Below are 55,502 nucleotides of genomic sequence, written 5' to 3' on the forward strand. Positions count from 1 at the left end.
CAGATCGCCCGCGGCCACGGCCTTGGTCACGTCGGCGATGTTGCGCACCTGCGAGGTCAGGTTGCCGGCCATCGAGTTCACGGAGTCGGTCAGGTCCTTCCAGGTTCCCGACACGCCTTCCACGCGGGCCTGGCCGCCGAGCGAGCCTTCGGTGCCGACCTCGCGCGCGACGCGGGTCACTTCCGAGGCGAACGAGCGCAACTGGTCGACCATCGTGTTGATGGTGTTCTTCAGCGTCAGGAACTCGCCCTTGACGTCGACCTCGATCTTCTTGGACAGGTCGCCCTGCGCGACGGCGGTGGTCACGTCGGCGATGTTGCGGACCTGGTCGGTGAGGTTGCCGGCCATCGAGTTGACGGAGTCGGTCAGGTCCTTCCAGGTGCCGGCCACGCCCTTGACCTCGGCCTGGCCGCCGAGCTTGCCTTCGGTGCCGACCTCGCGCGCGACGCGGGTCACCTCGGCGGAGAAGTCGCCGAGCTGCTCGACCATCCGGTTGATGGTCTTGGCGGTGTGGAGGAACTCGCCCTGCAGCGGGCGGCTGTCGACCTCCAGCGCCATGGACTTGGTGAGGTCGCCCTCGGCGACGGCGCCGATCACGCGCGCGGCTTCGCTGGTGGGATGGACGAGGTCGTCGATCAGCGCGTTGATGCAGTCGATCTGCTGGCCCCAGAAGCCGCGCAGCTCCGGCAGGGTGGCGCGCTGCTTGAGCCGGCCTTCGCGGCCGACGACCTGGCGCAGGCGGGAGAGTTCCGCGGCCATCGAGGCGTTCTGCTCGACCACCTCGTTGAACGCGTCGGCGAGCTTGCCCGCGACGCCGGTCCAGTGAAAGGGCAACCGCACGTCCGGGTCGCCGCGGCGCAGCGCATGGAGCGCCAGCAGCATCGCATTGAGGTGCTCGGCCGGGACCACGGCCACAGCTTCTTCCAAGACGCTCATGAGAATTCCCGACGGCCGTCTGATCGCGGCTCAACCGGAAGACTTTAGCCGTGCGACAACGGTGGCGGGACCTGGGTTTAGGAGGGGCCGGTCCGGGCACGCAGCTTGCCGAGGAAGGAGGTCGACGGACGGTGGTTGCCAGTCCGCGCCTTGTCGTGCGCGGAACGCCGTTGCGTCGTGTTGCATTCAGGGAGAAGACTTCGATGTCCGACACATCGGCTCACGCGCCACCGCAGGCGTCGCAGCAGTCGCCGCACGCGTTGAGGGTGCTCGTGATCGACGACGATCCGGAAGGCGCGCGCAGCCTCAGCGAGCTGTTCCGATGCTACGGCTGCGCGACCTCGGTCGCCTACAGCGGCCGGGTGGGCCTGCGGCTGTTGAAGCTGTTCAAGCCGGAGCTGGTGTTCGTCGACTTCGACATGCCGGACATGAACGGCCTGGAGGTCGTGTCCGAGGCCAAGCTGATCGACGCCGAGGCGGGGCGCCACGTGATGTACGTGTGCCTGACCGGCGGCGGTCCGGAGATCACGGACGAGACCGCGGGGGGCGCCGGGTTCAACCGCCTGCTCTACAAGCCGCTGAACGTGACCGACCTGCTGGCGGTATTGCTGGCGGCAAGACCGGGCAATTTCTCGGCGGGAAGCACCACGCCGGCGATCCGTCCCGCGCGTCCGATGTACAGGGATCGCACACCGAAGCATTGAGTGTGGCGGCGCCGTCAACATCGGAGCGTGCGGCTGTGGACCAACAGCCAGCTCGATGCGGCCAAGCACATCTATCGCAAGGCGGGCTACCGGCTGGTGGGCTCAGAGCCCTTCCAGGGGTTCGGGTTGGACCTTGTCGGCGAAACTTGGGAACTCGATCTCCAGACGACTGCCTGACTTCCTTTCCGACCCATGAATCTTGACCTGTACCTTGAATGGACCGGCCTGCGCGACGACCTCGCCGACGCCGCATCTTCCCCGTCGTTCGCGGACGCCGTGCGCAAGCACCAGTCGGCGCTGCAGGCGCTGCTGACGCCGGAGGCGTTGGCCGCCACGCCGGTGAGCTGGAGCTTCCGCGTGCCCGAATTGGGCGAGGGCGGCGCTTGCTCCCTGTTCGGGCAGTTGGCAGAACAGCCGTACGAGCTCGCCGGCATCCTGGGCGGGCAGGGCGACGACAACCAGCGCCTGCTGGCCGAAGCGACGATCGTCACCCGCTACTACCGCGCGCACAGCCGCAGCCACTGGTTCGGCGTCTACCAGGCGCGGCGCAAGTCCGCCGACGAGTCCGTGCTGGTGAAGCTGGCCTACTTCGGCGCCGAGAGCCGGGCCGAGTTCCCGTTGACCGAGGCCTTCGCCGCGGGCAGCAACAACAGCGCCGTGGGCCTGAGCGGCCGCGCACGCCTGATCAACGACGTGGCGGCCTTCGTGGCCCAGGGCGGCGGCTACTACACCTGCGATCCCAAGGTGAACGCCGAAGCCTGCCTGCCGCTGTTCGACGCCGACCGCCGGGTCGTCGGCATCTTGGACTCCGAAGCCTTCGACAAGGATTTCTTCGGCGGCGACGAGCTGGCGCTGGTGATCGCCGTCGCGATCACGCTGTCGGGCGGGCTGATCGCACGACCGGCGTGACGCGCTGAGGCGGCATCCGCCGCCTGGCGGCGTCCCCAGCCTTGATGACACGATGGCTCGGGCCGCTGGCGCTTGTCGGCGGGTCGGGCTTACGCTGGCGGCGCCCACTCCTGGAGCCCGCCGTGAGTCTTGAAGAAAGCTTTCGCGACAGGACCTTCGTCATCGACGACCCCGACGCGCGCATCCGCCGCGACGACGATCTGATGGCCTTCATCCCCGCGCCCGGCGGCGGCTTCAAGACCATCGCGAAAGGCACGTCGGTGGCCATCGTCGAGGTCAGGCTCGAGGAGGCCGGCAGCAAGAAGCGCATCGTCTTCGGGCGCGCGGCCACGGCGGACGGGGCGACAGTGCTCGGCTGGACGTCGACGCGCAACCTCGCCGGCAGCTTCATGAACGAGACGATCGGGCTCGTGCCGCCCGGGCCGGGCGCCACCCGCTTCGGCCCGAACGCCGCGTGGGACAACGGCGAGTTCATCGAGCAGCTGGACCTCGTGGCGATCGTGGACTCGGGGCTCGAGATCGAACGCCTGGCGATGAAGACCATCGCGCCTTTCGCCGCGCTGGTGGCGGCCGCGAAGGACGACGGCGTGAAGATCACGCTCAACAGCGGCTTCCGGTCGTACCCGGAGCAGAAGCTGCTGCACGACGGCTTCGTGCGCGGGCTGCCCGGCTTCAACACGGCGGCCAAGCCGGGCTTCTCCAAGCACCAGAACGGCATCGCGTTCGACCTCTCCGTCGCCGGCGGCGACGGCAACCCGACCTACGAGTGGCTCAAGCGGCACGCGACCTCGTTCGGCTTCGTCCGGACCGTCAGCAAGGAGCCGTGGCATTGGGAGTTCGATGAAGCCCGGGCCCAGGCCGCACAAGCCGGTGGCGGCTTCAAGACGCCGAATGTGAAGGACTGAGACGAGACGCCGTCGACAGGCGATCCAGGCCGGCTGTCCTGCAACGGCCGCTGGCCCTCACCCCCACCCTCTCCCGCAAGCGGGAGAGGGAGTCCGACCGCCGCCCTTCTTACCCCCTCTCCCGTTTGCGGGAGAGCAACCGTGTCAAGCGTCTACGGCAGCAGAAGCGCTGTGGCCCTCTTGCTCGCTCTCCCGCTTGCGGGAGAGCAACCGTGTCAACCACCAGTCTCAGCGGAAATGCTGCGCCCTTCTTACTCCCTCTCCCGCTTGCGGGAGAGGGCAGGGGTGAGGGCCAGCGGCGTCGGCAGTCCACCAGCACTGGCCATGTCTGCCGACGCGTCTCAGGCCGCCTGCGCCCCCGGCCGTCCCGCCTCCACCGCGAATCGTGCCGCCGTGACCACCGGGCTCGTCGCATCCCACGGCGTCTGCACGCTGCGCAGCTCGGCATCGAGCCGCTCGGCCCGCAATTCGAATCGCATGTAGCCGCGCTGGTCACTGCGACCGTAATGGACATGCGGATTGAAGGGCAGCGCGTGATCGAGCCGCGCCTGTTCCATCCCATGGCTGGAGATCGACGTGCCGCAGAACTCGCTGGCCAGCACGGGCGCCTTGGCGTCGTCCCAGTCGAGCTTCAGGTCGGCGACGTAGTTCGCGTGCACGTCGCCGCCCAGCACCACCGCATTCGGCACGCGCCGCGCCTCCAGGTCGCGCAGCAGCCGCTCGCGCGCGAAGGGATAACCGTCCCAGCCGTCCGTCCAATAGCGGCCCGGTCCCTGCGCCGGATCCTGCGAATTGAAGCGCGCCATCAAGGTCTGCTGCGCGAGCAGGTTCCAGGGGCGCGTGGCATCCCAGCTGTCGCGCAGCCACTGCTCCTGCGGCGCCCCCAGCAGCGTGCGCTGCGGGTTGCGCAGCGACGGGCAGTCCTTCAGGTCGACGGTGTTGGAGCCGCCGCGACCCGGCTTCGGGCAGGCCTGCGGGTCGCGCCACGAGCGGTCGTCGATCGTGATGAGCCGCGCCAGGCCGCCCCAGTCGTAGCGCTGGCTCAGCGACACGTCGACGCCGCGCGGGCGCATCTGCTTCGGGAAGGGCTGGTGCTCCCAATACGCCTGCGCGGCGGCGATGCGGCGCTGGTGGAAGTCGGGGGCCAGGTCTTGCGAGACGTCGCCCGCCCAGTCGTTCTGGACCTCGTGGTCGTCCCAGGTGAGGATCCACGGCGCGTTGGCGTGCATGGCCTGGAGCTGCGGATCGGCCTTGTATTGCGCGTAGCGCTGGCGATAGTCGTCCAGGGTCCGGCACTCGCCGCCGCGATGCCGGCGCGGCGCCTTGCTGGATGCCGCGGAAGCGTATTCGTAGATGTAGTCGCCGAGGAACAGCACCAGGTCGAGGTCCTGCTTCGCCATGTCGCCCCAGGCGGCGTACTCGCCGTGGTCGTAGCGCTGGCAGGACGCGATGGCGAAGCGCAAGGTCCCCGTCGCCGCGCCCGCCGCCGGCGAGGTCCGTGTGCGGCCCACCGGGCTCCGCTGTCCCAGCGCGTGGAAGCGATACCAGTACCAGCGGTCGGGACGCAGCCCCGCGGGTTCCGCATGCACGCTGTGCGCGGTGCCGGGCTCGGCCCGCTCGGTGCCGCGCGCGACGATGGTCTGGAAGGCCTCGTCCTCCGCCAGCTCCCACCGCACTGGCACCTCGGCCGGCAGCGTGTCCCCGACGAGCCGCGTCCACAGCACGACGCGCTCCGCGCGCGGGCTGCCGGAGGCGACGCCCAACGCGAACAGCGGCGCACCGTCGGTACCGGCGCCCGCCGCCGCATCGGCGTGCCGGAGCAGGGCCGGTGCGCAGCCGGCGGCGAGGGCGGCCTGCAGCAGGCCGCGGCGCGAGGGGGTCCAGAGGCAAGTCATGACCCCGGAATCTAGCCGCGAAACCTGACGTTCGTGCTGACGTCGACGTGACCTGTTGATCGGCTGCATCAGGTGTAAGAGTTGGTCAGGTGGCGCCTGAGAAGGAGGAAGGATCGTCCATCATTCGCCGCCTTTTCAGATTCGTATGTCGCACTCATGACGGTTCCCTCTCCCAAAGCGGTCATCTCCGTTGCCGCGTTCATCGCCGCAGCGTCGTTTGCCGCCTTCAAGGCAGGGAACGGCCAGCCGCCCGAACGGAGCCCGAGCCCGGCCCCGGCCCCGGTCGCGAAGGGCGCCGGCGGCAACGACATCATCGGTCCCGTGCGGCCGCCGGCGTCGACGACGGCGACAGCCAGGAAGCCCAGGTTCGCCATGACCGGCGCGGTGCCGACGCCGCCGCCGGTGATCCCGCCCGCGCCGCTTCAGCCGACCGTGACCGCGCGTTCGGCGCCAGCCGTCCCGATGCGTTTCGGTGCGCCCGACGCGACGACGTCGAGCACCGCAACCGCCGCCGCGCCAGCGCCGGTTCAAGCGATGGCCCTCTATCTGCCGGGGCCCTCGTCGGCGCCTTCGCCGGCGCCCGCACCGGCTCCGGCGCCAACACCGGCCCCAGCACCCGCGCCGACGTCCGACCCGGCGATCGTGTCCCCGCCCGCGCCGACGATCACGCCGGAGTTGATGGGGGTCGAACTCGCCCAGACGCATGTGATCCCGCCCGGCGGCCGCACGCTGCAATCGCCCAACGAGGCCAAACTCAACAAGAGCCGCAAGCTGCAGCTGGTGGCCAACCGCGCCGCGCTGCTGATGCTGCAGCCCGCCGCCACGACCGGCGCCGCCGGCACTGGCGGGACCGCGCCCCCGGTCGTCACGCTGTTGGTCCGCGCGAAGCTCGCCGACGGTCGCACGCTCGGCCCGCTGACGATGAATGCGCCGGCCCGGCTGCCGACCTCTGACGGCGGCGGTGTCGCGTATTCATCGGTCAAATACAGCGCGCTGCTGCCCAAGGAATGGGTGCAGATCGGCGCGACGCTGGAGGTCGGCCAGACCTACTTCTCGTCGCCCCGGACGATCGCGCTGACCGTCACGCCGGCCACGACCCTCAAGCACCACACGGTGCCGATCTACCTCTTCGGCGCGCGTGCGGCGCAGTCGGTCGTGCCGGACCTCAACCTCGGCGCGACCTCGACGGCCGGTTACCCGATCGACGCCGAATACCGCGAGAAGCTGCCCGTCGCGACACTGGACACGCGCCTTGCCGGCGCGGTCACGATCGACCAGCTGGCGGTGGCCGGCCGCAACGACGACAAGTTCTGCCATCCGGCGATGACGGTCTCCTCATGGGCCGACTACCGCGCCATCGATGGCGACACGAACGCCCGGATGCTGCGCCTCCTCCGCGACATGCGCGGCTGGACCGCCAACCGCGACCAGGCCTTCGCGGCGGGCTTCTACGGCTTCATCCAGACGATCAGCGGCGGCCGGCAGGTCGCGGCGTCGACCGGCGGCGGGTTGGGCGGCGGCGGCGTGGCCGTGTCGGGCGGCGACTCCCGGCCCGACACGATCTACTCGGCGATCTTCAACCACGAGATGGGGCACGCCTACGGCCTGCCGTACGCGGACGCGGCGGCGGATGCTGGCGACGACCCATACCCCCAAGGCACGAAGAGCGGCTCCGCCTGGGGCTTCGACAGCGTCCGGCAGCAGCTGCTGACGACGCGCGAATTCAGCGGCCTGTCCTGCGACAACCGCACCGTCAACGGCGTCTGCTACCAGCGCACGCCGATGTCCGGCGGCGATGAGGATCGCAACGCGCAGAGCTATCGGTGGAGCGCGTTCTCGGATTACCAGGCGGCGATCCTGCAGCAGGGCTTCCTGGACAAGCTGTTCCCTGACTCGACCTACGGCGGCGGCTACAAGCGCTGGAACCGCACGACCGGCGCCTTCGAGAAGATCGCCGGCGACGACCGCGCCCGCGCCGGCACGGACGTGCTGCAGCTGGACCAGCAGGTGCAGACGGTGATCGGCACGGTGTCGCACTTCAACCTCGCGCCGACGGCCAGCACGATGGTGGTGACGCCGGCGTGGACCGGCAACCTGCCGCAGCGCATCGACCCGACCGTGCAGGCCGACGTGGACCGCATCGTGAGCGACAAGCCCGGCGGTTGGAACGGCGACTACTGCGTCAGCCACGGCTGCGACTACACGCTGGTGGCGACCTACGCGGACGGCTCGGTGTTGCGCCATCTGCTGCCGATCGGCTACCGCGACTGGAACAAGCCCAACGATGCGTCCGGCTACAAGCGCGGTGCGAAGGACGCGACCAGCGCGGACAACTTCGCCACCTACGCGGTGAACCTTCCCACCGGTCGCGGCGGCCTCGTGAAGCTGCAGCTGTTCAACACGCCGCACGGTTCGCAATGGCAGACGCGCTTCACCGCGATGAACGCCGCGGACCTCGGCGGCAGCCTGCCGCTGGTGAACGAATGGACGCCCGCGGACGGCAGCACCGGCGGCAAGGGCGCGCCGGGCACGACGCAGTTCGACGGGGCGTCGTGCAAGGCGGGGGCCGTGGTGACGCGGCCCGCGCGCTGACGCCGGACGCGCGGGCGCTCAGTCCGCCGACATGTTGGCGCTGCGCGCCACCTTGCCCAGCCGTTCGTACTCCTGCGCCGACAGCGTCGCGAGTTCCGCGGCGGTCGAGGACTTCGGCGAGAAGCCGGCGGCGATCAGCTTCTCCTTGACGCCGGGATCGGCCAGCGCGGCCTTCAGCGCCTGCTCCAGCCGGCGCACGACGGGGGCGGGCAGGCCGGCGGGACCGTACACGCCGAACCAGGGCTCGATCGCGTAGCCGGGCAGTCCGGCTTCGGCGAGCGTCGGCACGTCCGGCAACGCCGGATTGCGCTGCGAGCCGGCCACCGCCAGCGCGCGCAGCTTGCCGGCCTGGATGTGCGGCAGCGAGGCGGGCAGATTGTCGAAGGCGACGGGGATCTGACCGCCGATCAGGTCGGTGATCAGCGGCGCGCTGCCCTTGTAGGGCACGTGCACCCACTCGGTGTGGCTGAGCTGGCCGAACAGCACGCCGGCCAGATGCATCGAGGTGCCCGCGCCGGCCGTGCCGAAGGGCATGCCGGGGTTCTTGGCGGCATGTGCGCGCAGCTCGGCGACGGTCTTGACCGGCACGGACGGCGAGACCTCCAGCACGATCGTCGAATGGCCCAGCAGGCCGATCGCGCTGAAGTCCTTGCGCGGGTCGAAGGACATCTTCTTGTAGATGTGCGGATTCAGCGCGTTGGTCGAGATGGCGCCCATGCCGACCGTGTAGCCGTCGGGCGCGGACTTGGCCACGGCGTCCATGCCAAGGTTGCCGCCGGCGCCGCCGCGGTTCTCGACGACGACGGCCTGTCCCAGCGTCTGCGCCATGTGCGCGCCGACGGTGCGGGCGACCAGGTCGGTCGTGCCGCCAGCCGCGTAGGGCACGATGAAGCGGATCGGCTTCGAGGGGAAGGCCTCCTGTGCCAGCGCGGGAAGCGCAGCGAAGGTGCCAAGCAGGGCGGCGCTGGCGGCCGCGTTGAGGATCGTGCGGCGGGAGGCGGCACGTGCAACGCCGGCAGGGGCGAGGGGTGTGGAACGGGGCGTGGACATGGTGTCTCCTGATCTTGTGGATCGATGAGACGACGATTCCCCGGCTGTCGTGAGCGTGAATACCCGGCCGGGCCGCGCGGCGGAGGCGCAGAGCGCCCGCCGTCCGCGAAGTTGCGCGAGCCTCGCCCGGACGCTGCGCCACGTCACCACGTCACCACGTCGCCACGTCGCCACGTCGCCAGGGCTGCAAGGCTGCAGGGCGCGACGCGGGGCCGTGCGCTCAGTCCGGCTTGATCTTGGCGGCCGTGATCAGCTTCGTGTAGCGCTCGCGCTCCCCGTGCAGGTGCTTGCCGAAGGCCGCGGCGTCGGCGGGCGTGCTTTCGCCGCCGGCCTGGGCCAGGCGTTCCTTCACTTCCGGCGACTGGGCGGCCTTCACGGCGGCGGCGCTCAGCGCGGCGAGCACCGGCTTGGGCGTGCCGGCCGGCGCCATCAGGCCGTACCAGACCGAGGCCTCGAAGCCGGGGAAGCCGGACTCCGCGATCGTCGGCACGTCGGGGAACAGGCTGGAGCGGTGGGCGCTCAGCACGGCGAGCGGGCGCAGCTTGCCGCTCTTCCAGTGCGGCAGGATCTCGAGCGCGTTGAGCGCCACGACGGGGACCTGTCCGCCGATGACGTCGGTGAGCGCCTGGGCGCCACCCTTGTAGGGCACGTGCATCAGGTTGATCTTGGCCGCGCTCGCGAACAGCTCGACGGCGAGATGCGGCGTGGAGCCGTTGCCGGGCGTCGCATAGCCGACGGATTCCGGCCTGGCCTTGGCGGCCTCGATCAACTGGGCGAGCGTCTTGTAGGGCGACTCGGGGTTGACCGCGATGATGACCGGCACGCGGCCGATCAAGGCCACCGGGGCCAGGTCTTTCTCGACGTCGTAGGGCGGCGGCTGGTAGAGGGCCATGTTGGCCGCGACGGCGTTGGCGGCCATCAGCAGCGTGGCGCCGTCGGCCGGTGCGGTGACGACGCCGCGGGCGGCGATGTTGCTGCCGCCGCCGGGCTTGTTGTCGACGATGACCGGCTGCTTCAGCTCGGTCTGCAGCCGCACGGCGACCGCGCGGGCGACCACGTCCACGGCGCCGCCGGCCGAGTAGCCGACGACGATCTTGATCGGGCCGGCGGGGAGGGACTGCGCGAGCGCGAGCGGAGCGGCGAACGCCAATGCGGCGCCAGCCCAGAGGAATGCTTGTCTCTTCATGGGGACCTTGTGGGGGAGTCGGCGCCGGGGGGGCGGCGCGCTGCGGGTCGGACCGGGAGGAACCGCCCGCGCGCATTCTGGGCGGAGCCCCCGCCGCAACCAATGCCGCGATGGCGCTAGCTGTTATGCCGGGGCGGCATGGCTGGCGCGCCGGCGCGGACACATCACATCAGGTCCTCGGGAGAGACCTGCGGAATCAACGACGCATGCCTGGCGACGAACTCGCAGCGATGTTGAAGCCGGGCTGCCAGGGCATCCAGCAGGGCCGGGGTCACGCCCTGCTCCTCCAGCATCGGACGTGAGTCGCCGAGCGCCTTGGGCAGTCGCGTGCTCAAGGCCCGGATGCGTGTGGCCAACTGTCGAGGGGCGAGGCCGCATTCCACGGCCATGCTTGCCCACTGGAAGACCCCGAGCTCCTCCAGATGGAACGCGTCCCCGATGCCCATGGCGAAGCTCGTGCTCATGTGCTCGTCGGCGACCGCCGCGACGTCGACCAGATCGTAGGCGGGGGCCAGGCTCAGCAGCCCGGCACGCCGCTCGATGAAGAACGACCAGTTCTTGCCATGTGCGTCGGTATTGCCGATGAGGACATTGAAGACGACGCGTTCCACAAGCTGCATGCGCATGGACAACGGGGAGGCGCTGGCTGCCGAGAGACCGAACAGTTGCCGCAGCGAGGCCCCGTCGCGAAGGTGTTTCACCGCGTCCTGATCCCCGTAGGCGCGCTCGTACTTGAAGTCCGGCGTGAGGCCGAGTCCTTGGCAGGCGTCGACGATGTGCAGCCGCTCCACGCGGCCGTCCGTCGAGCGCCTGCGGTCAAAGCGTTCGACGAGGAGCACCGGCTCCGGCACGTGCAGCAGTCGCGTCCGCGCGGTCGGAATGCCCACGGCGGCTGCCAGATGCATGCACACATGCTCGACCGCCGGCAGGTCGCCGAAGCGCGGATTCTGCGGCGCGGGCTTGAGGATGACCGTCGAGGCGAAGCCATCGCCGTTGGCCAGGAAGAGGTCGCCGTTGTCTTCGAACACGGCGATCTTGTCCTGCAAGCCTGCGATGGACAGTCGCACCTTGCCGTCCCAGACGGAGAAGGGCGTCTGGGACCGAGCACGGATGCGTTCGCTCAACTCGCCGAGCGGCAGTGCGCGCAACGCCTCCCTCGCGGCGATCGGTGTGGCTTGCGCGTCCGCCAGGCAGACGCTCAATGCGCCGGCGGTTTCCGAGCCGAGCGCGAGCAGCAGACCTGCGAGATTGGCCTTGGACAGGCCGTTCGCCTGTGCCGCGACGTCCAGCGCCTGACCTTCCGGCAGCAGGTTCTGAAAGAACGCCCTGGCGATGGCAGAGCGCGTTTCCGGTGCCAGCGCGTCGAAGGGGGCTCCGTCCGCCTCGGCGGCGTCCGATGCCATCGGCATCTGCGGGCTCAAGGGGAAGCTGTCTTCCGATCGGCGCCAGTCCTGGTCGTAGACGAAGTCGAAGAGATTCCGCGCCGGGTCGTGGATCAGCGTGCCAACCTGCCGGCCTGAAGCTCGGATCGCGAGATGGTTCATTCGGCGGTCCCGCGTTGTCGCCGCGAAGCCGGAAGGGCGCGTTCGGCGCCAGTGCCGCCCCATGGCTCCGGATTGCCGCTTCGCAGGTCCTGCAGAGCGCGGGAGGCTTCGAGGTGGCTCGCCAGAGGGGTCGCGAAGCAGGCGACGCCGAGATCCCGCGCCGCGCGGAGTGCAGTTCCCAACGCCACCGTCCCCTTGCCGCTCTCAACGTCGCTCATCGTGGCTTTGCTGATGCCCAGAGCTTCCGCTGCAGTTTCCAGGCTGATGCCCGCCGCCGTGCGCGCAGCGCGGACCGCCTGCCCGAAGGCCATGGCGTCGCGGATCATTGGGTCGGGAAAAGGCTCGCGAACGACTCTACGCATCTTTCCTCCTGCTTTGGCAGGACTATACGCCGAAAACAGCGGTCAACGCGATAAAAGGATGGTTTTCCAGGTGTTTACCTACCTCCGACGCTCGAAATGCCTATCCGCCTGCTTTGCCAGGATTTATCGCATCACCGCTTGCGTTTCCCCGTCGACGCGAACAAGGCCTCCGCCTGTTCCAGGAACATCCGAGCCAGCGGTGCGCGCGGGCTTTGCGCGCTCCAGACGAAGCCGCTCTTCCGGACCGGCGCGGTGCCGGGCAGCGGCACCTTCTGGATCGCCAGACCGCTGGACCACAGCGCCGACCAGTCCGGCAGCAGCGAGATGCCCAGCCCCTGGTCCACCATCGCCGCGATCGACATCAGGCCGTTGATCTCCAGCCGGCGTCGCGGGGTCAGGCCTTGCTGGCGCAGGTAGCGGTCCGCCAACTGGCCGCCGAGCACCGAGCGGTCGTACTGGATGAAGGGCTCGGTGCGGAGCAGATCGAGCGCGTCGCGCCGGGCCAGCTCCTTCGGCGCCACCACCACGAGCGGCTCCGTCATCAGCTCGCGCCACTCGCAGGTCTTGGGGATGGTGAACTGCGGCTCCACCACCACCGCGGCGTCCAGGTCGCCCGCCGCCACCATCCGGACCAGCTCCGTCGACGCGTTCGAGACCACTGAGACCGAGAGGTCGGGGTGGCTCGCGTACAGGCGCCGCAGCACCGGCGGCAGCACCGTCGTCAGCGCCGAAACGAAGGCGCCCAGCCGCAGTTCGCCCAGCTGCACCTTCTCGTTGGCGAGCGCGCGCAGGTCGCGCTCCTCGCGGAGCATGTTGCGCGCGCGGTCGAAGATGTTGAGCCCCGCCGCCGTCGGCTTCACCGAGCGCCCCGAGCGCCGGATCAGCGGCGTGCCGAGGTCGTCCTCCAGCGCCTTCAGCCGCGCGGCGACCGCCGGCGCGGTCATGTCCAGCCTTCGAGCGGCCTCCGCGATGGAGCCGCATTCCACCGTCGTCACGAAGCTCTGTACGTAGCGCAGATCCATTCCCTCGTCCTTCGTCCTTCATCGCGCCGGTCCGGACCGGCGCCACGGAACATAAGGAATTTTTTGCTCTGAAGCAATGGGAAGCAAATTGTTCTCAGGTCGCGTTTGACGAAACATGCGACCCACAACAGCGCCATCCTCAAGGCCAGGAGACAACATGCCCAGCTCATCCCATCCGAAACCCGGTGTCGACCGACGCCAGGTCCTTGCCGCCGCCGCTGGCGTCGCGGCTTCTTCGCTCGCCCTGGGCGGATCCGCCGTCGCAGCGACGTGGCCGGACAAGGTCATCACGATGATCGTCCCGTTCTCGCCCGGCGGCGCGACCGACATCATCGCCCGCATCCTCGCGGCGGAACTCTCGACGGGACTGGGCAAGCAGGTCATCGTCGAGAACCGCGCCGGCGCGGGCGGGAACCTCGGCGCGCAGGCCGTCGCCAAGGCCGCGCCCGACGGCTACACGATCCTGATGGGCGCGATGACGTCGCACTCGACCATCGCGACCCTGGAGAAGGGCAAGGTCCGCTACGACCTGGTCAAGGACTTCCAGACCGCCGCCGTCGTCGGCAGCGTGCCGCTGGTCTTCGTCGCCAACACCGGCGTGCCGGCGAAGTCGCTCAAGGAGCTCGTCGCCTACATCCAGGCGAATCCGGGCAAGACGTCCTTCGGCTCCTCCGGCGCCGGCGCGCCGCAGCGCATGGCCTCGGAGATGCTGAAGCTCCAGGGCAAGCTCGCCACCGACAACATCCCCTACCGCGGCAGCGGCCCCGCCGTCACCGACCTGATCGCCGGCCAGATCCAGTTCATGGCCGAGACCGTGCCGGCGGTGCTGCAGTTCATCAAGGGCGGCAAGCTGACGCCGCTGGCCGTGGCGGCCTCCGCGCGGGACCCGAACCTGTCCGACGTGCCGACGACGGCGGAGGCCGGCTTCCCCAACCTGCTGGTGACCTCGACCTTCGGGGTGCTGGTGCCCGCGGGCACGCCCGCGGACATCGTGTCGCGCCTGAACGCCGAGATCTACAAGGCGCTGAAGAAGCCCGAGGTGCTGGCACAGTTGGCCCAGCAGGGCGTGGTGGCGCAGGCGCCGCTGACGCCGGCCGCCGCGCAGGAGCGCCTCAAGGGCGAAGTGACGAAATGGGCCAAGGTCATCGCCGCGGCCAACATCAAGGCAGACGAGTGAGCCCCTCATGAGCGACACCCCCAAGGGCCTGAAGAAGGGCCTCACCAACTACGGCGACCAGGGCTTCTCGCTGTTCCTGCGCAAGGCCTTCATCAAGGGCGCGGGCTACACCGACGACGCGCTGGACCGGCCGGTCATCGGCATCACCAACACCGGCAGCAGCTACAACCCGTGCCACGGGAACATGCCGCAGCTGCTGGAGGCGGTGAAGCGCGGGATCATGCTCGCCGGCGGACTGCCGATGGACTTCCCGACGATCTCGGTGCACGAGAGCTTCTCGGCCCCGACCAGCATGTACCTGCGCAACCTGATGTCGATGGACACCGAGGAGCTGGTGCGCGCGCAGCCGATGGACGCGGTCGTGCTGATCGGCGGCTGCGACAAGACGGTGCCGGCGCAGCTGATGGGCGCGGCCTCGGCGGGCATTCCGGCGATCCAGCTGATCACCGGCTCGATGCTGACGGGCAGCCATCGGAGCGAGCGCGTCGGCGCCTGCACCGACTGCCGCCGCTACTGGGGCAAGTATCGCGCGGACGAGATTGACGACCAGGAGATCGCCGACGTCAACAACCAGCTCGTCGCGAGCGTGGGCACCTGCTCGGTGATGGGCACGGCCAGCACGATGGCCTGCGTGGCGGAAGCGCTCGGCATGACGGTGCCGGGCGGCGCCTCGCCGCCGGCCGTCACGGCGGACCGCATCCGCGTCGCGGAGCAGACCGGCGCGCAGGCGGTGGCGCTCGCCCGCAACGGGCTGACCATCGACAAGATCCTCACGCCGGCCGCGTTCGAGAACGCGCTGCGCGTGCTGCTCGCGATCGGCGGCTCGACCAACGGCATCGTGCACCTGACCGCGATCGCGGGCCGCATGGGCATCGACATCGACCTCGCCGGGCTCGACCGCCTGGGGCGCGAGACGCCGGTGCTGCTCGACCTCAAGCCGTCGGGCCAGCATTACATGGAGGACTTCCACCACGCGGGCGGCATGGCGACGCTGCTGCGCGAACTCAAGCCGCTGCTGCGCCTGGAGGCGCTGACGGTCACGGGGCGGACGCTGGGCGAGGAGATCGAGCTTGCCGGTGAAGGTTTCGCGCAGGACGTGGTGCGTCCGTTCGACCGGCCCATCTATCCGCAGGGCGGCCTGGCCGTGCTGCGCGGGAATCTGGCGCCGGGCGGCGCGATCATCAAGCAGTCGGCTGCGGATCCCAAGCTGATGGAGCACGAGGGCCGGGCCGTCGTCTTCGAGAACAGCGCGGACCTGGCCGCGCGCATCGACAGCGACGAGCTCGACGTGACCGCCGACGACATCCTGGTGCTGAAGAACATCGGGCCGAAGGGCGCGCCCGGCATGCCCGAGGCGGGCTACATCCCGATCCCGCGCAAGCTGGCGCGGGCCGGGGTGAAGGACATCGTGCGCGTGTCCGACGGCCGCATGAGCGGCACGGCCTTCGGCACCATCGTGCTGCACGTGACGCCCGAGGCGGCGGTGGGCGGCCCGCTGGCCCACGTGCGCAACGGCGATCGCATCCGGCTGAGCGTGAAGCAGCGGGAGATCGCGCTGCTCGTCTCGGACGAGGAGCTCGCGCGGCGTGCCGCGGAGCACCCGGTCGTCGAGCCGACGGCGGAGCGCGGCTACCGCAAGCTGTTCCTGCAGACGGTCACGCAGGCCGACCAGGGCGTCGACTTCGACTTCCTGCGCGCCGTGAAGACGACGGGGAAGGCGCCGGAGGATCGCTGAGAACGGCCGCGACCGTCACAACCGCCGACGACCGTCGGCGGCCGCTGACGACGGGCGTCAGCCGCGGGCCTTGGCCCGATTCGCGGCGCGGATCGCGAGGCTCTGCAGCGTGAACCCGACGAGGAAGATCAGCACCCAGCCCAGCAGCGCGGTCTTCACCACCGGATCCTCCGGGCCCGTCGCCAGCGGATGGGCGGCGGGCAGGCGGCTGAGCGTCTCGTTGATGCCGGGGACCATCAGCAGGAAGAAGCTGAACGAGAGGCCGAAGGTCTGCAGGTGCGGGCGCAGACCGCCGAAGAACGCCAGCCGCGGGGCGATCCACGCGCCGCCGAAGGCTGCCAGCAAGGCCAGCACGCCCAGCACGTGGCCGGGATTCACGCCGACGACGCTGGAGAGCCCGAACGAGGTGAACACCGAGACCGCCAGCCCGGCCAGGTAGACCTGGCCGGATCGCGTGGCGGCGTCGATGCGGCGGAAACGCGCGAAGCCGTAGAGGCCTGCCACGACGGGCACGAGACTGATGACAGTGTGGATGACGCCGAGCGTCGACAAGGGATGCGGCATGGTGAACCTCGGATGAAAATGCGACCTACTAGTTGGTAGGGTTGGTGGGCAAGAAGAAGGGCGGCGGGTGCCGCCTCGGACGGTCGGGTATCAGGCGGGGAAATCAGGCGGGCGATCAGGCGGGGAATCAGGCGGGCGATCAGGCGGGGAATCAGGCGGGCTGGGTCAACTTGAGGATCGCCGGCTGGACGATGGTGGAGAAGGACTTGGGGTCGTCCAGCGCGCGGGCCATCAGCATGGCGCCGTGCACGACCGCCATGAAGGCGCGTGCGGAGATCGCCGGGTTGTTGGGCAGGTGGAACTGTCCGGCGGCCGCGCCGCGCTTGAGCACGGACGCGAGCCACGCGTTCAGGTCGTGGAAGTGCCCGCGGACCTCGACGGCGACCTCTTCCGGGATCGTCGGCAACTCCGTGGCGAGCATCGCGCAGATGCAGAACGGGTGGTCCCCGCTGCGGATGCAGGCCGACCAGTAGTCGGCGTAGGCGTTGAGCTCGGACAAGGGATCGTCGAGCTGGCGCGACAGGCCGGCCAGGCCGTTCCTGGCTTCCTCGCGGTACAGCGACACGACGGTCCGGACCAGCACCGCCTTGCTCGGGAAGTGGTGGTGGATGCTGGCCTTGGTGATGCTGACGCGTTCGGCCAGGTCGGCGTAGCTGAAGCTGTTGTAGCCCCCCGCGACCAGCAGCGATCGCGTGTGCGCGACGATCTCGGCGGCTTTGGGGGAGAGCTCGACGGTCATGGGGCCTCATCGGTGGAATGAGGTCGCACTCTACTAGTTGGTAGGCTGCTTGTCAAAGACCTTCCCGAAGGTCCCTAGGGGACCGAGGGCCCCGAAGGGCCGGGCCGGGCTCACATCGACTCGTCCAGCATCTTCCGGTAGTCGCTCGCCGAGGCCTCGCGCGGATTGGTCTTGTGGGTGTGGTCGTGCAGCGCGCGCTCGACGATCTGCTCGTGCAGATCGACCGTCACGCCCATCGCGCCCAGCCCCGCGGGCAGGCCCAGGCGCTGGTTCATCGCCTTGACCGCACCGGCGAGTTCGTCGGCCGGCGTGCCTTCCTGCAGATTCATCGCATGCCCCATGCGGGCGATCTTGTCGTCGCGGCGCATCGAGTCGTGCATCCCGTTGAAGCGGATCACCGCCGGCAGGAAGACCGCGTTCAAGGTGCCGTGGTGCAGGGTCGGCATCAGCCCGCCGAGCGCGTGGCTCAGCGAATGCACGCAGCCCAGCCCCTTCTGGAAGGCGAGCGCGCCCATCGTGCTCGCGGCCATCATGTCCAGGCGGGCGGCGATGTCGTCGGGATGCGTGGTGGCGCGCTCGATCTGGCGCCAGCCGCGGCGCAGGCCTTCGAGCGCGATGCCGTCGGCCGGCGGGTTGAAGGCCGCGGACATGAAGGTCTCCATGCAATGCGCGATCGCGTCCATGCCGGTCGCCGCCGTCAGCAGGGCCGGCAGCTTGCGCGTCAGCTCGGGATCGCAGACGGCCGACTTGGGCATCAGTTCCCAGTTGTGGAAGCCGAGCTTGCGGCCGTCGTCCACGATGATGATGGCGCCGCGCGCGACCTCGGAGCCGGTGCCCGCGGTCGTCGGCACGGCGATCAGCGGCACGGCCCTGGCCGTGATGTTGCCGGCGCCGCCGAGGATGGTGGCGTACTGCGTCAGCGGGCCGTCATGTCTCGCGGCGATCGCGACGCCCTTGGCCAGGTCGATGCTGGAGCCGCCGCCGACGGCGATCAACCCGTCGCAGCCGTGGGCGTGGAATTGCTCGACGGCCTCGCGCACCGCGGCCTCGGTGGGGTTGGGCGGCGTGCCGTCGTAGACGGGCAGGGCGGTCGCGGCGATCGGCGACGCAGCCCAGGCCTCGAGGACCAGGTCCAGCACGCCGGCCGCGCGCACGCCCTTGTCGGTGACGATCAGCGGTCGGGCGATGCCGGCGCGCACGCATTCCGCGCCGATCAGCCGACGCGCGCCGGCTTCCAGGTGGATGTGGGTGAGGTACTGGATCAGGGCCATGGGCGAAGTCCTTGGGCTGGTGATGGCGGGGCGCGGCGGCGCGGGCCCGCGCGGTCTGGGAGAATCCCGCGATTGGGGCTTGGCAGCAGCCGAGCCTACGTCCTGGAGTTCCCGTTGAGTAGCACCTTGTTGACACCGCGGATGGCCGCGGTGCTCGAGCGCATCCACCGCGCCAACCGCCCCTCGTTCCACAGCCTCACGCCCAGGCAGGCCCGCATCGCCTACCTCATGGGCGCCGAGATCCTGGACCTGCCGCGGGCGCCGCTGCCGCGCATCGAGAATCTGGCAATCCCCGGTCCCGTCGGCGACATCGCCGCGCGCCTTTACGCGCCGCTCACGCGCGAGGACGCCGCTGCGCAGGATGCGCGCGGGCTGCCGGTACTGCTGTATTTCCACGGCGGCGGCTTCGTCATCGGCAGCCTCGAGACCCACGACAGCCTGTGCCGCCAGCTGGCGTTGCGCACGGGCTCGGCGGTGATCGCGGTCGATTACCGCCTGGCGCCGGACCATCCGTTCCCCGCGGCCGTCGACGACTGCTGGGCCGCGCTCGACTGGCTGGCGACCGCGGCCCCGGACCTCGGCCTGGACCGCGCGCGCATCGCCGTCGGCGGCGACAGCGCCGGCGGCACGCTGGCCGCGGTGACGGCGCTGCATGCGCGCGACATCCGCGACCGGTTGGGCCTGTCGCTGGTGATGCAGCTGCTGATCACGCCGGGCGCGACCGCGCATGCGGACACGGATTCGCACCGCCGCTTCGCCAAGGGCCACCTGCTGGACGCCGACACGATCGCGTGGTTCTTCAACCAGTACATCCCGACGGCGCGGCGCGACGACTGGCGCTTCGCCCCGTTGCAGGCCGAGGACCACGGGGACCTGGCGCCCGCGACCTTCATCCTGGCCGAGGCCGATCCGCTGATCGACGAAGGCATCGCCTACGCCGACCTGCTGCGCGCCAACGGCAACGAGGTCCGGCTGGAGCTGTACCGCGGCGTGACGCACGACTTCATCAAGATGGGTCGTAGCATTCCGGAGGCCGAGCAGGCGCTGGATGCCTGCGCGGCCGCGCTGAGGACGGCCTTCGGACTGCCGGCGCCCGCTCCAGTGTCCGTTCCTGTCGCGGTTTCCGGTCCCGCTGCCGCTTCCGCTCCTGAGCCGACGACCCCTTCGACCCCTTCGACCCCTTCGACTCCTTCGACCTCGCCCCGGGCCTCCGCATGAGCACCACCGCCACCCCCGCCGGCCTGAGCCGCGACCGCTTCCGCTTCTTCGAGCGCCTGCGCGTGCGCTGGGCCGAGATCGACGCGCAGCAGATCGTCTTCAACGCCCATTACCTGACCTACTTCGACACGGCGGTCGGCGGCTACTGGCGGGCGCTGGCGCTGCCGTACGCGCCGACGATGCAGGCGCTGGAGGGTGATCTCTTCGTCCGCAAGTCGACGCTCGAATACCTCGGCTCGGCGCATTACGACGAGCTGCTCGACATCGGCGTGCGCACCGATCGTGTCGGCACGAGTTCGCTGACGGTGAGCTGCGCGGTGTTCCGTGGCGACGAGTGCCTGGTGCACGGCGAGCTGGTCTATGTCTTCGCCGATCCTGTCGCGCGTGTGCCCAAGGCCGTGCCGCAGGCGCTGCGCGATCTGCTGCTGGGTTTCGAACGCGGCGAGGCGATGACCGAGGCGCGCGTGGGCAACTGGGCGACGGTGGGCGAGGACGCGCATCGCATCCGGCAGGCGGTCTTCGTCGAGGAACAGAAGATCCCCGCCGAGATGGAATGGGACGCCGCCGACGAGAGCTGCACGCACGCGGTCGCCTACAACCGGCTGGGCCGGCCGCTGGCCACGGGCCGGCTGCTGGAGCACGTGCCAGGTGTTGCCAAGATCGGCCGCATGGCGGTGCTGTCGCCGATGCGCGGCAGCCGCGTCGGCCGCCAGGTGCTGGACGCGCTGATGCAGGCCGGCCGCGAGCAGGGCTACCGCGAGGTGCTGCTGCACGCGCAGCTCAGCGCCGAGGGGTTCTACACCCGCGCGGGATTCCTGCGCCGCGGGCCGGTGTTCGAGGAAGCCGGGATCGCGCACGTGGAGATGGTGCGAGGGCTCTGAGCACTGCTCGGCGGCAGTGCCGGCTCGTGGGAAGATGAGCGGGAGAGGGCGCCCCACATGTACATCCAACGCATCGAGCTGAAGAACTATCGCGGACATGAGCGTCTGGCCGTTGGATTCGCGCGCGGCATGTCGGTCATTGCGGGCATTAACGGAACAGGGAAAACCTCGCTGCTGCTTGGCCTCTTCGAGGCGTTGACACAAGCCGTTCCGACGCTTCTGACCGACTCCGGCAGCCTTGCCTTCAGCGAGCCCGGATGCGCGCGGGTGAATGTCGTCGCGCCCAACGGACGCGCGCGATTCGAAGAGCAGTACCCGATAGAGATCAAGGTCGAGGCGGAGATCCTCGGCTCGCCGTTGTCTTGGGCGGTCTGCTCGACGTTGCCGGGTGTTCGCACGCAGGGCGGTACCGCGCCTGCTCGGCAGCTCTGGGATCAGATGAAGGCGAGCACCTTCGGATTTGAAGGTGCGCCACTGCTCAACATCCCTGTCATCGCCTTCTACAGGGACAAGCGGGCGTGGCGCGCAGGGCAGACGAGGGAAATCGACGCTGCCATGGAGCGGAACTCGCGCATCGATGGCTACGAAGGTTGGGCCGATGCAGGGCTGAGCGCTGACGCGCTGCAGCGGTGGATCGTGGCGAAGTCTCTTGAGCGCCTGCAAGCCGCTTCCGAGTCAGGCCAGCCCTTCTCGGCTGTGGAGTCCGACGAGCTCGGTCAGATCAATCGGGCGTTGCGACAGGCCTTGGATGCGTTCAGGTCCATCCGATACGACTTCCACAGCAAGAAGATCCTGTCCGAGTGGGTCGGAGACGAAGGGCAGGAGCTCGATCCCATTGCATTCGAGCACTTGAGTGCAGGTCAGCGCACGGTCATCTGCCTGGTCGCGGACCTGGCGCGTCGCATGTGCCTGCTCAACCCGCAACTGGGTGACGACGTGATCGGGCAGACGGAAGGCGTCGTGCTGATCGATGAGTTCGACATGCATCTCCACCCGGCCTGGCAACGTTCGCTCGCGCGTGGCATGAGCAAGGCCTTTCCAAAGGTGCAGTTCATTGTTGCCAGTCATTCGCCGCAAGTGATCGGTGAACTGCCGCATGAGAACGTCATCCTGCTCACGCCCGATGGGCCTGTGAATCCGTCCGGCAGCTTCGGCATGACGTCCAACCAGGTGCTTCAGGAGCTCATGGGCGCCGAGGTCCGCGCGACCCTTGTGAAGCAGAAGCTCGACGAGATCAACGAGGACCTGACACGCCATCAATTGGATGAGGCCGAAAAGAAGATCCAGGTGCTCGACAGCGAGGCGCCCGAGCTTCGTGAACTGGATGGCGCCAAAGCGCTGCTTCTGCGCAAGAGGACGATCGGTCGATGAGGCATTTCGTCAAGAAGGCGTCTCCGCCTGCCTTCGAGACGTGGAAGGCGCAGGCGAACGAAGATTGGTCGCCGAGCTACGCCACGATGGGCAGTGAGCGAAAGGGCGCGCTGCTCAAGGCGTTGCTCGAAGAACAAGCGTATGTCTGCTGCTATTGCGGTCGCTCAGTCGACGAGCAGGACAGTCACGTCGAGCATTTCCGCCCGCAGGAACAGTTCCCTCAGCTCGCGTTGGATTACGCCAATCTGCATGCTTCCTGCACCCGGACTCCCAAGGGGGCTCGCGCCGCGTGGCACTGCGGCCATGCGAAGCAGAACCAGTTCTGTGAAGAGCGGTTCATTTCACCGAACGACGCCACCTGCGAGCAGCGATTCCTCTACGCGATGAATGGTGAGATGCTGGTGGCCGACCAGCTCGACCAGCGAGCCACCTACATGCATGGCTTGCTCCGCATGAACGCGCCCGCGCTGAGCGAGTGGCGCAAGGCGGCACTTGAGCGGGTCTTCGACGACGACTTCGTGGCAAGCGCGACCTCGCAAGAGCTCGTAGAACTCGTCGACGCCTTTCGGCGCCCAGCGCCTGATGGGCGTTGCCGGGACTTCGGCCACGTGATCGCACGCCATGCGGAGCAGGTCCTCGAACGCCTGAAGCCCGCGCCGCTGCCAGCGGTGGCCTGAGCTTCGGGGCGCAAGGCGCCCTGCACGCCCCGGACTTCTCCAAGTCTGCCGCTATCCGAGTCATTGGCAATTGCAAATGGCTCGCTGATGTCCGATAGCAAATACTGACCCCCACCCCTGACATCCCAGGGGGACAAGCAGCCCGCGTCGAGGCAAAGCTCGGCGTGTCGTCGACGCGGGTCATGGCAGCAATTCTGGAGAATCGATGAGTGAAGTAGGCAAGTGCCCGGTGACGGGACACGGCGGCGCGCCCGTGGCGCGGACCAACCGCGATTGGTGGCCCAACCAGCTGAACCTGAGCGTCCTGCGGCAGCTCTCGAGCAAGTCCGACCCGATGGGCGAGGACTTCAACTACGCCGAGGCGTTCGGGCGCCTGGACCTCGCGGCCGTGAAGCGCGACCTGCACGCGCTGATGACGGATTCGCAGCCCTGGTGGCCGGCCGACTTCGGGCATTACGGCCCGCTGTTCGTGCGCATGGCCTGGCACAGCGCCGGCACTTACCGCACCGCCGACGGCCGCGGCGGCGCCGGTGGCGGCCAGCAGCGCTTCGCGCCGCTGAACAGCTGGCCCGACAACGGCAACCTCGACAAGGCCCGCCGCCTGCTGTGGCCGGTCAAGCAGAAGTACGGACAGCAGATCTCCTGGGCCGACCTGATGATCCTGGCCGGCAACGTCGCGCTGGAATCGATGGGCTTCAAGACCTTCGGTTTCGCCGGCGGCCGTCTCGACCAATGGGAACCCGAGGACCACATCAACTGGGGCGCCGAGGCCAAGTGGCTGGACGACCAGCGCTACAGCGGCGACCGGGAACTGACCCGGCCGCTGGCGGCCATGCAGATGGGCCTGATCTATGTGAATCCGGAAGGTCCCAACGGCGTTCCGGATCCGCTCGCGGCGGCGCGGGACATCCGCGAGACCTTCGCGCGCATGGCCATGGACGACGAGGAGACCGTCGCGCTGATCGCCGGCGGACACAGCTTCGGCAAGACCCACGGCGCCGGTCCCGCGTCCCACGTCGGCGTGGAGCCGGAGGGCTCCGACCTCGCGGCGCAGGGCCTGGGCTGGGCCAGCACCTTCGGCAAGGGGCATGGCGGCGACGCGATCACCAGCGGCCTGGAAGTGACCTGGACCACCACGCCCACCGCGTGGAGCAACAACTTCTTCGAGAACCTGTTCGGCTTCGAGTGGGAACTGACGAAGAGCCCGGCCGGCGCCCATCAATGGCAGGCGAAGGACGGCGCGGGCGCGGGTACCATCCCCGACGCGCATGACCCGACCCGGCGCCATGCGCCGACGATGCTGACGACCGACCTGTCGCTGCGCGTCGACCCGGCCTACGAGCGGATCTCGCGGCGTTTCCTGGCGCATCCGGACCAGTTCGCCGACGCCTTCGCGCGGGCGTGGTTCAAGCTGACCCACCGCGACATGGGACCGCGCGTGCGTTACCTCGGCGCCGAGGTGCCGAAGGAAACGCTGCTCTGGCAGGACCCGATCCCGGCGCTCGACCATGCGCTCATCGACGACCGCGACATCGAGACGCTGAAGGCGCGGGTGCTGGGCTCGGGGCTCACCGTGTCCCAGCTGGTGTCGACGGCCTGGGCCTCGGCCTCGACCTTCCGCGGCTCCGACAAGCGCGGCGGCGCCAACGGCGCGCGCGTGGCCCTGGCGCCGCAGAAGGACTGGGCCGTCAACCGGCCCAGCCAGCTGGCGGACGTGCTGACGGTGCTCGGCGCCATCCAGCGCGGCTTCAACGCCGACCGGGCAGGCACGGGCAGGAAGGTCTCGCTCGCCGACCTGATCGTGCTGGCCGGCGGTGCCGGCGTCGAGCAGGCCGCGAAGGCGGCGGGTCATGCGGTGACCGTGCCCTTCACGCCCGGTCGCATGGACGCGACGCAGGAGCAGACCGACGTCGACTCCTTCGCGGTGCTGGAGCCGGTCGCGGACGGCTTCCGCAACTACCAGAAGGCCAAGTTCACCGTGTCCGCGGAGGAACTGCTCATCGACAAGGCGCAGTTGCTCACGCTGAGCGCGCCGGAGATGACGGTGCTGGTGGGCGGCCTGCGCGTCCTCGGCGCCAATGCGGAGGCGGCCTCGCACGGCGTCTTCACGCACCGGCCTGAAGTGCTGACCAACGACTTCTTCGTCAACCTGCTGGACATGTCGACGCAATGGCGGGCGAGTGCGCAGGACGCCGATCTGTTCGAAGGCCGTGACCGCGAGACGGGCGCCCCGCGCTGGACCGGCACCCGTGTCGATCTGGTGTTCGGATCGAACGCGGTGCTGCGCGCGCTGGCCGAGGTCTACGGGGCCGGCGACGGGCAGGGCCGGTTCGTCAAGGACTTCGTCGCCGCGTGGACCAAGGTGATGAACCTCGATCGCTTCGATCTCGTCGGATGACGGTGAAGACGTCGAGCACGTCGAGTTCGATGAGTTCGATGAGTTCGATGAGTTCGATGAGCACGGCAGACGCCGTGCGGTCTCGATGAGCGCGCCCTGAAGGCGCGGCGGGCGCCTCCGCCGGGATGCCGGTGGAGGCGGCGCGCCGCCGGCCGTGAGATCGTCATCGCGCTGCGTCCAAGCCGGCGTCCGCTCCGTAAGTGGATGATGGGCGGCATCGATGCCGCGCCTTCCGCCATCCGACCAAGGAGCTGTCCATGCTGCGTTCGTTCCCCTTCGTCCTGTCCCTGCTCGCCATCGCCGCTGTCGGCACCAGTGCCAGCGCGCAGGCTTCCCGACCTTCCGCCGAAGTCCTGGCCCGCCTGCCGGACCCGGCGTCCGCCATCGCGGTGAAGGACCCGGAGGTCCCCGCGGCGCTGCGCCCCGCGGACGGCTCGCGCAAGCTCCTCCAGGTCCACGCCGTCGGCGTCCAGATCTACGAATGCGCGCAGGGCGCCGGTGGCGCCTGGGAATGGCAGTTCCGCGGCCCTGAAGCGACGCTGTTCGACGCGCGCGGCAACAAGGTCGGCGATCACGGCGCCGGGCCGTTCTGGCGCCTGGAGGACGGCTCCCGCATCGTCGGGCAGGCCAAGGCCTTGTCCCCGTCGCCGACCGCGGGCGCCATTCCCTGGCTGCTGCTGACGGTGAAGTCCCGCAGCGGCACCGGCGGGCTCGATCCTGTCGATGCCGTCCAGCGCCTCAGCACCGTCGGGGGCGTCGCGCCGCCGGCCCAGGACTGCGTCGCCGCGGCCTCCGCCCGGACCGTGCGCGTCGACTACAGCGCCGACTACCTCTTCTGGGGTGTCGCCCCGTCGCGGTGAGCGCCATCTTGGCGGATCATCCCGGCTCCTCGCAGTAACGCCCGGTGATGCCAGCGAATCAAGACCTCCCCCGACTCATGGCCCGCGTGGCGCTGCGCGACCGCGCGGCCTTCGAGCTCCTCTATCGCCTGACGAGCTCGCATCTGTTCTCCGTGTCCTTGCGTATGTTGAGGAATGAACAGCGCGCGCAGGACAACCTCCAGGAGGCCTACGTGAGCATCTGGCATCACGCGCAGTCCTATCGCCCCGAGGCCGGCACGCCGATGACCTGGATGATCAACATCGTCCGCAACAAGGCGATCGACCTGCTGCGCGCGCGACGCCAGGAGGACGAGCACGCGGTCGAGCTCGACGAGGACGCGCTCGCCGTCCCGGCGGACGCGGCCGGCGAACCGTTGCAGCTGCTCGAGCAGAACCTCGCGGACGCGCACATCGGCGCCTGCATGCAGGCGCTGTCCGCGCAGCAGCGCCAGGCGCTCGCGCTGGCGTACTACCGCGGCATGGTCCACACGGAGATCGCCGAGGCGCTGCAGGCGCCGCTCGGCACGATCAAGGCGTGGGTGCGCCGGGGCCTGGACCGGCTCAAGGCCTGCCTCGAAGCCGGGGGAGTCGCCGCGCCATGAACTACCAACGACCCGAACTGGTGGAACACCTCGCGCGCGAGTACGTGCTGGGCACGCTGCAGGGACCCGCGCGACGTCGCTTCGTCACCTTGATGCGCGACTCCCGGCCGATCGCCGCCGCGGTCGCGCAATGGGAGCAACGCTTCGCGGTGATGGAGCGCGCGCCGGTGCCGATCCAGCCGCCTGTCACGACATGGCAGGGCATCGAGCAGCGCCTGTTCCCGCGAACCCAGGACACCCCGCAGACCCGCGCAGGCGGCTCGCAGGGCCGCGCCCTGGGCGCCGTGCTGGGCTGGCTCACCGGCCGCGCCATCGGCGGCGTCCTCGCGGGCCTGCTGCTCGCGGTGGTCCTCGTCAAGACGGTGCCCACCCTGGCGGGCCTGGAGCCCGCCTCGGAAGCGCTGCCGGCGAGTTATGTCGGCGTGCTGAGCGCGCCGTCCGCGCCGCCGTCCGTCGTCGTGAGTTCGAAGCGGCACGGCAAGCTGCTCACCGTGAAGGCGCTGCGTCCGCTCGCCGTGCCTGAAGGTCGTCGCGCCACGCTCTGGGCGATCCCGAAGGACGGCGCGCCCTTCCTGGTCGGCACGGTGTCGTCCTCGGGGCAGACGCAGATCGCCTTGCCGGCTGAATCCGAGAAACTTTTCTTCAGCGTGAATCGCGTGGCGATCAGCCTGGAGGCGAGCGATGGCCCGGCACCGGCGACGCCTTCGACGTTCGTGCTCGAAGGGGCCTGCGTCAAGGTGTGGTGAAACCTGGGTAGAGCATGGGTGAAGGTGGGGTCAGGTCTCGCCCCTCGACGAATCGTTACATCGATTTTTCGAAGCCGGTGCGTCCGCCGTCATCACAGGCCCGTAAGTCAAGCAGCAGGATGTCCTGCATCACGTTCGAGGAGCACCACATGAAGACGATGAAGCTGCTGTCCCTGTTTGCCGCTGTCGGGGCGCTGACCGGTTCCCTCCAATCCGCATCGGCCGCCGACATGGCGCCGTCGCAGGCCGCCTCGCCCGCGCCGGCCGCGAACCGTCTGGCCGCCGCGCGCCAGCTGATCGAGGCGCGTCAGTGGGAAGCCGCGCGCGACGAACTGAAGCGCGTCGACGACCGCCGCAGTGCGGACTGGAACAACCTGATGGGCTACGTGTCGCGCAAGGCCGGCAATCCGGATCTGGCCGCGTCGGAGCGCTACTACGACGAGGCGCTGCGCATCGACCCGCATCACCGCAACGCGCTGGAGTACTCCGGGGAGCTCTACCTGATGAAGGGCGACCTGCCGAAGGCGCAGGCCCGCCTCGCGTCGCTGGCCGCCGAGTGCAAGTCGTCCTGCGAGCAGCACACGGAACTCAAGGACGCCATCGCGCGCTTCCAGGCCAACGGCAACAAGTACGTGGCCAAGGGCAACTGGTAAGCCGCCGCTTGCCACTGTTCCACTGTCCCGTTGGCCTCTCTCCCGTTCCCCCGCAAGGAGCTTTGAATGAACCTCGTGAAGTCGTTGTGCCTGAGCTTGCTCGTGTCCGGCGCCGCCCTGTCGGCCGCCCACGCGGCCGAGCTGACCGTCAATCTGTCCCTGGCACAGCCCGACGGCCCCGGCGCCTCTGCCGGCACGGTGCGCATCGTCGAGACGCCGAACGGCCTCGCGTTCTATCCGCAACTGACCGGACTGCCGCCCGGCGTGCACGGCTTCCACGTGCATGAGAACCCCTCGTGCGCGCCGTCCACGGCCAACGGCACGGTCACGCCGGCCGGCGCCGCCGGCGGACACTTCGATCCGCTCGGCAGCAAGCACCACGGCGAGCCGTGGGGCGACGGCCACCTGGGCGACCTGCCGCCGCTGTACGTCGGACATGATGGCCAGTCGACCAACCCGGTGCTGTCGCCGCGTCTGAAGAAGATCGACGAGGTGAAGGGCCACGCGCTGATGGTCCACATGGGCGGTGACAACCACTCCGACCATCCCGCGCCGCTGGGCGGCGGCGGAGCGCGCGTCGCCTGCGGCGTCATCGGCGGCTGAGTCCTTCCAGCACGAGCGCAATGCAAAGGGCCCGGAGGTTTGCACCTCCGGGCCCTTGTTCGTTGTGAGCGACCGTCAGGTCGCTCATTGCATCACGCGACCGTCTTGGCCGTTTCCGCGTATTCCTCGATCTGGTCGAAGTTCATGTAGCGGTAGACGCTGGCCTTGTCGGCATCGATGACGCCCATCTCCTTGAGGTACTCCTCCTTGGTCGGCAGGCGGCCCAGGCGGGACGCGATGGCGGCCAGTTCCGCCGAGCCCAGGAACACGTTGGTGTTCTTGCCCAGACGGTTGGGGAAGTTGCGCGTGGAGGTGGAGATCACCGTCGCGCCCTCGCGGACCTGCGCCTGGTTGCCCATGCACAGCGAGCAGCCCGGCATCTCGGTGCGCGCACCGGCCGTGCCGAAGGCGGCGTAGTGGCCTTCCTTGATCAGCTCGCTCTGGTCCATCTTGGTCGGCGGCGCGACCCACAGCTTGACCGGGATGTCGCGCTGGCCGCCCAGCAGCTTGGCCGCCGCGCGGAAGTGACCGATGTTGGTCATGCACGAGCCGATGAAGGCCTCGTCGATCTTGGTGCCGGCGACTTCGGACAGCACCTTCGCGTCGTCCGGATCGTTCGGGCAGCAGACGATCGGCTCGGTGATGTCGGCCAGGTCGATCTCGATCACGGCCGCGTATTCGGCGTCCTTGTCGGCTTCCAGCAGGTCGGGCTGAGCCAGCCAGGCTTCGACCTTCTCGATGCGGCGCTGCAGCGTCTTCGCGTCGGCGTAGCCGTCGGCGATCATGTTCTTCATCAGGACGACGTTGGAGCTCAGGTACTCCTTGATCGGCGCCGGATTCAGCTTGATCGTGCAGCCGGCGGCGGAGCGCTCGGCGGAGGCGTCAGACAGCTCGAACGCCTGCTCGACCTTCAGGTCGGGCAGACCTTCGATCTCGAGGATGCGGCCCGAGAAGATGTTCTTCTTGCCGGCCTTGGCCACCGTCAGCAGACCGGCCTTGAGCGCGTACAGCGGGATCGCGTGCACCAGGTCGCGCAGCGTCACGCCCGGCTGCATCTCGCCCTTGAAGCGCACCAGCACCGATTCCGGCATGTCCAGCGGCATCACGCCGGTGGCCGCGCCGAAGGCGACCAGGCCCGAACCCGCCGGGAAGGAGATGCCGATCGGGAAGCGCGTGTGCGAGTCGCCGCCGGTGCCGACGGTGTCGGGCAGCAGCAGGCGGTTCAGCCAGCTGTGGATCACGCCGTCGCCCGGGCGCAGCGAAACGCCGCCGCGGTTGGAGATGAAGGCGGGCAGCTCGCGGTGCGTCTTCACGTCCACCGGCTTCGGGTACGCGGCGGTGTGGCAGAAGGACTGCATCACCAAGTCGGCCGAGAAGCCCAGGCAGGCCAGGTCCTTCAGCTCGTCGCGGGTCATCGGGCCGGTCGTGTCCTGCGAACCGACGGTGGTCATCTTGGGTTCGCAGTAGGTGCCCGGGCGCACGCCCTGGCCTTCCGGCAGGCCGACCGCGCGGCCGACCATCTTCTGCGCCAGCGTGAAGCCGGCCTTCGTTTCGGCCGGGGCCTGCGGCAGGCGGAACAGCGTCGAGGCGGGCAGGCCCAGGAACTCACGCGCCTTGGCGGTCAGCGAGCGGCCGATGATCAGGTTGATCCGGCCGCCGGCGCGCACTTCGTCGAACAGCACGTCGCTCTTGAGCTTGAACTCGGCCACCGTCTCGCCGTTCTTCACCAGCTTGCCGTCGTAGGGCAGCACGTCGATGACATCGCCCATCTCCAGCTTGCCGACGTCGACCTCGATCGGCAGCGAGCCCGAGTCTTCCTGCGTGTTGAAGAAGATCGGCGCGATCTTGCCGCCCAGCGTCACGCCGCCGAAGCGCTTGTTCGGGACGAAGGGGATGTCCTGGCCCGTGGCCCAGATCACCGAGTTGGTCGCCGACTTGCGCGACGAGCCGGTGCCGACGACGTCGCCGACGTAGGCCACGACGTGGCCCTTCTTCTTCAGGTCCTCGATGAACTGCATCGGGCCGCGCTTGCCGTCCTCCTCGGGCTTGAAGGCCGCGTCGGGGCGCGTGTTCTTCAGCATCGCCAGGTAGTGCAGCGGGATGTCCGGGCGGCTCCAGGCGTCCGGGGCCGGCGACAGGTCGTCGGTGTTGGTCTCGCCGGGCACCTTGAAGACGGTGACGGTGATCTTCCTGTCCACTTCGGGGCGCGAGGTGAACCACTCCGCGTCGGCCCAGCTCTGCATCACTTCCTTGGCCTTGGCGTTGCCCGCCTTGGCCTTGGTCGCGACGTCGTTGAAGTAGTCGAACATCAGCAGGGTCTTCTTCAGGCCCTCGGCGGCGACGCCGGCGACCTCGGCGTCGTCCAGCAGCTCGATCAGCGGATGCACGTTGTAGCCGCCGACCATGGTGCCCAGCAGCTCGGTGGCCTTGGACTTGGAGATCAGGGCCACCGTCAGGTCGCCGTGCGCGACGGCGGCCAGGAAGCTGGCCTTGACCTTGGCGGCGTCGTCCACGCCCGGGGGCACGCGGTGCGTCAGCAGGTCCAGCAGGAAGGCGTCTTCACCGGCGGGCGGCGTCTTGATCAGCTCGATCAGCTCGGCCACCTGCCTGGCGTCGAGCGGCAGCGGCGGGATGCCGAGCGCGGCGCGTTCGGCTTCGTGTTGGCGGTAGGCTTGCAGCATGCGAACTCCAGTCTCTGTGGTCTTTGCTTGGGTCGGAAAAGCGGGTCTGTCGTCGGTCACGGCGCGCTAGGCACGATGACCTTGAGGCCCTTGAAATAGTCTCGGAAGAATCCCTGGTCGCGGGTGATCAGGCCGTCGCACTGCAGCATCGCGTGCGCGCCCACCAGGAAGTCGGGCATGGCGCGCGACGAGGCGGGGTCGGCCCCCTTGCCGGCGAGCCGTTGCTTGAACTTGCGTTGCATCTCGCCGGCGCGGATCGCGGCGCGCTGGTCGATGGCCAGGAAACTCAGGCCCATCTCCTCCAGCGCGTCCATCACCTCGGAGCCGTGGCCCAGCCCGGCGGTGACCTCGGACAGCACGACGTCGCACAGCACCACCGGACCGCTGGAGAGCGCCAGGCGCAGCGCGGCCTCGGCCGCGTCGGCGCCGGGCGCGTCGCCCAGGAGGTCGATGAGGACGGAGCTGTCGACGGCGATCATGATCAGGCGTCTGTGGACTCGTCCGGGGCACGGCCGCGCAGGTCGCGCATGACGTCGTCGGTGGCGGTGCCCTCGGGCAGCTTGAAGCGGCCGCGGGCGCGGGAGATGGCGTCGTCGACGTTCTTGCGCAGGATGATGCGCGCGCCGTCGAGCTCGACCTTGAGCGTGGTGCCCTTCGTCAGCCCCAGCGCGTCACGGACGGCCTTGGGCAGGGTGATCTGACCTCGTTCGGCGACGGTGGCTTCCATGCGGGCTCCTGGCGATCCTGGCGATCCTGGCGATCCTGGGGAAGGGGGCGACGGTTCTGGCGGATTCATGACCCTTCAGTGCGCCAGCACACCGTGGGTATGAACCAGAAAGTATGCATGAATTGTACGTACTTTCGACCCATGAAAGCCAGCGTCACTGGGTGAAGCCCGACTGCGGAAGTATGGATAGGTCGAGCGACAGACGAGAAAAAGCCGCCTTGAAAGGCGGCTTCGTCCAGCAAGGCGCAGGGCTTACTGCGCGCTGGGGGTGATGCCCAGGCCGCCGCCGGCGGGTGCCGACGCGGAGCGCGCGGCCTCGATCGCGGCGCGCTGTTCCGGGTGGACGCATTCGTCGACCAGGCGCTGGCCGACCTTCACGTCCAGCAGCATCGACTTGTTGGCGATCTGGACCATCAGCGTGCGGCCGGTGACGTCTTCCAGGCGCAGGGCGCCGGTGGTCGACAGCACGGGCTTCATCACGAAGGTGTCCTTCTTGAAGGCCACGTTGATGTAGCCGAGGTCCTTGGTGTTCGGTTCGATCGTGATCGACTGCTTGAACTCGCACTCGTACAGGCCGAGGTAGGCGCGCTTGGCGGCGGCCAGTTGTTCCTCGTCCGCTTCCGGCAGCGGCGGCGGGGGCGCCTTGACGGCCGGCTTCTTGGCCGTGGTCGTCTTCGCCGGAGCGGGCTTGGCCGTCTTGGCCGGGGCGGGCTTGGCGCTGCCCGTGGCGGCGGGCGCGGTGGCGGCGGGCTGGGCGGCCGCGATGCCGGCGGTCAGCGTGAGCGCGGCGGCAGCGGCGCCGGAGAGGAGGAGGGCGGTCAGTCGCATGGGGAGGGCGTGGAAGTAGGACCTGGGGGGCCGGGAGGGCCTTGAATCACCGGCCGAAGCAACGGCCGGAAAAGCGAAGCGCCGGGGCTCGGCGATGCGCGATTGTGACTGCGGGCGCGTCCCCTGAAGTGGGGTTTTAATGTGTCAAACCGTTGAGCAACGCTAGGGTCTTCACCGGGTCTTCACCGGGTCTTCATCGGGTCTTCATCGCGTCAGAGCGGCGACGGGCGCGGTGCGAACCATGCCTGTTCCACCTCTGTCGGGAGGTGCTGGCCGGTGCCGTGGGCGCGTTGCAGCAGGTGCCAGAACAGTCGGTAACTGGCGCGGTCGTGGAGCATGTCGCGGTGTTGGATCGGCGCCCACGCCGCGGCCTGCGCGGCGCGCAGGATGTCGATGGCCTCGTCGATCTCCGCGACGCTGGGCGAGAAGGCGTCGATGATGGGTTGGATCTGGTGGGGGTGGATGCTCCACATCCGCATGTAGCCGAATTCGCGCGCGGCGCGCTCGGCGGCGGACTGGACCGCACGCTCGCTCTTGAACTCGGTGACGACGCAGTGCGACGGCGTCTTGGCGTAGGCGTGCGCCGCGGCCGCGATCGCCAGCTTCGCGCGCCGCACCAGCGGGTGCGTGAACTGGCCGTCGACCGTCAGCGCCGAGCGCGGGATCGCGCCGCGATGCGCGGAGACGAAGTCCATCAGTCCGAACGACAGCGACTCGATGCGCGGATGCGCGGCGATGGCCATCACATCGCGCAGGGCGCCGTGGGTCTCGATCAGCGTGTGCAGCGGCAGCGGCTTGCTGATCGCGTGACGCTTCAGGCAGTCGTCGATGAAGGCGATCGCGCGCCCCAGATCCTCGATGCCTTCGGGCTTCGGGATCATCAGGAAGGCGAGCTTCTCGCCGCCGCCGGCGATCACCGCCTCGACGTCGGCTTCGAAGGCCGGATGCCGGAACGGATGCACCCGCACGCCGACGCGTCCGTGCGCGTTCAGCGGGCCGTTCAGCAGGTGCAGCACCAGCAGCATGTGCTCGGCCTCGCCGCCGACGGGCGCGCCGTCCTCGCAGTCCAGGGTGATGTCGAAGACGGGCCCCATCCGCACCTGCAGTTCGAGGCTCTTGATCATGCGCGCCTCGACGCCGCAGTAATGATCGACGACCGGCAGCACGACAGGCGCCCGGCCTTCTTCGAACAGGGCCTGGGCGGGAGTGAGGAGGGTGCTCATGCGAGGAGGGGTGGTCAGGAGATCTGGAAGGAAGAAGGGCCGACCCTCTTGCGAAGGTCGGCCCGTCGAGTTTCGCTCAGCGAGATGCCTCAGGCGGCATCCGTGGTGCTCACAGCAGGTGCTTCACACCGTTCTGCTCTTCGAGCAGTTCGTCCAGCGTCTTCTTGATCGCGCCTTGCGAGAACTCGTCGATCTCCAGGCCTTCGACGATCTTGTACTCGCCGTTCTCGACCGTCACCGGGTAGCCGAACATGACGTCCTTGGGGATGCCGTATTCGCCGTTGGACGGCACGCCCATCGTGACCCACTTGCCGTTGGTGCCCAGGGCCCAGTCGCGCATGTGGTCGATGGCGGCGTTGGCGGCCGAGGCGGCCGACGACAGGCCGCGGGCGGCGATGATCGCGGCGCCGCGCTTGCCGACGGTCGGCAGGAAGGTCGTGCGGTTCCACTCTTCATCGTTGATGAGCGCCTTGACCGACTGGCCGTCGATCGTGGCGAAGCGGTAGTCCGCGTACATCGTCGGCGAGTGGTTGCCCCACACCGCCAGCTTCTCGATGCCGGCGACCGGCTTGCCGGTCTTGGCGGCGATCTGCGAGGCGGCGCGGTTGTGGTCCAGGCGCAGCATGGCGGTGAAGTTCTTGGCCGGCAGGTCCGGGGCCGACTTCATCGCGATGTAGGCGTTGGTGTTGGCCGGGTTGCCGACCACCAGCACCTTGACGTTGCGCGAGGCCACGGCGTTCAGGGCCTTGCCCTGCGCGGTGAAGATGGCGCCGTTGATCGACAGCAGCTCCGAGCGTTCCATGCCCGGGCCGCGCGGACGCGAGCCGACCAGCAGCGCGTAGTCGGTGTCCTTGAAGGCGGTCATCGGGTCGCTGTGGGCCTCGATGCCGGCCAGCAGCGGGAAGGCACAGTCTTCCAGCTCCATGATCACGCCCTTGAGCGCGTTCTGGGCCTTCTCGTCGGGGATCTCCAGCAGTTGCAGGATGACGGGCTGGTCCTTGCCCAGCATCTCGCCGGAAGCGATGCGGAACAGCAGGGCATAGCCGATCTGGCCGGCGGCGCCGGTGACGGCGACGCGAACGGGTTTCTTGCTCATCAGGGTCTCCGAGAAGTGCGAGTGAATGATGCGTGAGGCGCAGTCCGCGCCAGCGGCGGCAAGTGTAGGACAGCGCGGCCCCGGCACGGATCGCGATAGGGTCTTCTTCGCCCACCGGTGTGGGGAGCTGCCCCCAGAAACAGCGCCCGGGAGGCAGACGGGCATGGCGCGAAACCGACACTCTTGTGTCTTATATAAGACTAATCCGGTCGGACTCCCCCCGCAGGGTGGACGCTGTCTCCGGGTTTGTGCTCGAATCGCGCCCCATGTCGCCCCCCGCCGCCCCGGTCCATCCCGTCACGCCGCTCAATGAGCTGGCGCGCGCGGAAGCCGCGCCGTCGTTCAGCCCGCTGTACCGCCAGATCAAGGGACTGATCCTGAAGGGCTTGCAGGCCGGGGAGTGGAAGGCGGGGGAGACCATCCCCAGCGAGATGGACCTGGCGGCCCGCTTCGGGGTGAGCCAGGGCACCGTGCGCAAGGCCGTCGACGAGCTCGCCGCCGACAACCTGCTGGTCCGCAAGCAGGGGAAGGGCACCTTCGTCGCCACCCATGCGGAACAGCAGCAGCAATACCGCTTCCTGCGGCTGACGCCCGACGCCGAGGAGGCCTCGTCGCTCGGCCGCCAGTTGCTCGACTGCAGGCGCCAGCGCGCGCCGGCCTTCATCGCGAAGTTGATGCAGCTGCGTGCCGGCGATCCGGTGATCGAGATCCGCCGCCTGCTGCACAGCGGCGGCCATCCGGTCGTGCTGGACGACATCTGGTTGCCCGGCGCGCTGTTCAAGGGACTGACGACCGAGCGGCTGCTCGAGCATCGCGGTCCGTTCTACAGCCTGCTCGAAACCGAGTTCAACGTGCCCATGATCCGGGCGCAGGAAAAGATCCGTGCGGTCGCGGCGGAGGATGATGCCGCCGCGCTGCTGCAGGTAGCGCCCGGCAGTCCGCTGCTGAGCGTGGAGCGGCTCTCCTTCACCTACGGCGACAAGCCGGTGGAGTTGCGCCGCGGTCTCTACAACACTTCCCACCACTTTTATCGCAACAGCCTGAACTGATGCTTTCGCGTTGCGGCGCTGACGTTTTCATGGCAACGCCGGAAGACGACATGCGCCCAGGACACCCTTGAGGGGTGTTGCATTGCCATAAAATCTTCGGGTTTCACATTGATTACAAGGTCGGACATGACGGACGCCACCCAAGCCACCAAGAAGAATCGACCGGTCTACACCAACATCCATGTCACGCAGATCGTCGGGTATCGCCTGCCGCCGGCCGGCATCGTCTCGATCCTGCATCGCATCAGCGGCCTGCTGATGTTCTTCCTGCTCCCGTTCGTGATCTGGATGTTCGACACCAGCCTCACGTCGGAGATCTCGTACGAGACCTTCACCGCGGCCTTTGTCTCGGGCATCGGCTTCCTGCCGGGCTGGTTCATCAAGCTGGTGACGCTGGGCCTGATCTGGGGCTACCTGCACCACTTCATCGCCGGCGTCCGCCACCTGTGGATGGACGCGACGCACAGCGTGAGCAAGCAGCAAGGGCACGTCAGCGCCATCGTGACGCTGGCCTTGAGCGTCGTGCTGACGCTGGCGCTCGGCGCCAAGCTGTTCGGCCTGTACTGATCACGCCGCGACCGCACGGCGCGGGCCGCGCGGCCGGACTGAATCCCGACGATTGACCCAAGAGGCAAATCAACAATGACAACCTACGGAAGCAAGCGCATCGTCACCGGTGCGCACTACGGCCTGCGCGACTGGATGGTCCAGCGCGCCACCGCGCTGCTCATGGCGCTGTTCACCATCGTGCTGCTCGCGCAAGTGCTGTTCACCAGCCAGGCCATCGGCTACGACCTGTGGGCCGGCATCTTCAGCAAGCAGTGGATGAAGTTCCTGACCTTCGCGCTGATCGTGTCCCTGGCGTACCACGCCTGGGTCGGCGTGCGCGACATCTGGATGGATTACGTGAAACCGGTGGGCGTGCGGCTGTTCCTGCACACGTTCACGCTGGTGTGGTTGACGGGTTGCGCGGGTTGGGCGATCCAAGTGCTCTGGAGGCTGTAAGAAATGCAAATCGGAACCTCGCTGCCCAAGCGCAAATTCGACGTCGTGATCGTGGGAGCCGGCGGCTCCGGCATGCGCGCGTCGCTGCAACTGTCGCTGGCCGGCCTGAACGTGGCCGTCCTGTCCAAGGTGTTTCCCACCCGCTCGCACACCGTGGCCGCCCAGGGCGGCATCGGCGCCAGCCTGGGGAACATGTCCGAGGACAACTGGCATTACCACTTCTACGACACGGTGAAGGGCTCGGACTGGCTGGGTGACCAGGACGCCATCGAGTTCATGTGCCGTGAGGCGCCCAAGGTCGTCTACGAGCTCGAACACTTCGGCATGCCGTTCGACCGCAACCCGGACGGCACGATCTACCAGCGTCCGTTCGGCGGCCACACCGCCAACTACGGCGAGAAGCCGGTCCAGCGCGCCTGCGCGGCGGCCGACCGCACCGGCCACGCGCTGCTGCACACGCTGTACCAGCAGAACGTCAAGGCCCGCACCAACTTCTTCGTCGAGTGGATGGCGCTGGACCTGATCCGCGACGCCGACGGCGACTGCGTCGGCGTGACCGCGCTGGAGATGGAGACGGGCGAGGTCCACATCCTCGAAGCGAAGACCGTGCTGCTGGCCACCGGCGGTGCCGGCCGCATCTTCGCCGCGTCGACCAACGCCTTCATCAACACCGGCGACGGCCTGGGCATGGCGGCGCGCGCCGACATCCCGCTGCAGGACATGGAGTTCTGGCAGTTCCACCCGACCGGCGTGGCCGGCGCCGGCGTGCTGCTGACCGAAGGCTGCCGCGGCGAGGGCGCGATCCTGCGCAACGCCAACGGCGAGCGCTTCATGGAGCGCTACGCCCCGACGCTGAAAGACCTGGCACCGCGCGACTTCGTCTCGCGTTGCATGGACCAGGAGATCAAGGAAGGTCGCGGCTGCGGTCCCAACAAGGACTATGTCGTGCTGGACATGACCCACCTGGGCGGCGACACCATCGCCAAGCGCCTGCCGTCGGTGCTGGAGATCGGCCACAACTTCGCCAACGTCGACATCACGAAGGAACCCATCCCCGTCGTGCCGACCATCCATTACCAGATGGGCGGCATCCCGACCAACGTCCACGGCCAGGTCGTCACCCCCAAGGGCGACAACTACAAGGACATCGTCAACGGCCTGTACGCGGTGGGCGAGTGCTCCTGCGTGTCGGTGCACGGCGCCAACCGCCTGGGCACCAACTCGCTGCTGGACCTGCTGGTCTTCGGTCGCGCCGCGGGCAACCACATCGTGGACGCCGTCAAGAACTCCGGCAAGTCGCACAAGCCGCTGCCCAAGGACGCCGCCGACCAGACGCTGTCGCGCCTGAACCGCCTGGAGTCCAACACCGGCGGCGAGTACGCGCAGGGTGTGGCCGACGACATGCGCGCCGCGATGCAGTCGCATGCCGGCGTGTTCCGCACCAGCAAGCTGCTCGACGAGGGCGTCAGCGCCATCGCCGCGATCCGCGAGCGGGTCAAGAACATCACGCTGCAGGACAAGTCCAAGGTCTTCAACACCGCGCGTGTCGAGGCCCTGGAAGTGGACAACCTGATCGAGGCCGCGCAGGCCACGATCGTGTCCGCCGCCGCGCGCAAGGAATGCCGCGGTGCCCACACGGTGAACGACTTCGAGCGCGGCGCGGACGATGCGGAATTCCCGCTGGGCCGCAACGACAAGGAGTGGATGAAGCACACGCTGTGGCACTCCAAGTCCAACAGCCTGACCTACAAGCCGGTCAATCTGCAACCGCTGACCGTCGAGAGCGTCCCCCCGAAGGTCCGTACCTTCTGACCGGCCGCAGGAGCATTCAAACATGATCAAGCGCACCTTCAAGATCTACCGCTACGACCCGGACAAGGACGCCAAGCCGTACATGCAGACCATCGAGCTGGAGCTCGCCGGCAACGAACGCATGCTGCTGGACGCCCTGCTCAAGCTCAAGGCCGTCGATCCCTCGCTGTCGTTCCGCCGCTCGTGCCGCGAAGGCGTCTGCGGTTCCGACGCGATGAACATCAACGGCAAGAACGGCCTGGCCTGCCTGACCAACCTGCGCTCGCTGCCGGACGTCATCATCCTCAAGCCGCTGCCGGGCCTGCCCGTCGTCCGCGACCTGATCGTGGACATGACGCAGTTCTTCAAGCAGTACAACTCGATCCGTCCGTTCCTGGTGAACGAGGAAGCGCCGCCCGAGAAGGAGCGCCTGCAGTCCCCCGAAGAGCGCGACGAGCTCAACGGCCTGTACGAGTGCATCCTGTGCGCGAGCTGCTCGACCAGCTGCCCCAGCTTCTGGTGGAACCCCGACAAGTTCGTCGGCCCCGCCGGTCTGCTGCAGGCCTACCGCTTCATCGCCGACAGCCGCGACCAGGCCACCGCGGAGCGCCTCGACAACCTCGAGGACCCGTATCGCCTGTTCCGCTGCCACACCATCATGAACTGTGTCGACGTCTGCCCGAAGGGTCTCAACCCGACGAAGGCGATCGGCAAGATCAAGGAATTGATGGTGCGTCGCACCGTCTGAGCCCGCTCGCGCTGCTTCCGGCCCGCTACGCACACGCATGAACGCCACCGACATCAACACCCTCATCGATGAGAGGGATCTCTCCAAGCTCAAATGGCGTTGCCGCCGCGGGCTGTTGGAGAATGACCTTTTCATCGAGCGGTTCTTCCGGCGGCACGAAGACGCGTTGACCGAATTCCACGCGGAAGGCCTGCGTCAACTGATGGACCTGTCGGACAACGACCTGCTCGATCTGATGCTGGCCCGCAAGGAACCGGCCGACGAGCTGGACCGGCCCGACGTCCATGCCGTGCTCGCGATGCTGCGGACCCCTCAGTAACCAGAACCCCCGAAGTCATAAGGAATGCCCATGACCCCGTCTGACGTCAAAGCCACCCTGTCGTTCTCCGATGGCAGCCCGCAAATGGATCTGCCCCTGTACAAGGGCACCATCGGTCCGGATGTGATCGACATCCGCAAGCTTTACGCGCAGACCGGCAAGTTCACCTACGACCCGGGCTTCCTGTCGACGGCGTCGTGCAACTCCACGATCACCTACATCGACGGCGACAAGGGCGAGCTGCTGTACCGCGGCTACCCGATCGAACAGCTGGCGACCAACTGCGACTACCTCGAGACCTGCTACCTCCTGCTGTACGGCGAGCTGCCCACGCCGTCGCAGAAGGAGGAGTTCGTCAACCGCGTGACCAACCACACGATGGTCAACGAGCAGATGCAGTTCTTCCTGCGCGGCTTCCGTCGCGACGCGCATCCGATGGCGGTCATGACGGGCCTGGTGGGCGCGCTGTCGGCCTTCTATCACGACAGCACCGACATCAATAACCCCGAGCACCGCGAGATCGCCGCGATCCGCCTGATCGCGAAGATGCCGACGCTGGTGGCGATGGCCTACAAGTACACGATCGGCCAGCCCTACATCTATCCGAAGAACGACCTCTCGTACGCCGGCAACTTCATGCGGATGATGTTCGCCACGCCGTGCGAGGAGTACAAGCCCAACGACGTGCTGGTGCGCGCGATGGACCGCATCTTCACGCTGCATGCCGACCACGAGCAGAACGCGTCGACCTCGACGGTGCGCCTGTGCGGCTCGTCGGGCACCAACCCGTTCGCGGCCATCGCCGCCGGCGTGGCCTGCCTGTGGGGCCCTGCCCACGGCGGCGCCAACGAGGCCTGCCTGAACATGCTGAACGACATCCAGGAGATGGGTGGCGTGGCCAAGATCGGCGAGTTCATCAAGCAGGTCAAGGACAAGAACAGCAACGTCAAGCTGATGGGCTTCGGTCACCGGGTCTACAAGAACTACGACCCGCGCGCCAAGCTGATGCGCGAGACCTGCCACGAAGTCCTGAACGAGCTGGGCCTGCACGACGATCCGCTGTTCAAGCTGGCGATGGAGCTGGAAAAGATCGCGCTGGAAGACGAGTACTTCGTCGCCCGCAAGCTGTACCCGAACGTCGACTTCTACTCCGGCATCGTGCAGCGCGCCATCGGCATCCCGGTGCCGCTGTTCACGGCGATCTTCGCCCTGGCCCGCACGGTCGGCTGGATCGCCCAGCTCAACGAGATGATCGGCGATCCCGAGTACAAGATCGGCCGTCCGCGTCAGCTGTTCGTCGGCGCCACCAAGCGCGACGTCACGCCGATCGCCCAACGCTGATCGACCGACGACGAGCCGCAACACCGGCTCGCAGCACCAAGCCCCTGAGCAATGCCAGGGGCTTTTTTCATTTCCGCAGGCCGCAAGACCTGACCCGATGTCAACGTGCGAGGGTGGGGCCGGAGTGATGCTGGGGGTTCGCGGACGCGATGCCCCCTGCGTCGCGGAGAGCCCGCGCTTGGCAATGCGGGGTTGAACGGTTCCTCGAGATGCGACTTTGAATATTTGATGCGCGGGGTTCGTCCTCACCAGGAGCGCATCGCCTTGGGTTATGCTTTGCAAACGTTTGCAATTGACTGAACGAGCCAGTTTGGCACAAGCAGAGGACCGGATCGACCGATGAGCACCATCAAGGATGTAGCCGCGCTGGCGGGGGTGTCCTTCACCACGGTGTCGCACGTGCTGAACAACACCCGGCCGGTGAGTGCCGAAGCGCGCGCGCGCGTTTTGGCGGCGGTCGACGAGATCGGCTACCTGCCCAGCGCGGTGGCCCGGTCGCTGCGTCGCAGCGAGACCAAGATCGTCGGCGTCCTGGTGCCCAACGTGCGCAATCCGTTCTTCGCGGAACTGGTCGTCGGTGCCGAGGAGTGGTGCCGGCAGGCGGGCTACTCGGTCTTCCTCTGCAACTCGGACAACGATCCCAAGCACCAGCAGGCCTACCTGCGCACGCTGCTGGAGAAGCGCATCGACGGGCTGCTGCTCAGCTCCGCCGGCGATGCCGAGACGCTGGCGAGCACCTTCCGCCATGCGAGCGTGCCGGTGGTGACGGTGGACCGCCTGGTGCCCGGCGCGCGCGCGGACCGCGTCAGCGTCAACAACCAGCTCGGCGCCTTCGAGGTGGTCCGCCACCTGCTGGAGCTGGGCCATCGCCGCATCGGCTGCGTGAGCGGCCCCGCCGAGTTCGAAGTGACCACCGAGCGTGTCGCCGGCTGGCGCAACGCGCTGCAGCAGCGCGGCCTCGAGGCGCGTGCCGAATGGCTGGCCGAGAGCGACTTCAGCACCGCCGGCGGCTACGAAGCCGTCAAGGCGCTGCTGACGCGCCAGCCCGAACTGACCGCCGTCTTCACCTGCAACGACCTGATGGGCATGGGCGCGTTGCGCGCCGCGGCCGAGCTCGGCTTGAACGTGCCCCGTCAACTGTCGGTCGTCGGCTTCGACGCCATCGAACTCGGCAGCTATGTCTACCCCGCGCTGACCAGCGTGGGCTGCTCGATCCGCGACCTGGGCCGGGAGGCCGGCCGCGCGCTGATCGAGCGCATCGAGAATCCCCAGGCGCCCTTCAAGGACCTGCAACTCGTGCCGCAGGTCGTGCTGCGCGAGAGCACCGCGGCGCCGTCGTCTCCGGAGCTTTCATGACTTCAGCCAAGGCTGCCGCCACCGTCGTGGTGGTGGGCAGCGTCAACATGGACCTCGTGGCCCACGCCGCGCGTCTGCCCGCGCCGGGCGAGACCCTGATCGGCGAGGCCTTCGCCGGCACGCCGGGCGGCAAGGGCGGCAACCAGGCGGTGGCCGCATCGCGGTTGGGGGCGGAGGTCGCGCTGATCGGCCGCGTCGGCATGCGCCAGCACGGGCAGGACCTGCTGAAGGCGCTGGAGGCCGAACGCGTGCACGTGCAGGCGATCCGTCGCGACGAGGCGGCCTTTCCCGGCGTGGCGGTGATCATGGTCGCGAGCGAGGGCGGCGAGAACGCGATCGTCGTCGTGCCCGGCAGCAATGCGGACCTGGACGCGTCCGACGTGGCGCAGGGCGGGGCGCTGCTGCGCCAGGCGAAGGTCGTCGTGGCGCAGCTGGAGGTGCCGGTGCCGGCCATCCAGCGCGCCTTCGAGATCGCCCGCGAGGCCGGCGTGACCACGGTGCTGAACGCCGCGCCCGCCCAGGACCTGCCGGCCGCGCTGCTGGGCTTGAGCGACTGGCTGATCGTCAACGAAACCGAAGCCCTGCAACTGGCCCGCGCCGTCGCGCTGCCCGGCGACGCCGACGGCATCGCCATCGCGCGCGCGACCGCCGCGCACCTGCGGACCCTGGGGCCGCGCCACGTGCTGGTGACGCTGGGCGGCGCCGGGGCCTGGCTGCTCAGCGACGAGCATCCCGACGGCCTGCACCTGCTCGCCGCGCGCGTGGACGCGGTGGACACGGTCGGCGCCGGCGACACGCTGGTCGGCGGCCTCGCGGTCGGCCTGGCCGAGGGCCTGGTGCCGGCCCGCGCGGCCGCGCTGGGACAGCTGGCGGCCGCGCTCGCCGTCAGCCGGACCGGCGTGCAGCAGGCGATGCCGCATCGCTCCGAGCTGCCGGAATTGCCCGAGCTCGCGGAGTTGATCGCGAACGGGGCACACTCCGCCGACGGCAACCCCTGACCCCCGACCTGACCCTGGAGCGCAGTACGCCATGGACAGCAAGCATCCTGCTTCGGACCGCATCCCGGTCCTCTTCGACACCGACCCTGGCATCGACGACGCGCTCGCGCTCGCGTTGCTGGCCTGCCACCCGCGCTTCGAGCTGGTGGCCGTCACGACGGCCTTCGGCAACGGCCCCGTCGCCACGACCACGCGCAATGCGCGCGGACTGGCCGCGCTCTACCGCAACGAGGTGCCCGTGGCCGCCGGCGCCGAAGGCCCGTTGCGCGACGAACGCCGCCGCAAGGATGCCGCGCACGTGCACGGCGACGACGGCCTCGGCGGCGTCGCGGACCGTTTGCCGGCGCCGACGCGGCCGCTCGATCCGCGTCCCGCGCATCGGCTGATCTGCGACCTCGTCAACGAACGGCCCGGCGAGATCACGCTGGTGGCCGTCGGCCCGTTCACGAACCTGGCGCTCGCGCTGGCACACGACCCGACGATCGCGGGCAAGGTCAGGCGCGTCGTCGTGATGGGCGGCGCCTTCGGCCTGAAGGGCCACGGCGGCAATGTGTCGCCGGTGGCTGAAGCCAACATCATGGCCGACCCCGAAGCTGCGGACCAGGTCTTCACCGCCGCCTGGCCGGTGACCATCGTCGGCCTGGACGTGACGCAGGAAGCGATCATGCGCGAGGCCGACCTCGCCAAGCTGCGCGGCCGCGGCGACGGCGCGGGCGACCTGCTCTGGCAGGCGACGCGCCACTACCAGCAGTTCTACGACGCGCGCGACGGCATCGGCGGCATCTACGCGCACGACGCGAGCGCCGCGGCGATCCTGCTGGTGCCCGACGCCTTCACCCTGCGCGCAGGCCCCGTGCGCGTGGCGCTGGAGGGCATCGCCACCGGCCAGACCATCCAGGACTGGCGCGGCGAGCACGGCACCGGCACGCCGTGGAGCGGTCACCCGGCGCAGCAGGTCTGCGTCGAGGTCGACGCGGCGCGGGTGCTGGCGCTGTTCGACGAGATCTTCTGAATCCGCACTGTCGCCACGAGGCGATGATGCGGCGACGCCTTCAAGAATCAAGACAATGCACGTCGCGCCGAGCGGCGTGAGCAAGGAGAACCCCCATGACGACCCAAGCCGTGAAGCTGCTGTTGCCCCGCTGGCTGATCACCATGACCCCGGACAGCCCGGTGCTTGAGCAGCACGCGCTGGCCATCGACGGCGAGCGCATCGCCGCCGTGCTGCCGCGCGAGGAAGCGCTCAAGCGCTACGCCGACGCCGAGCGCGTCGAACTGCCGGACCATGTGCTGATCCCGGGCCTGATCAACGCCCACACGCACTCGGCGATGTCGCTGCTGCGCGGCGTCGCGGACGACCTCGCGCTGATGGACTGGCTCAACAACCACATCTGGCCGCTGGAGCGCCAGTGGGTGAGCGAGGACTGGACCTACCAGGGCTCGCTGCTGTCCGCGGCCGAGGCGCTGCGCGGCGGCGTGACCTACCTGAACGACATGTACTTCTTCCCGACCGCGATGGCTCGCGCGGCGGTGGACAGCGGCATCCGCGCCGGCGTGTCGATCAACGTCATCGACTTCCCCACCGGCTACGCCGCCAACGCCCAGGACTACATCGACAAGGGCCTGGCCGCCTACGAGCAGTTCAAGGGCGAGAAGCTGCTGGACTGGACCAGCGCGCCGCATGCGCCGTACACGGTCTCGGACGAGACCTTCATCCAGCTGCGCGAGCTGGCCGAGAAGTACGACCTGCAGATGCACTGCCACATCCACGAGACGCAGGACGAGATCGACGGCAGCGTGAAGCAGTACGGCGAGCGTCCGCTGGCGCGCCTGAACAAGCTCGGCCTGCTGAACGCGAAGATGATCGCCGTCCACATGGTCCACCTGAGCCCGGACGAGATCGACCTCGTGGCCAGGCAGGGCGTGCACCTGGTCCACAACCCGAGCTCCAACCTGAAGCTGGCGTCCGGCGTCGCGCCGGTGAAGGCGCTGGAGGCGGCCGGCGTCAACACCATCCTCGGCACCGACGGCGCGGCCTCCAACAACCGCCAGGACATGTTCAGCGAGATCCGCGCCGCGGCGCTGCTCGCCAAGGGCGTGACCGGCGATCCGCTGACCGTCACCGCGCGGACCGCGCTGGAGATGGCCACGGTGCGCGCCGCCAAGGCCATGGGGCGCGCCAACGACCTGGGCACGCTGGAGGCCGGCAAGCTGGCGGACGTCGTCGCCGTGGCGCTGGACTCGATCGAATGCCAGCCCGTGTATCACGCCGATGCGCAGCTCGTTTATGTCGCCGGGCGTGAACATGTCACGGATGTCTGGGTGGGCGGCCGGCAGGTGCTGTCGAATCGCAACGTTCTGACCTTCGACACCCGGGCCTTGCTGGGGCGCGTCGAGGACATCGTGGCTAAGATGCGCGCGGGGCGCTGATCCCCCCTGAACATGGGGGGTCTCGGCGCCGAGGGGCCGGCGGCGATCTGACCGCCGGCGTGCTGGAGACACAGCCGGCCGCCACCGCGAGCCGGCGGGACAGACCACCATGAGCAAGTCAACCCGCAACCGGTCCCTGGGCCGGTTGGCCGCTTCCGTCGCCGCCGCCCTGGCGGCCTTCGGCATCAGCGCCGCCGCGCACGCGGACATCCTCATCGGCCAGACGGCCGGCTTCACCGGACAGGTCGCCGCCAGCGTCAAGGAACTGACGCTGGGCGCCAGGCTCTACATCGACAAGGTCAACGCCACCGGCGGCGTCAACGGCCAGAAGATCGACCTGCAGTCGCTGGACGACGGCTTCGATCCCAAGCGCGCCGCCGCCAACGCGCAGACGCTGATCGACAAGGGCGCCGTGGCGCTGTTCCTGACGCGCGGCACGCCGCACACACAGGCCGTGATGCCGCTGCTGGAAAAGAGCCAGGTGCCGCTGATCGCGCCGTCCACCGGCGCGATGCTGCTGCACAAGCCGGTCAACCCCTTCGTCTTCAACGTGCGCTCGACCTACCAGCGCGAGGCCGAGCGCGCCGTCCAGCTGCTGCTGGAGATGGGCAACACCCGCATCGCGCTGGTGCAGGTCAACGACACCTTCGGCGCCGACGGCATCGCCGGCGCGATGGCGGGCTTCAACGACCGCAAGGTCAAGCCGGTGGCCCACTTCACCTACGAGCGCGAGAAGCCGGACATCGCCGGCGTGGTCAAGCAGCTCATCGCCGCCGACCCGCAGGTCGTGCTGATGGTCGCGTCGCAGCAGATCACCGCGGACACGATCAACGCGCTGCGCGCGGCCGGTTCGCGCATCCTGGGCGCGACCCTGTCCAACAACGCCTCCAACGGCTTCGTCCAGCTGCTGGGCCAGAACGCCGCCGGCATCATCGTCTCGCAGGTCTTCCCGAGCGAGCGCTCGACCAACGTGCCGATGGTCCGCGAGCTGGGCGACCTGGTGAAGGCGCATCCGGCCGAATCCAACGGCCAGGTCACGCCGGCCATGATGGAGGGCTTCGCCTCCGCCAAGGTGCTGGTCGAGGCGCTCAAGCGCGCCGGCAAGGATCCCGGCCGGGCCGCCCTCCTGAAGGTGCTCAACGGCATGACCCGCTTCGACCTGGGCGGCATGGAGGTGGGCTATTCGCCGGCCGACCACACCGGCACCAACTACGCGGACATCGCGATCATCGATCCGCGGGGGCGTTTCCTGCGCTGATCCGGGCCGGCACCTTCCCCTTGCGACGGGCGCCTTCGGGCGCCCGTCTGCTTTTCCTGATGCGGCATTCGGCGGAATGGGCCTCCGCCGGGCCCGCCACCGCGACTGAGTCGATGCGGGTCGAACCTGTCCCCGACCGCGTCGACGGCGCTCCCCGAATGGGTGAACGCGCCCCCTCCATATTCGACGGCGGCGTTGAATCGTGCGAATTCGACGGTCGATCAGGGAATTCGCGATTCGAATCGCCGAAACCTAGCAAGTTTGAGTCGATAAATACATTCATAAGTGAGTGGCAAACTGATCGCAGTCGGTGACACTGCCGCCAATAGTTTGCAAATGGATTTGTGTCATGAGAAATATGTACGCGATCTCGATCGGTTTGGCGCTCGCCGGCGCGGGCTGCCTGCTGGCCGAGAGGACGGAGCCTCCCACCGCTGGTCATCCCTTATTTGAACTTACTGTGATTGGTTATCTGCTGGCGATCGGTGGACTGATGCTGTTGATCGCCTGTCTCGCCGCCAGTGCCGAAGACTGGATCAAAGGCCGATGGCGTCGGCCTTCCCGGCCCGCCGAGGGGGAATGGGAGGCGCCGTCGCCGCGAATCCTGGACCACCACTGAATTCAGTAGTCTGGCGTTTTCGGGTTTACTTGCTTCGGTGATTGCTCGTTTCCGCTCGCTCGCGAAACTGTGCCCGCCTCTGGGCAATGGGATAACGAGCGAGAAGGAGTCAGCCAATGAGTATTGCCGTCGTGATCATCGAAGACGACCCCACCGTCATGAAAAGGTTGGTGGACGTGATTTCGAACAGTAGCTTTTGCGAGGTGGTGGGCATCGCCAAGAATCGCGGCGAGGCGGTGGCGGCCATCCTTGCCAACCGCGCGGACCTCTACGTGGTGGATCTGGGCCTGCCGGATGTCGACGGTGTCGAGCTGATCCGGCTGATCCAGGACAAGTGCCCGGAATCGCGCAGCGTCGTCGTCAGCACCTTCGGTGACAGCAAGCATGTGATGCGCAGTCTGCGGGCCGGTGCGAGCGGCTACCTGCTCAAGGAGGAGATCCAGCCGGGGATGGTGGACAAGCTGGTCAGCGCGCACAACGGGCAGGCGCCCCTGAGCCCCGCGGTCGCCCAGCTCGTCGTCGAGCGCATCAACATGCTCGAGAACAACGTGCGGCCGCATGTCGACCGGCAGAAGGTGCTGCGCGACCTCGGCCTGGGCGAGCGCGAATGGGAAGTGCTGCGACACCTCGTCGACGGCCTGCCCATCGTGGAGATCGGCCGGCGCTTGAGCATCTCGCATCACACCGTCAACCAGCACCTGCGCAGCGTCTACCGCAAGCTCGGCGTCAAGTCGCGGGCCATGGCGGCCAATGCCGCGCGCCTGCACGGGCTCATCGATGAGTAGCAGTCCGAAGCGGAGTTCGCTGAAGACGGTGTTCTTCTGGCTGACCTTCTTCGTGCTGGCGCTGCTGGTCGTGACGACCAGCAGCCTGGCGACGCGGGTGTACCGCGTCGAAGGCGCCCAGGACCTGGAGATCGTCGACGCGTCCACCGACCCGCGTGATGCCGGTCCGGAGGTGCCGCGGCTGACCGGTCCGGTCCTCGCCCACGAGGGCGCGTTCGCCTTGCCCTATCTCCATGACGTCAGCCAGTCGGACGGCTTGAAGCGGGCGAGATTCCGCATCGATCTGGACCGTTACCTGGCGCATCCGGCGCCTTGTTGCGAGCCGCGCGCGGGCCTCCCGATGCGCGGCGACTCGCGGATCCCGGGCACGAGCCTGCTGATCAGCCAGGCGCTGGACGGCATGGACGTCTACCTGAACGGTGTCTGGGTCGCGGGCCTGCCGAAATCGACCGCCGCCGCCCGCTACAAGTGGTACCGCCCGCTTCAGGTGCCGCTGGCGCGCAGCCTCGTGCGACCCGACGGCAACGTGCTGACCGTCGAGCTCACGACCTGGGACCGGCGGATCCACATCGCTCCGATCTACATCGGCGACCTCGACACCATTTCCTACATCGGGGAGCTGACCCTGTTCGTCGGCACCTCCCTGGCCAATGCGTCCAACGTCTTCTGCCTGCTGGCGGGGATGTTCATGCTGGGCGCCTGGCTGGCGAACCGGCGGGAAGGGGCCGTGTTCCTGCATGCGGGCGCGACGACGGTGCTGTGGTCGGTGCTGTTCTCGCTGGTGCTGCTGCCCTACCTGCCCGCCGCGATGGTGCCCCTGTGGCTCTGGGCGCAGTACGCCTGCATCGGCGGTGTCGTGGTGGTGCTGACACTGTTCATCTTCGCCTTCGTCGACGAACCATTGGGGCGGGGCGGCACCCTGGCCCTGTTCGGCGCGGCCGCCTTCGCGGCGATCGCCTATCCGGTGCTGGGGCTGCGCGGACGCGAGTGGCTCGACGCCTACTGGCTGCCCGTGCTGCTGGCCTTCCATCTCTATGCCTGCTCGCGTCTGGCGCTGCATGTCGCGCGGACCCGCTCGCGCACGGCCATGTCGCTGCTGTTCCAGTCCGTGCTGGCGCAGGTCTTCGCGCTGCGCGACCACAACGCGGTGCGCCAGCTCGTGTCCTTCCTGATGCCTGACGCGGGCTGGTCGCTCTCGCACCTGCTGGTGACGCCCATCTACCTGAGCCATCTGAGCGTGCCGCTGCTGCTGTTCGTCGTCGCGCAGATCCTGCTGACGAAATTCCAGACGAATGTGAAGCGGGTCCGCGACAACAACCGCATCCTCACCGACACGCTGCTGCAGCGCGAGCGCGAACTGCTGGTCAGCTACAACCGGCAGCGCGAGATGGAGTCCGAGTCCGCCGCGCAGGCCGAGCGCGACCGGATCTACCGCGACCTGCACGACGGCATCGGCTCCAAGCTGGTCACCACGCTGTTCAGCGTGCGCGACCGCGACATCGACCACGACCGGCTCGAGCGCGGCCTGATGGACGCGTTGAAGGACCTGCGCGAGATCATCTCGGTGACGGAACTCCGCGAGCAGCGCACGATCCACGACATCCTGTTCACCTACTGCAGCAACCTGGACGAGTCGCTCACCCGGGCCGATTTCCAGATCGAGTACGACATCCCCGACGGACCCGAGATCGTGCTGCTGGCCGACCTTTCCAAGCAGGTGATGCGCATCGTCGAGGAGTCCGTCGCCAACACCATCAAGTACGCCAGCGCGAGCCGGCTGTCGATCCGCATGATGGTGCAGCAGGGCGAACGGCTGGACGTCCTCATCGAGGACAACGGTCAGTCGGGTGCCGCACAACGGGGCGCGGTCGGGGGCGCGGGCGGGAAGGCGGTCGGGGAGGCGGCCGCGGACGTGTCGGCGTGCGGGGACGAGTCGCCGCTGACCGGTGGCACCGGCCTGGACGGCCTGCGTCGCCGGGCCGAACGCATCGGCGCGGTCTTCCATTTCGAACGCACTCCGCAGGGCGCGCGGACCTCGCTGATCCTGCCGTTGACGACATGGACGGCGCCGGACTCAGCAAACGAGTCGGTCGTTCACTGTTCCCAGTCGGAATCCGCTGCATTGCCACTGAGCTGAGCCATCGAACGTTCCGCCGTTCCTGGAAATACTGACGTCCCGCCCGGGCATCCGGGTCTGTCGACGATTTCCATGGCCATGCAATCTTCCCGACCCTCCCGCAGCGGCGTCACGGTAGCCCGGCTGCTGATCCAGCCCGAACCCACCAGCTCGCGCTTCGCACGCCAAGCCATCATCGACGGCTCCGTCGAGCCGATGGGGCAGGAACTGTGCTTCCGCTGGAGTGCCGGTGTTCGCCGCGCGCCCCCGCCCAGCGCCTACGCGACCAGCCTGCTGCTCAGCCAGGCCCTGCTGGACGGCGGCGTTGCACATCGCCGCACCGGGTGCCTGTTCGTCGAGATGGATGCGGCGACGCTGCTCAGTCCGATCGCGGATGTGTTGTGCGGCTCGCTCGGCGCGATCCAGCTGCCGGTGGGGGTGCCGGTCCAGGAGGCCATGACGCGACGGATCGCGCAATTGCATGCGCGCGGCTACCGGTTCGCGCTGGCGGGCGTGGTGACGCCGGACGATCCGCGCAGCGTCTGGCTGCCGATGGTCTCGTTCGTGAAGCTGGACGTGTCGCTCGCGCCGGTGAGCGCCTGGTCGGCGGTCCAGGAACTGGCGCGCCAGGCCGGTGCGACGCTGATCGCCGACCGCATGACCGATCCGGGGGACTACCTGCGCCTCAAGGCGCTGGGCGTGCGCTGCTTCCAGGGCGACCTGCTGACGCCGCCGCAGGAGGAGTCGCCGAGGTCACTGCCGAGCTGCGATCTGGACGTGCTGGGGCGCATGTTCCGTCTGATGCGTCATGGCGGGCCGCCCGAAGCGCTGGCCGCGACCGCGGCCTCGGATCCGGCGCTGGTGATCCGGCTGCTGATGCTCCACCGTCTGCATGCCGGCCGGGCGCGACCGCCGGCGAGCCTGACGGAGACGCTCGCGGGGCTGCCCGAGCCGGTGCTGATGGGCTGGCTGCATGTGCTGCGCGGCAGCACCTTCGACCTGACGCCGAGCACGCAGAGCTGGTCGCATGCGGTGCGGGAGCAGATCCACAACTACCGCGCCCGGCTGATCGGCGCGCGGGCCTGCGCCAGTCCCGCCGAGCTGGAGGCGAAGGTCTTCGATCTGTATCGGCGGCTGTGCTCGCGCGAACCCGCGGGGCCGGCGCCATGGTCGCCGGTCGACCCGTCCGGCAAGGGCTGAGTGTCGATGAATGCCCCTGAGTGCCCGCAAATGGAGAAGCCCCGCTCGGCGGGGCTTCGGGATCGTTTCCGGGGCTTGGGCGGTGTCGGACGCCGCCGGGGCGTCCGGCCCTCAGTGGATCGGCTCGTCCGGCCCCGGGCCGGTGGCCAGGCCGGTGGCCACGCTGAAACCGGAATCGCCAAGCGTGCCGACCTCGAGTTCCTCCTCGGTGGCATCGCGCACGTCGTGCACCGTCACGTGGATGCGCAGGCCCACGCCCGCCAGCGGGTGGTTGCCGTCCAGCACGATGTGCTCCGGATAGACCTCGGTGACGGTGTAGATGCGGTCGGCCGGCATGTCGGGCGTCGAGGCGCCTTCCGGCAGGCCCTCGAACTGCATGCCGACATCGACGTTCTCGGGGAAGACCTCGCGCGGCTCGAAACAGACCAGGGCGCTGTCGTAGTCGCCGAACGCGTCCTCGGGCTCGAGCGCCACGCTGACCTCGTCACCGGCGACCTTGTCGACCAGCGCTTCCTCGACCTTCGTGAACAGGTCCTGGCCGCCGTAGAAGAACTCCATCGCCGGGTCCAGCACCTCGACGGATTGGCCTTGGGCGTCCTCGAGTCTCCAAGTCAGGGAGACGACGCAGGGGGCAGTGATTTGCATCGCGCAATTCTCTCAGACAATGCGCGCCCATGACCTCCAAGTCCAAGACCCCCCCGACCTCCGCGACCTCCGCATCGTCCTCGATCCCGTCGAGACGCGTCCGTGGCGCCGCGGTTTCCGCCTCCGCCCCCGCCTCCGCCATCTCCGGCATCGATATCGACGCGAAGCTGCCGCTGCTCGGCGGATTGAGTCCCGCCCAGTTCATGAAGCGCCACTGGCAGAAGCAGCCGCTGCTCGTGCGCCAGGCGCTGCCCGGCGTGGTGCCGCCGATCGATCGCGCCGGGCTGGCCCGTCTGGCGGCCAGCGACGAGGTGGAGTCCCGCCTCGTGTCGCAGCAGGACGGGGACCGCTGGACGATGCGCCAGGGCCCGATCGCCAAGTTGCCCGCCTGGAGCAAGCCGCAGTGGACGCTGCTGGTGCAGGGGCTGGATCTGCACGTCGAGCCGGCCGCGGCGCTGTTGAGCCGCTTCCGCTTCGTTCCCGAGGCTCGCCTTGACGACCTGATGCTGTCGTATGCCAGCGAGGGCGGCGGCGTCGGCCCGCATTTCGATTCCTATGACGTGTTCCTGATCCAGGTCAGCGGGCGTCGCCACTGGCGCATCGGACGACTGGGCGTGTCGACCACCGGCGAATTGCGCGAGGACGTCCCGCTGAAGGTGTTGGCGGACTTCGAACCCGAACAGGACTTCGTGCTCGAGCCCGGCGACATGCTCTATCTGCCGCCGGGCTGGGCGCACGACGGCGTCGCGGTGGAAGGCGACTGCATGACCGCCTCGGTGGGCTTCCGTTCGCCCTGGCGCAGCGAACTGGCCAACGAACTGTTGGTGCGCCTGACCGACGATGAGGAAGCGCCGCGTGGCGACCGCATGTACGTCGATCCCCGCCAGTCGGCGACCGGCGAGCCGGGGCGCATCCCGGATGCGCTCACGGCGTTCGCGCGCGAGGCCGTGCTGAAGGCGGTTGCGCAGCCGCTGGCGCTGGAGCGCGCGCTCGGTGAGGCGCTGACCGAGCCCAAGCCGCGCGTCTTCTTCGAGCCGGGCGAGGCGTTGACGCCGGGGCAGGGCGCGCGGCTGAGCGCGCGCAGTCGCATGATGTACGACGCGGCGCATGTCTTCATCAACGGACAATCCTTTCGGGCCGGCGGTCGCGACGCGACGCTGATGCGCCGGATGGCGGACCGTCGCGCGCTGTCGGCCGCCGAAGTCGTGAAACTGAGCGACGGCGCACGCGACTTGCTGGATCAGTGGACCGAGGACGGCTGGGTGCTGCCCGACTGAGGGACCCGGCGCCTGCCTCCGTCCCTTCCGTCCCAATCCACCATCGTCAGGAGGAGCTCGAGATGTCGCAGGAACCCGCCGCGAGGCCCGAAGGTCTGAAGCCTGGCCTCGTCGAAACGCCTGCGGAGGTCCGGCAAATGCTGCGGCAAGCGCTGCAGCTCGCGGCGGAGCAGGGCGGCCGTGAGCTGTGCTGGCTGGATCCGGATTTCGCCGCTTGGCCGCTTTCCGAACCCGCCCTGCTGGACGCGCTGCATGGCTGGGCCTTGCCCCATCGCAAGCTGCGCCTGCTCGCGAACAATGACTACGAGACCCTGCGGCGCGTCCATCCTCGTTTCGTCCAGTGGCGCCAGACGCACGATCATGTGGTCCAGGCACGCGCCTGCGATCCGACCGACCTCGCCGAGCGCAGCCCCCCCGCGCCCAGGGGTCTCCTGCTGGCACCTGGATTGCTAACGATGAAGGTGTGGACGCCAGCGCGGGCCTCTCTTTCGATGCATGACGCCCGGGAAGAGGCCATGGCTCGCGAGTGGTTTGACGCAATTGAGCAACGGTCTGCTGACTCGTTCGCCAGCAGCACCCTAGGCTTGTAAGGAGATTACAAACTGGTGGCTATAATTGCTGGCTAGGCGGGGGAAGCGCTCGAGGTTTCTCACGTCTTGGTCTGCTGAAGTTCGTACTTGTCATCTGGTACGACTTCATTAATTACCGGTAATTGATTGTTCGTCTAAAAGTTACTTGAGGACAAGTATGAAAAAGTCGATCCTGTTGGCCTCCCTGCTGGCCGTTGTTGCCCTGACCGCTTGCGGCAAGAAGGAAGAAGTCGTCGCTCCCGTGGCGACCCCGGCTCCGGAAGCTTCGGCTCCCGCCGTTGAAGCCTCGGCCCCGGCTGTGGAAGCTTCGGCTGCCGCTTCCGACGCTGCTGCGCCCGCTTCGGCCGCCAGCAACTAAGACGATCACTCGTCCAGAGAAAGCCGCAAGGGTTCGCCCTTGCGGCTTTTTCTTTGTCCGCATCTTTGCGTCCATCTTGTCTGCGTCTTTGCCTCGCCTCCCGCCTGGCGCTGGTATTAGAGTGGAGTTTGCCGAGCATCGTCCCCGCGAATACGACCGGGCGCTCGAGTCGAATGCCGGGCAATGAAAAACGCCACCCGAAGGTGGCGTTTTGTTTTTGCGCAAACTGATGGTGTACGGTGGTCCACCATCGAGTCGGATCAGCGCACGTCTTCCATCAGCAGTTGCAGGATGCGCTTGGCCATTTCGTTGGTCTGCTGCTGTCCCTTGTCGTCCAGGATCATGACGGTCGAGCTCGTGCCCTCGGTCTTGACCGACACGCGGTAGCGCACCGCGGTGGAGGTATTGGTCGCGCCGAACAGGCGCTGGAAGAAGTTGGGT

General features: G+C 68.5%; 55 protein-coding genes (1 of these 55 only partly in view). 36 read left to right on the forward strand and 19 right to left on the reverse strand.

Going from position 1 to position 55,502, the window contains the following annotated elements; genetic code table 11:
* Positions 1-936: HAMP domain-containing protein (locus AC07O8_RS19880; protein WP_495049679.1), on the reverse strand; the 936-nt coding region annotated here is incomplete at its 3' end.
* Between the two features lie 203 nt (positions 937-1,139).
* Between AC07O8_RS19880 and AC07O8_RS19885 the strand changes: the two genes are divergently transcribed.
* From AC07O8_RS19885 to AC07O8_RS19900, 4 genes are all read left to right on the forward strand, one after another.
* Positions 1,140-1,640 (forward strand): response regulator, encoded by a 501-nt coding sequence (locus tag AC07O8_RS19885; RefSeq protein WP_495049680.1) that lies wholly within the window; start codon positions 1,140-1,142, stop codon positions 1,638-1,640.
* A complete protein-coding gene (locus AC07O8_RS19890; RefSeq protein WP_495049681.1) occupies positions 1,641-1,817 on the forward strand; it encodes a GNAT family N-acetyltransferase in 177 nt (58 codons plus the stop codon). It abuts the gene before it with no gap.
* 15 nt (positions 1,818-1,832) lie between these two features.
* Entirely contained in the window at positions 1,833-2,549 is a 717-nt protein-coding gene (locus AC07O8_RS19895) for a GAF domain-containing protein (protein WP_495049682.1), read from the forward strand.
* 122 nt (positions 2,550-2,671) lie between these two features.
* On the forward strand, positions 2,672-3,454 hold the full coding sequence (locus AC07O8_RS19900; protein ID WP_495049683.1) for a M15 family metallopeptidase: 783 nt from the start codon (positions 2,672-2,674) through the stop codon (positions 3,452-3,454).
* A gap of 341 nt (positions 3,455-3,795) precedes the next feature.
* Here the strand turns inward: AC07O8_RS19900 and AC07O8_RS19905 are convergent, their stop codons facing one another.
* Positions 3,796-5,349 carry an alkaline phosphatase D family protein gene (locus AC07O8_RS19905; protein ID WP_495049684.1) on the reverse strand — a complete coding sequence of 518 codons (1,554 nt, stop codon included), beginning with the start codon at positions 5,347-5,349 and terminating at the stop codon, positions 3,796-3,798.
* A 68-nt stretch (positions 5,350-5,417) separates the two neighbouring features.
* Positions 5,418-5,723, reverse strand: a complete 306-nt coding sequence (locus AC07O8_RS19910; RefSeq protein ID WP_495049685.1) for a hypothetical protein — start codon at positions 5,721-5,723, stop codon at positions 5,418-5,420.
* Between AC07O8_RS19910 and AC07O8_RS19915 the strand changes: the two genes are divergently transcribed.
* On the forward strand, positions 5,722-7,941 hold the full coding sequence (locus AC07O8_RS19915) for a M66 family metalloprotease (RefSeq protein ID WP_495049686.1): 2,220 nt from the start codon (positions 5,722-5,724) through the stop codon (positions 7,939-7,941). The two genes, AC07O8_RS19910 and AC07O8_RS19915, sit on opposite strands and share 2 nt — an antisense overlap.
* Before the next feature lie 18 nt (positions 7,942-7,959).
* Here AC07O8_RS19915 and AC07O8_RS19920 read toward each other — a convergent pair whose 3' ends face one another.
* The 5 genes from AC07O8_RS19920 to AC07O8_RS19940 all read right to left on the reverse strand — a co-directional run bounded on the left by AC07O8_RS19920 (position 7,960) and on the right by AC07O8_RS19940 (position 13,105).
* Entirely contained in the window at positions 7,960-8,991 is a 1,032-nt protein-coding gene (locus AC07O8_RS19920; RefSeq protein WP_495049687.1) for a Bug family tripartite tricarboxylate transporter substrate binding protein, read from the reverse strand.
* A gap of 220 nt (positions 8,992-9,211) precedes the next feature.
* Positions 9,212-10,177, reverse strand: a complete 966-nt coding sequence (locus tag AC07O8_RS19925; RefSeq protein WP_495049688.1) for a tripartite tricarboxylate transporter substrate-binding protein — start codon at positions 10,175-10,177, stop codon at positions 9,212-9,214.
* A gap of 164 nt (positions 10,178-10,341) precedes the next feature.
* Complete coding sequence (locus AC07O8_RS19930; RefSeq protein WP_495049689.1) at positions 10,342-11,721, reverse strand: HipA domain-containing protein; 1,380 nt, start codon at positions 11,719-11,721, stop codon at positions 10,342-10,344.
* Positions 11,718-12,047 (reverse strand): helix-turn-helix domain-containing protein, encoded by a 330-nt coding sequence (locus AC07O8_RS19935; RefSeq protein ID WP_495049690.1) that lies wholly within the window; start codon positions 12,045-12,047, stop codon positions 11,718-11,720. The genes AC07O8_RS19930 and AC07O8_RS19935 overlap by 4 nt, the downstream gene beginning before the upstream one ends.
* A gap of 167 nt (positions 12,048-12,214) precedes the next feature.
* Positions 12,215-13,105, reverse strand: a complete 891-nt coding sequence (locus AC07O8_RS19940) for a LysR family transcriptional regulator (RefSeq protein WP_495049691.1) — start codon at positions 13,103-13,105, stop codon at positions 12,215-12,217.
* 157 nt (positions 13,106-13,262) lie between these two features.
* Here AC07O8_RS19940 and AC07O8_RS19945 point away from each other — a divergent pair, with 157 nt between their 5' ends.
* Together AC07O8_RS19945 and AC07O8_RS19950 are read left to right on the forward strand one after the other, a co-directional pair.
* Positions 13,263-14,282: a Bug family tripartite tricarboxylate transporter substrate binding protein gene (locus AC07O8_RS19945; protein ID WP_495049692.1), complete on the forward strand. Its 1,020-nt coding sequence runs from the start codon at positions 13,263-13,265 to the stop codon at positions 14,280-14,282.
* Positions 14,283-14,289: 7 nt separating this feature from the next.
* Complete coding sequence (locus tag AC07O8_RS19950) at positions 14,290-16,017, forward strand: IlvD/Edd family dehydratase (protein ID WP_495049693.1); 1,728 nt, start codon at positions 14,290-14,292, stop codon at positions 16,015-16,017.
* A gap of 57 nt (positions 16,018-16,074) precedes the next feature.
* On the opposite strand, the gene AC07O8_RS19955 is transcribed toward AC07O8_RS19950, so the two are convergent.
* The 3 genes from AC07O8_RS19955 to gbd all read right to left on the reverse strand — a co-directional run bounded on the left by AC07O8_RS19955 (position 16,075) and on the right by gbd (position 18,591).
* Entirely contained in the window at positions 16,075-16,581 is a 507-nt protein-coding gene (locus tag AC07O8_RS19955) for a hypothetical protein (RefSeq protein ID WP_495049694.1), read from the reverse strand.
* Positions 16,582-16,732: 151 nt separating this feature from the next.
* Positions 16,733-17,320: a TetR/AcrR family transcriptional regulator gene (locus AC07O8_RS19960; protein ID WP_495049695.1), complete on the reverse strand. Its 588-nt coding sequence runs from the start codon at positions 17,318-17,320 to the stop codon at positions 16,733-16,735.
* Between the two features lie 110 nt (positions 17,321-17,430).
* Positions 17,431-18,591, reverse strand: a complete 1,161-nt coding sequence (gene gbd / locus AC07O8_RS19965) for a 4-hydroxybutyrate dehydrogenase (protein ID WP_495049696.1) — start codon at positions 18,589-18,591, stop codon at positions 17,431-17,433.
* Between the two features lie 141 nt (positions 18,592-18,732).
* Between gbd and AC07O8_RS19970 the strand changes: the two genes are divergently transcribed.
* The 10 genes from AC07O8_RS19970 (at position 18,733) to sodC (ending at position 28,621) form a co-directional block, all read left to right on the forward strand.
* Complete coding sequence (locus AC07O8_RS19970; protein WP_495049857.1) at positions 18,733-19,809, forward strand: alpha/beta hydrolase; 1,077 nt, start codon at positions 18,733-18,735, stop codon at positions 19,807-19,809.
* The gene (locus AC07O8_RS19975) at positions 19,806-20,690 is read left to right on the forward strand and encodes a YbgC/FadM family acyl-CoA thioesterase (protein ID WP_495049697.1); all 885 of its coding nucleotides are present in this window, start codon (positions 19,806-19,808) and stop codon (positions 20,688-20,690) included. Before AC07O8_RS19970 ends, AC07O8_RS19975 begins: the two co-directional genes overlap by 4 nt.
* A gap of 57 nt (positions 20,691-20,747) precedes the next feature.
* The gene (locus AC07O8_RS19980; protein ID WP_495049698.1) at positions 20,748-22,061 is read left to right on the forward strand and encodes an AAA family ATPase; all 1,314 of its coding nucleotides are present in this window, start codon (positions 20,748-20,750) and stop codon (positions 22,059-22,061) included.
* Positions 22,058-22,738 (forward strand): retron system putative HNH endonuclease, encoded by a 681-nt coding sequence (locus AC07O8_RS19985; RefSeq protein ID WP_495049699.1) that lies wholly within the window; start codon positions 22,058-22,060, stop codon positions 22,736-22,738. The genes AC07O8_RS19980 and AC07O8_RS19985 overlap by 4 nt, the downstream gene beginning before the upstream one ends.
* Before the next feature lie 205 nt (positions 22,739-22,943).
* Positions 22,944-25,136, forward strand: coding sequence for a catalase/peroxidase HPI (gene katG, locus AC07O8_RS19990; protein ID WP_495049700.1), 2,193 nt, complete (start codon positions 22,944-22,946; stop codon positions 25,134-25,136).
* 257 nt (positions 25,137-25,393) lie between these two features.
* On the forward strand, positions 25,394-25,996 hold the full coding sequence (locus AC07O8_RS19995) for a DUF3455 domain-containing protein (protein WP_495049701.1): 603 nt from the start codon (positions 25,394-25,396) through the stop codon (positions 25,994-25,996).
* A 77-nt stretch (positions 25,997-26,073) separates the two neighbouring features.
* Entirely contained in the window at positions 26,074-26,619 is a 546-nt protein-coding gene (locus AC07O8_RS20000) for a sigma-70 family RNA polymerase sigma factor (RefSeq protein ID WP_495049702.1), read from the forward strand.
* Complete coding sequence (locus AC07O8_RS20005) at positions 26,616-27,365, forward strand: anti-sigma factor (RefSeq protein WP_495049703.1); 750 nt, start codon at positions 26,616-26,618, stop codon at positions 27,363-27,365. Before AC07O8_RS20000 ends, AC07O8_RS20005 begins: the two co-directional genes overlap by 4 nt.
* 149 nt (positions 27,366-27,514) lie before the next feature.
* Positions 27,515-28,018 carry a tetratricopeptide repeat protein gene (locus AC07O8_RS20010; protein ID WP_495049704.1) on the forward strand — a complete coding sequence of 168 codons (504 nt, stop codon included), beginning with the start codon at positions 27,515-27,517 and terminating at the stop codon, positions 28,016-28,018.
* 66 nt (positions 28,019-28,084) lie between these two features.
* Complete coding sequence (sodC, locus tag AC07O8_RS20015) at positions 28,085-28,621, forward strand: superoxide dismutase [Cu-Zn] SodC (RefSeq protein ID WP_495049705.1); 537 nt, start codon at positions 28,085-28,087, stop codon at positions 28,619-28,621.
* 92 nt (positions 28,622-28,713) lie between these two features.
* Here sodC and acnB read toward each other — a convergent pair whose 3' ends face one another.
* From acnB to AC07O8_RS20045, 6 genes are all read right to left on the reverse strand, one after another.
* Positions 28,714-31,302: a bifunctional aconitate hydratase 2/2-methylisocitrate dehydratase gene (gene acnB / locus AC07O8_RS20020; protein ID WP_495049706.1), complete on the reverse strand. Its 2,589-nt coding sequence runs from the start codon at positions 31,300-31,302 to the stop codon at positions 28,714-28,716.
* 56 nt (positions 31,303-31,358) lie between these two features.
* Positions 31,359-31,781, reverse strand: coding sequence for a type II toxin-antitoxin system VapC family toxin (locus AC07O8_RS20025; protein WP_495049707.1), 423 nt, complete (start codon positions 31,779-31,781; stop codon positions 31,359-31,361).
* 2 nt (positions 31,782-31,783) lie between these two features.
* A complete protein-coding gene (locus tag AC07O8_RS20030; protein WP_377155558.1) occupies positions 31,784-32,029 on the reverse strand; it encodes an AbrB/MazE/SpoVT family DNA-binding domain-containing protein in 246 nt (81 codons plus the stop codon).
* A gap of 252 nt (positions 32,030-32,281) precedes the next feature.
* Positions 32,282-32,857, reverse strand: a complete 576-nt coding sequence (locus AC07O8_RS20035; protein ID WP_495049708.1) for a hypothetical protein — start codon at positions 32,855-32,857, stop codon at positions 32,282-32,284.
* Positions 32,858-33,069: 212 nt separating this feature from the next.
* Positions 33,070-34,080: an HpcH/HpaI aldolase/citrate lyase family protein gene (locus AC07O8_RS20040; protein WP_495049709.1), complete on the reverse strand. Its 1,011-nt coding sequence runs from the start codon at positions 34,078-34,080 to the stop codon at positions 33,070-33,072.
* A 109-nt stretch (positions 34,081-34,189) separates the two neighbouring features.
* A complete protein-coding gene (locus tag AC07O8_RS20045; RefSeq protein ID WP_297531473.1) occupies positions 34,190-35,176 on the reverse strand; it encodes a malate dehydrogenase in 987 nt (328 codons plus the stop codon).
* 266 nt (positions 35,177-35,442) lie between these two features.
* On the opposite strand from AC07O8_RS20045, the gene AC07O8_RS20050 reads away from it, so the two are divergent.
* The 16 genes from AC07O8_RS20050 to AC07O8_RS20125 all read left to right on the forward strand — a co-directional run bounded on the left by AC07O8_RS20050 (position 35,443) and on the right by AC07O8_RS20125 (position 52,191).
* Positions 35,443-36,225, forward strand: coding sequence for a GntR family transcriptional regulator (locus AC07O8_RS20050; protein ID WP_495049710.1), 783 nt, complete (start codon positions 35,443-35,445; stop codon positions 36,223-36,225).
* A 126-nt stretch (positions 36,226-36,351) separates the two neighbouring features.
* On the forward strand, positions 36,352-36,792 hold the full coding sequence (sdhC, locus tag AC07O8_RS20055) for a succinate dehydrogenase, cytochrome b556 subunit (protein WP_495049711.1): 441 nt from the start codon (positions 36,352-36,354) through the stop codon (positions 36,790-36,792).
* A 75-nt stretch (positions 36,793-36,867) separates the two neighbouring features.
* Complete coding sequence (gene sdhD, locus AC07O8_RS20060; RefSeq protein ID WP_088408869.1) at positions 36,868-37,230, forward strand: succinate dehydrogenase, hydrophobic membrane anchor protein; 363 nt, start codon at positions 36,868-36,870, stop codon at positions 37,228-37,230.
* Positions 37,231-37,233: 3 nt separating this feature from the next.
* Positions 37,234-39,042 carry a succinate dehydrogenase flavoprotein subunit gene (gene sdhA / locus AC07O8_RS20065; RefSeq protein ID WP_495049712.1) on the forward strand — a complete coding sequence of 603 codons (1,809 nt, stop codon included), beginning with the start codon at positions 37,234-37,236 and terminating at the stop codon, positions 39,040-39,042.
* A 22-nt stretch (positions 39,043-39,064) separates the two neighbouring features.
* A complete protein-coding gene (locus tag AC07O8_RS20070; protein ID WP_067273709.1) occupies positions 39,065-39,769 on the forward strand; it encodes a succinate dehydrogenase iron-sulfur subunit in 705 nt (234 codons plus the stop codon).
* A gap of 37 nt (positions 39,770-39,806) precedes the next feature.
* A complete protein-coding gene (locus AC07O8_RS20075) occupies positions 39,807-40,088 on the forward strand; it encodes an FAD assembly factor SdhE (protein WP_495049713.1) in 282 nt (93 codons plus the stop codon).
* A gap of 30 nt (positions 40,089-40,118) precedes the next feature.
* Entirely contained in the window at positions 40,119-41,429 is a 1,311-nt protein-coding gene (gltA, locus tag AC07O8_RS20080) for a citrate synthase (protein WP_297531479.1), read from the forward strand.
* 339 nt (positions 41,430-41,768) lie between these two features.
* On the forward strand, positions 41,769-42,785 hold the full coding sequence (locus tag AC07O8_RS20085) for a LacI family DNA-binding transcriptional regulator (protein ID WP_088408873.1): 1,017 nt from the start codon (positions 41,769-41,771) through the stop codon (positions 42,783-42,785).
* Positions 42,782-43,783: a ribokinase gene (locus tag AC07O8_RS20090; protein ID WP_495049714.1), complete on the forward strand. Its 1,002-nt coding sequence runs from the start codon at positions 42,782-42,784 to the stop codon at positions 43,781-43,783. Before AC07O8_RS20085 ends, AC07O8_RS20090 begins: the two co-directional genes overlap by 4 nt.
* A 31-nt stretch (positions 43,784-43,814) precedes the next feature.
* Positions 43,815-44,795, forward strand: coding sequence for a nucleoside hydrolase (locus AC07O8_RS20095; protein ID WP_495049715.1), 981 nt, complete (start codon positions 43,815-43,817; stop codon positions 44,793-44,795).
* Positions 44,796-44,890: 95 nt separating this feature from the next.
* Positions 44,891-46,213, forward strand: a complete 1,323-nt coding sequence (locus AC07O8_RS20100) for a TRZ/ATZ family hydrolase (protein WP_495049716.1) — start codon at positions 44,891-44,893, stop codon at positions 46,211-46,213.
* A gap of 109 nt (positions 46,214-46,322) precedes the next feature.
* Positions 46,323-47,471 (forward strand): ABC transporter substrate-binding protein, encoded by a 1,149-nt coding sequence (locus AC07O8_RS20105; RefSeq protein WP_495049717.1) that lies wholly within the window; start codon positions 46,323-46,325, stop codon positions 47,469-47,471.
* Positions 47,472-47,820: 349 nt separating this feature from the next.
* Positions 47,821-48,090 carry a hypothetical protein gene (locus AC07O8_RS20110; RefSeq protein WP_495049718.1) on the forward strand — a complete coding sequence of 90 codons (270 nt, stop codon included), beginning with the start codon at positions 47,821-47,823 and terminating at the stop codon, positions 48,088-48,090.
* A 116-nt stretch (positions 48,091-48,206) separates the two neighbouring features.
* Positions 48,207-48,875, forward strand: coding sequence for a response regulator (locus tag AC07O8_RS20115; protein ID WP_495049719.1), 669 nt, complete (start codon positions 48,207-48,209; stop codon positions 48,873-48,875).
* Complete coding sequence (locus tag AC07O8_RS20120; protein WP_495049720.1) at positions 48,868-51,012, forward strand: sensor histidine kinase; 2,145 nt, start codon at positions 48,868-48,870, stop codon at positions 51,010-51,012. The genes AC07O8_RS20115 and AC07O8_RS20120 overlap by 8 nt, the downstream gene beginning before the upstream one ends.
* A 78-nt stretch (positions 51,013-51,090) precedes the next feature.
* Positions 51,091-52,191, forward strand: coding sequence for a YuxH family protein (locus AC07O8_RS20125; RefSeq protein WP_495049721.1), 1,101 nt, complete (start codon positions 51,091-51,093; stop codon positions 52,189-52,191).
* Positions 52,192-52,302: 111 nt separating this feature from the next.
* Here the strand turns inward: AC07O8_RS20125 and AC07O8_RS20130 are convergent, their stop codons facing one another.
* Positions 52,303-52,836: an FKBP-type peptidyl-prolyl cis-trans isomerase gene (locus AC07O8_RS20130; RefSeq protein ID WP_495049722.1), complete on the reverse strand. Its 534-nt coding sequence runs from the start codon at positions 52,834-52,836 to the stop codon at positions 52,303-52,305.
* 149 nt (positions 52,837-52,985) lie between these two features.
* Here AC07O8_RS20130 and AC07O8_RS20135 point away from each other — a divergent pair, with 149 nt between their 5' ends.
* The 3 genes from AC07O8_RS20135 to AC07O8_RS20145 all read left to right on the forward strand — a co-directional run bounded on the left by AC07O8_RS20135 (position 52,986) and on the right by AC07O8_RS20145 (position 55,061).
* Positions 52,986-54,113, forward strand: coding sequence for a JmjC domain-containing protein (locus AC07O8_RS20135; protein ID WP_495049858.1), 1,128 nt, complete (start codon positions 52,986-52,988; stop codon positions 54,111-54,113).
* Positions 54,114-54,175: 62 nt separating this feature from the next.
* Positions 54,176-54,703 carry a hypothetical protein gene (locus AC07O8_RS20140; protein WP_495049723.1) on the forward strand — a complete coding sequence of 176 codons (528 nt, stop codon included), beginning with the start codon at positions 54,176-54,178 and terminating at the stop codon, positions 54,701-54,703.
* A gap of 157 nt (positions 54,704-54,860) precedes the next feature.
* A complete protein-coding gene (locus tag AC07O8_RS20145; protein ID WP_082938518.1) occupies positions 54,861-55,061 on the forward strand; it encodes a hypothetical protein in 201 nt (66 codons plus the stop codon).
* Positions 55,062-55,321: 260 nt separating this feature from the next.
* Here AC07O8_RS20145 and bamC read toward each other — a convergent pair whose 3' ends face one another.
* Positions 55,322-55,502, reverse strand: the final stretch of a protein-coding gene (bamC, locus tag AC07O8_RS20150; protein ID WP_495049724.1) for an NlpB/DapX family lipoprotein. It continues 980 nt past the right edge of the window; the window shows 181 of its 1,161 coding nt (coding positions 981-1,161); its start codon lies off the right edge, out of view; its stop codon occupies positions 55,322-55,324.

It is taken from the genome of Roseateles sp. GW821-FHT09G09 (genome assembly GCF_059415965.1).

Bases quoted from the DNA above. Each gene is read 5' to 3' on its own strand.
- AC07O8_RS19885 (WP_495049680.1), top strand. From the start codon at position 1,140: ATGTCCGACACATCGGCTCACGCGCCACCGCAGGCGTCGCAGCAGTCG.
- AC07O8_RS19895 (WP_495049682.1), top strand. From the start codon at position 1,833: ATGAATCTTGACCTGTACCTTGAATGGACCGGCCTGCGCGACGACCTC.
- AC07O8_RS19905 (WP_495049684.1), bottom strand. From the start codon at position 5,349: ATGACTTGCCTCTGGACCCCCTCGCGCCGCGGCCTGCTGCAGGCCGCC.
- AC07O8_RS19915 (WP_495049686.1), top strand. From the start codon at position 5,722: ATGACCGGCGCGGTGCCGACGCCGCCGCCGGTGATCCCGCCCGCGCCG.
- AC07O8_RS19910 (WP_495049685.1), bottom strand. From the start codon at position 5,723: ATGGCGAACCTGGGCTTCCTGGCTGTCGCCGTCGTCGACGCCGGCGGC.
- AC07O8_RS19920 (WP_495049687.1), bottom strand. From the start codon at position 8,991: ATGTCCACGCCCCGTTCCACACCCCTCGCCCCTGCCGGCGTTGCACGT.
- AC07O8_RS19925 (WP_495049688.1), bottom strand. From the start codon at position 10,177: ATGAAGAGACAAGCATTCCTCTGGGCTGGCGCCGCATTGGCGTTCGCC.
- AC07O8_RS19930 (WP_495049689.1), bottom strand. From the start codon at position 11,721: ATGAACCATCTCGCGATCCGAGCTTCAGGCCGGCAGGTTGGCACGCTG.
- AC07O8_RS19935 (WP_495049690.1), bottom strand. From the start codon at position 12,047: ATGATCCGCGACGCCATGGCCTTCGGGCAGGCGGTCCGCGCTGCGCGC.
- AC07O8_RS19940 (WP_495049691.1), bottom strand. From the start codon at position 13,105: ATGGATCTGCGCTACGTACAGAGCTTCGTGACGACGGTGGAATGCGGC.
- AC07O8_RS19945 (WP_495049692.1), top strand. From the start codon at position 13,263: ATGCCCAGCTCATCCCATCCGAAACCCGGTGTCGACCGACGCCAGGTC.
- AC07O8_RS19950 (WP_495049693.1), top strand. From the start codon at position 14,290: ATGAGCGACACCCCCAAGGGCCTGAAGAAGGGCCTCACCAACTACGGC.
- AC07O8_RS19955 (WP_495049694.1), bottom strand. From the start codon at position 16,581: ATGCCGCATCCCTTGTCGACGCTCGGCGTCATCCACACTGTCATCAGT.
- AC07O8_RS19960 (WP_495049695.1), bottom strand. From the start codon at position 17,320: ATGACCGTCGAGCTCTCCCCCAAAGCCGCCGAGATCGTCGCGCACACG.
- gbd (WP_495049696.1), bottom strand. From the start codon at position 18,591: ATGGCCCTGATCCAGTACCTCACCCACATCCACCTGGAAGCCGGCGCG.
- AC07O8_RS19970 (WP_495049857.1), top strand. From the start codon at position 18,733: ATGGCCGCGGTGCTCGAGCGCATCCACCGCGCCAACCGCCCCTCGTTC.
- AC07O8_RS19975 (WP_495049697.1), top strand. From the start codon at position 19,806: ATGAGCACCACCGCCACCCCCGCCGGCCTGAGCCGCGACCGCTTCCGC.
- AC07O8_RS19980 (WP_495049698.1), top strand. From the start codon at position 20,748: ATGTACATCCAACGCATCGAGCTGAAGAACTATCGCGGACATGAGCGT.
- AC07O8_RS19985 (WP_495049699.1), top strand. From the start codon at position 22,058: ATGAGGCATTTCGTCAAGAAGGCGTCTCCGCCTGCCTTCGAGACGTGG.
- katG (WP_495049700.1), top strand. From the start codon at position 22,944: ATGAGTGAAGTAGGCAAGTGCCCGGTGACGGGACACGGCGGCGCGCCC.
- AC07O8_RS19995 (WP_495049701.1), top strand. From the start codon at position 25,394: ATGCTGCGTTCGTTCCCCTTCGTCCTGTCCCTGCTCGCCATCGCCGCT.
- AC07O8_RS20000 (WP_495049702.1), top strand. From the start codon at position 26,074: ATGGCCCGCGTGGCGCTGCGCGACCGCGCGGCCTTCGAGCTCCTCTAT.
- AC07O8_RS20005 (WP_495049703.1), top strand. From the start codon at position 26,616: ATGAACTACCAACGACCCGAACTGGTGGAACACCTCGCGCGCGAGTAC.
- AC07O8_RS20010 (WP_495049704.1), top strand. From the start codon at position 27,515: ATGAAGACGATGAAGCTGCTGTCCCTGTTTGCCGCTGTCGGGGCGCTG.
- sodC (WP_495049705.1), top strand. From the start codon at position 28,085: ATGAACCTCGTGAAGTCGTTGTGCCTGAGCTTGCTCGTGTCCGGCGCC.
- acnB (WP_495049706.1), bottom strand. From the start codon at position 31,302: ATGCTGCAAGCCTACCGCCAACACGAAGCCGAACGCGCCGCGCTCGGC.
- AC07O8_RS20025 (WP_495049707.1), bottom strand. From the start codon at position 31,781: ATGATCGCCGTCGACAGCTCCGTCCTCATCGACCTCCTGGGCGACGCG.
- AC07O8_RS20030 (WP_377155558.1), bottom strand. From the start codon at position 32,029: ATGGAAGCCACCGTCGCCGAACGAGGTCAGATCACCCTGCCCAAGGCC.
- AC07O8_RS20035 (WP_495049708.1), bottom strand. From the start codon at position 32,857: ATGCGACTGACCGCCCTCCTCCTCTCCGGCGCCGCTGCCGCCGCGCTC.
- AC07O8_RS20040 (WP_495049709.1), bottom strand. From the start codon at position 34,080: ATGAGCACCCTCCTCACTCCCGCCCAGGCCCTGTTCGAAGAAGGCCGG.
- AC07O8_RS20045 (WP_297531473.1), bottom strand. From the start codon at position 35,176: ATGAGCAAGAAACCCGTTCGCGTCGCCGTCACCGGCGCCGCCGGCCAG.
- AC07O8_RS20050 (WP_495049710.1), top strand. From the start codon at position 35,443: ATGTCGCCCCCCGCCGCCCCGGTCCATCCCGTCACGCCGCTCAATGAG.
- sdhC (WP_495049711.1), top strand. From the start codon at position 36,352: ATGACGGACGCCACCCAAGCCACCAAGAAGAATCGACCGGTCTACACC.
- sdhD (WP_088408869.1), top strand. From the start codon at position 36,868: ATGACAACCTACGGAAGCAAGCGCATCGTCACCGGTGCGCACTACGGC.
- sdhA (WP_495049712.1), top strand. From the start codon at position 37,234: ATGCAAATCGGAACCTCGCTGCCCAAGCGCAAATTCGACGTCGTGATC.
- AC07O8_RS20070 (WP_067273709.1), top strand. From the start codon at position 39,065: ATGATCAAGCGCACCTTCAAGATCTACCGCTACGACCCGGACAAGGAC.
- AC07O8_RS20075 (WP_495049713.1), top strand. From the start codon at position 39,807: ATGAACGCCACCGACATCAACACCCTCATCGATGAGAGGGATCTCTCC.
- gltA (WP_297531479.1), top strand. From the start codon at position 40,119: ATGACCCCGTCTGACGTCAAAGCCACCCTGTCGTTCTCCGATGGCAGC.
- AC07O8_RS20085 (WP_088408873.1), top strand. From the start codon at position 41,769: ATGAGCACCATCAAGGATGTAGCCGCGCTGGCGGGGGTGTCCTTCACC.
- AC07O8_RS20090 (WP_495049714.1), top strand. From the start codon at position 42,782: ATGACTTCAGCCAAGGCTGCCGCCACCGTCGTGGTGGTGGGCAGCGTC.
- AC07O8_RS20095 (WP_495049715.1), top strand. From the start codon at position 43,815: ATGGACAGCAAGCATCCTGCTTCGGACCGCATCCCGGTCCTCTTCGAC.
- AC07O8_RS20100 (WP_495049716.1), top strand. From the start codon at position 44,891: ATGACGACCCAAGCCGTGAAGCTGCTGTTGCCCCGCTGGCTGATCACC.
- AC07O8_RS20105 (WP_495049717.1), top strand. From the start codon at position 46,323: ATGAGCAAGTCAACCCGCAACCGGTCCCTGGGCCGGTTGGCCGCTTCC.
- AC07O8_RS20110 (WP_495049718.1), top strand. From the start codon at position 47,821: ATGAGAAATATGTACGCGATCTCGATCGGTTTGGCGCTCGCCGGCGCG.
- AC07O8_RS20115 (WP_495049719.1), top strand. From the start codon at position 48,207: ATGAGTATTGCCGTCGTGATCATCGAAGACGACCCCACCGTCATGAAA.
- AC07O8_RS20120 (WP_495049720.1), top strand. From the start codon at position 48,868: ATGAGTAGCAGTCCGAAGCGGAGTTCGCTGAAGACGGTGTTCTTCTGG.
- AC07O8_RS20125 (WP_495049721.1), top strand. From the start codon at position 51,091: ATGCAATCTTCCCGACCCTCCCGCAGCGGCGTCACGGTAGCCCGGCTG.
- AC07O8_RS20130 (WP_495049722.1), bottom strand. From the start codon at position 52,836: ATGCAAATCACTGCCCCCTGCGTCGTCTCCCTGACTTGGAGACTCGAG.
- AC07O8_RS20140 (WP_495049723.1), top strand. From the start codon at position 54,176: ATGTCGCAGGAACCCGCCGCGAGGCCCGAAGGTCTGAAGCCTGGCCTC.
- AC07O8_RS20145 (WP_082938518.1), top strand. From the start codon at position 54,861: ATGAAAAAGTCGATCCTGTTGGCCTCCCTGCTGGCCGTTGTTGCCCTG.